This window comes from Amycolatopsis sp. NPDC059657 (assembly GCF_042734395.1).
Taxonomy (GTDB): Bacteria; Actinomycetota; Actinomycetes; order Mycobacteriales; family Pseudonocardiaceae; genus Amycolatopsis.
The window spans coordinates 1-55004 of the sequence record NZ_JBHWEB010000018.1 but is presented as its reverse complement, the minus strand read 5'-3'; the positions used below and the strand labels follow the sequence as shown (position 1 = coordinate 55004).

Below are 55004 nucleotides of genomic sequence, written 5' to 3'. Positions count from 1 at the left end.
TGATCCCTAGGACCGCCCTCACCATCGCCGGATCCGACTCCGGCGGTGGTGCGGGCATCCAGGCGGACCTGCGCACGTTCTTCGCGTGCGGCGTGCACGGGCTGGTGTCGCTGACGGCCGTCACCGTGCAGAACTCGTTGGGCGTACAGGGTTTCACGGAGATCCCGGCCGACATCGTCAGCGCGCAGATCAAAGCGGTGGCGACTGATATGGGTGTCAACGCCGCCAAGACCGGCATGCTGGCGACGGCCGAGATCATCCGCGCGGTCGCCAAAACGCTCGACGAGGTCCACATCGGACAGCGCACGGACGTGCCGTTCGTGGTCGACCCGGTCGCGGCTTCGATGACCGGGCACGCGCTGTTGCGCGAAGAGGCTTTGGAAGCGATCCGGACCGAGCTGTTCCCACGCGCGACTTTGGTGACGCCGAATCTCGACGAGGTCCGGCTGCTCACTGGGGTTTCCGTGACGGACTCGGCTTCGCAGCGGACGGCGGCGGAAGCGTTGCTGGAGTTCGGTTCGGCGTGGGTGCTGGTCAAGGGCGGGCACATGCAGGACGCCGGTGATTGCGTCGACCTGCTTTCGGACGGCCGCGAGTTCGTCGAGTTGAGCGGCCCGCGCTTCGACACCGAGAACACGCACGGCGGCGGCGACACGCTCGCGTCGGCCATCACGGCGTCGCTGGCCAAGGGCGCGGACGTGCCGACGGCCGTGACCGAGGGCAAGCGGTTCATCGAGCGTTGCGTGGCCGAGTCTTACGCGCTGGGCAAAGGCGTGGGGCCGGTCTCGCCGTTTTGGCGGCTCAAGGACTCGTGAGTGGTACGGCCGGTTCTAACCGGCGAAAACGCTCACGAGGCCTTCAGCTGACGGGTTCCATGACGCGGGCGTCGAAGCTCTCGCGGGCGGCGCTGATGCGGTTGAAGTTGGCCTGCGACCAGGTGCTCAGCGCGATGAGATGCTGCGAGACGTCCGTGCCGAGGTCGGTCAGCGCGTACTCGACCGTGGGCGGCGTCGTCGGGTAGACGGTGCGCGTGATCAAGCCGTCGCGCTCGAGCGCGCGCAGGTTCTGGGTGAGCATCTTCTGGCTGATGCCCTCGACCGCACGGCGCAGCTCGCCGAAGCGGTGCGGCTGCCGCCGGAGCGCGCCGAGCATCAGCGCCGTCCACTTGTTCGCCAGCAGGTCGAGCACGTCACGGCACGGGCAGTTCTTCAGGTAGACGTCCCAGTACTGTTCAGAGGTAGTTTCCATTAGGTACCTACTTTACGAATAAGTGCCTTCTAGCGAAAAGTGCCTACCTGCCCGAGCATAGGTCATGCCAGCGAGAACGAACAGGAGCAGACCGATGCGAGTGGTGACCCAGCAGGAGTTCGGCGGACCCGAAGTGCTGCGTGTGATCGAAACGGACCGGCCGACCCCTGGCCCGACCGAGGTGCTCGTGCGGGTGCACGCCGCCGGCATCAACCCGGTCGACTGGAAGACGCGGGCGCACGAGGTCTTCATGGGCCGGCCGCCCTACACGCTGGGCTGGGACGTCTCGGGCGTCGTCGAGGAACTCGGTTTCGGCGCGACCGGGGTCGACGTCGGCGACGAGGTGCTCGGTATGCCGTTGTTCCCCAAGCAGGCCGCGGCGTACGCGGACTACGTGGTCGCCCCATCGCGGCACTTCGTCCGCAAGCCGAAGCGCCTCTCCCATGTCGAAGCCGCGGCGCTTCCGCTCGCCGGGCTGACCGCGTGGCAGGCGCTGGTCGACGTCGCGGACGTCCAGCCGGGACAACGCGTTCTCGTCGACGGTGCGGCGGGCGGCGTCGGCCACCTGGCCGTGCAGATCGCGAAGGCGCGCGGCGCGTACGTCCTCGGCACGGCCAGCGCGCCGAAGCACGAGTTCCTGCGCTCGATCGGCGTCGACGAGCCGGTCGACTACCGGGACCCGGACGCCACCGTCAGCGACCTCGACGTACTGGCCGCGACGGTCGGCGGGGAAAGCACACTTCGCTGGCTGCCCGCCGTGCGCGGCGGCGGGATCGTGGTCACCGTGGCCGCCAGTGAGCTCGACGCGCCCGGCGTGCGCCACCGCCAGGTGCTGGTCGAGCCCGACCAGATCGGCCTGGCCGGCCTGGTCGGGCTCGTCGAAAAGGGACAGCTCAAGGTGCACGTCGAGCAGGCGTTCCCGCTCGAAGAAGCGGGCAAGGCGCACGAACTCGGTGAAGGCGGCCGGGTGACCGGCAAGCTCGTGCTGACCGTCGCCCACCCGTCTCCCACCGCCACCCTCAACGGAGACGCTGCGCGTCGCTGATTTAACCGCGCGGAACCACCAGCGGAAGCACCGTGGTCAGGCCCACCCAGTCCGACGTGATCACCGAGGCATGCGCCTTGGCGAGGTCGTTGAGGCGCTGGGTGGCCTGCTCCGGTGCCGGGTTGCGTGAGTCGATGGCAGGCGCGACGTTGTGCGCGTCGGTCATCACCACGAAGTAGTGATTGGCGTCGTACCACCACGGACCGGTGTTGCCGAGCCACGCGTTCGCGTCGCCGTCGAAGAAGACGAACCAGGGCTTGAGCGCCGCCTCGTACTTGTCGCGTGGGTCGCCGCCGACGGCGCCGTGCACGGTCGGGAACACCTGCGCGTCGCCGAGCCTGCCCGCGTTCTTGAGCCCGACCAGGTAGCGCGCGTATTCGACGTCGGTCTTCAGCGTGTCCGTCGGGTTCCCCTCTTCGACCGTGCCGGGGATTATCTCGATGAACACCTTGCCCTGCAAGGAAGTCCGGGACGGCCAGTTGTCCGCCTTCGCCGCCTCGTCGAGCGTTGAGTAGCCGCCGAGCAGGTCGGCCGGGCGGAAGACGTGCCCACCGAGGTGACCGCGGATGGCCGCGTCGAGCTCGTCGGGACCGCGGCCGCCGTTGTCCGAGAAGCCGGTCTTCATCTCCAGCTTGAGCAGGATCGGTCCCTTGCCGGGGTGGGCGTCGAGCCAGATCCGGATGTCGTCGAGGCAGTACTCGAGGTTCTTGTTCTTGCCGCCGGTGTAGAGCTGCGACGCCGAGGTCGCGGCGACGCAGTTGTTGCCGTTGCCCAGCGGGTTGGAATGACTGACCTTCCACTCCTTGGTGACGATGTTCGGCCAGACATCCAGCTCGATCATCGACGTGCCGTTGTCGAGTGAGCGGGCGAGGTAGTCGTAGGCGGCCGTGTCGTAGGTGTTGTGCACCCCGACCGTGGTGCTTCCCGAGAGTTTCGCGGGGTCGGCGTGTGCCGTACCCGTCAATCCGGCGAGAAGCACTCCCACCGCCAGCGCTGCCGAGGAGAATCGCATCCTGATCCCTTCACCGAGCCTTGAAGAAGATTCGCGTTCTCACACTGTGCCAACATGGTGGCGGCCACGTGAAGGGGAAATGGCCGGATGGACTACAGGGGGTGTTTCTCGGATGGGACGCGCGATAGCCGCGCCCAGGCGGCCCCTGGCGGCACCGTGGGATCACCCGAGTACAACCCGGTACGAGAGTGATCCCACGGCACCGCCAGGAACCACCTGGATCACGACTCTCATCGCACCCCATCCGAGAAACACCCCCTACCAGAAGTCGGGAGACCCATGAAGACCGCGCTCACCATCGCAGGCTCGGACTCGGGCGGAGCGGCGGGCTTGCAGGCGGACCTGCGCACCTTCCTGACCTGCGGGGTTCACGGTCTCGTCGCCGTCACCGCGGTGACCGTGCAGAACACGCTCGGCGTGCACGACCGCGCCGACCTGCCGCCGCACATCGTGGCCGGGCAGATCGAGGCGGTGGCCGCCGACATGGGCGTCAACGCGGCCAAGACCGGCATGCTCGCGTCGGCGGAGATCATCCGCGCCGTCGCCGAAGCCTGCGACAAGGCGAAGATCGGCCGCGACTTCAAGACCCCGTTCGTCGTCGACCCGGTCGCCGCGTCGATGCACGGCACGCCGCTGTTCGACGCCGACGGTCTCGCCGCGCTGCGCGACGAGCTGCTGCCGCGCGCGACCGTGCTCACACCGAACCTCGACGAGGTGCGGCTGCTGACCGGCATGGACGTCACCACCCGCGACCAGATGCATCAGGCCGCGTTCGTGCTGCAACGTTTGGGGCCGCGGTACGTGCTGGTCAAGGGCGGGCACTTGAAGGGGGATCCGGAGTGCATGGACCTCTTCTTCGACGGTTCCACGTTCGTCGAACTCGAAGGCCCGCGGTTCGACACTCCGCACACGCATGGCGCCGGCGACACCATGGCGTCCGCGCTGACCGCCGGGCTGGCTCGCGGGATGCCGATCGTCGAGGCGGCGCGCTTCGCCAAGGCGTTCGTGAGCAAAGCCGTCGAAAACGCCTACCCCATGGGCGAAAAGGTCGGTCCGGTCTCCGCGTTCTGGCGGCTCGCGCCCGAATAGTTACGATGCACGGCGTGTTCAAGCCAGTACAGGTAGCGAAGTTCGTCGAAGACCGCCGATTCCAGAACTTCATCATCTCCGTGATCATCTTCAACGCCATCACGCTGGCGATGGAGACCTCGACCGACCTGCTGGCCGCGTACGGTCCGGCGCTGCACGCGCTGGACCACATCGCGCTCGGCATCTTCGTGGCCGAGCTGCTCGCGAAGTTCTACGCCTATCGCGCGCGGTTCTTCAGCGACTCGTGGAACGTGTTCGACCTGATCATCATCGGGATCGCGGTGATTCCGGCGACCGGGCCGTTCGCGGTGCTGCGTGCGTTGCGCGTGCTGCGGGTGCTGCGGCTGATTTCGGTCGTCCCGTCGATGCGCAAGGTCGTTTCCGGCCTGCTGACGGCGATCCCTGGCATGGCCTCGATCGCGGCATTGCTGGGCTTGATCATCTTCGTCGCCGGCGTGATGGCGACCAAGCTGTTCGGCGTGATCTCGCCGGAGAACTTCGGCGACCTGGGCACTTCGCTGTTCACGCTGTTCCAGGTGATGACCGGCGAGGCGTGGCCGGACATCGCGAAAGAGATCATGGTGCAGGCGCCGATGGCGTGGCTGTTCTTCGTGATCTACATCCTGGTGTCGAGCTTCGCGGTGCTGAACCTGTTCATCGCCGTGGTCGTCAGCGGGATGGAGGACGAGCTGCGGCAGGACATCCGCGAGGAGGAGGCCAAGCAGTCGGAAATGCTGGCCGCCGCCAACGCGGAGATCCTCGCCGAGCTACGCGCCTTGCGCGCCGAGATCGCCGCCATGCGCCAGACCGCCTGACGCGCTCAAAACCGCGGGGGCTCGCCGCTCGTCCAGATGACGCGCATGGCCGTCTTGCTGACGCGCCAGCCTTCCGGCGTGCGGACGAGGTCGTTGTCGAAGACGCCGCCGACGGTGAAGGCCTCCGGCCGGTCCTTGTGAATGTGGGTCATGATCGCGTTGCCGCGCACGCGGGCCTTGTCGTCGCCGTCGAAGTCGATGACGTAGTTGGACCCGACATGCTGCGTCCGCTCGAACCGCCCGATCGCCTCGCGCGTGTTCGCGAGCACCTCGTCGTGGCCGACGGCGGTGTAGACCGGGGCCTCGCTGCGCACGTCTTCGGTGTACTGCGAGCGCACCCAGTCCTCACCGACCGTTCCGTCGTCCAGCGCGAGGAAGAAACGGTCGATCATCTCGGTGATCTCGATGCGGTCTTCGATTCTCATGCCTCCAGCATCGAACCTCGACCTTGCTTGAGGTCAAATATCGTCGGTGAGCAGCGCTTCCAACGCGGGCAAGGCGGTCTGCAGCGCGTCACGGTGCTCAGGGCTGAGCCGCTCGATGCGGCGGTTGAGCTCCTGCACACGCGTCGACTGGACGCCGCTGACGAGGTTCGCGCCCTCTTCGGTCGCCGTCGCGAGCCAGGCGCGCCTGTCGATCGGGTCGGGCTCGCGGCTGACGTAGCCCGCCTCCACCAACGCGGCCACTATGCGCGACATGGTCGCCGCGGCGACACCCTCCTTGGCCGCCAGGTCACCGAGGCGCAGCTGCCCCGAGTTGACCAGCGTGGCGAGCGCCGAGATGGCGCCGTGCCCAGGGCCGGGTGCGCCGGCCTGCCGTAGCGACCGGGACAACCTGCCCACCGCGAGGAACAATCTGCCCGAAACATCCTGGGCCGATGACGTGGTCACCGCTGGCTCCTTCTACCCGAACAGGCCGGTCGCGGTCGCGTACCGGAAATGCCGTCCACGATACGGGCAGAGGCTGCTTACTCCGCGTTAAGGCTGTCCTGGCCTAGCGTGGCGGGCTCGAAGCGTGCGCCCAGAAGCGTTGCGGGATGCGTCCGGCGCCCCTCGCGAGGCGCCCGGCTACGACAGCCGACCGCATCGCGTAGGCCATACGCTCGGGATCTGTCGCCCGGGTGACCGCAGTCGACAACAAAACCGCGTCACAACCAAGTTCCATGGCAAGTGTGGCGTCGGAGGCGGTGCCGATGCCCGCGTCCAGAATCACCGGAACGGACGCACGGGAGACGATCAGCTCGATGTTGTGCGGGTTGCGGATGCCGAGCCCGGTGCCGATCGGCGCGCCCAGCGGCATCACGGCGGCACAGCCCGCCTCTTCGAGCCGCAGCGCGAGCACCGGGTCGTCGTTGGTGTACACGAAAACGGTGAACCCGTCGGCGGCCAATTGTTCGGCGGCCTCAAGGGTTTCCAGCGGATCGGGGAGCAACGTCCGGTCGTCGGCGTGCACTTCCAGCTTGATGAGATCGGTCTCGCACGCCTCACGCGCCAGCCGCGCGGTGAGCACGGCCTCGGCGGCGGTCCGGCAGCCGGCGGTGTTGGGCAGCAGCTGAATTCCCAAGCGCCGCAACAGTTCCAGCACACCGGAGCCGCCCTCGGCGTCCGCGCGCCGCATGGCGACCGTGGTCAGTTCGGTGCCGGACGCGACGAGCGCGCGTTCGAGCACGGCGAGGTTGCCGGCGCCGCCGGTGCCGATGATGAGCCGCGAGTCGAACTTGTGCTCGCCGATGACGAGAAGATCTTCAGCCACCTTGCACCGCCGTGAGGATGTCGAGGGTGGCACCCTTGGGCACCTCGGCCGTTTCCCAGTCGCCGCGCCGGACGACCTCGCCGTCGAGCGCGACGGCGATCCCGCGCTCGGGGGTGCCGAGCGCCGCCAGCAGCTGGGCGACCGTGGAGCCGTCGGGGAAATCCCGCCAGCTGCCGTTGACCTGTACCTGCATCAGACTCGCTCCCTGGGATTCGCGGCGATGACTTCGTCCGGCACCGGCTCGCCCGCGAGCAGCGCGACGATCGCGTCGGCGGTGATCGGGGCGAGCAGCAGGCCGTTGCGGTGATGACCGGTCGCGGCGTAGACGCCGTCGGCCAGCTCGCCGATGTACGGCATCGTGTCCACACTGGCCGCCCGCAGCCCGGCGGCGGTTTCGGCCAGCTCGTACTCGGCGATGCCCGGAAAGACGCGCTCGGCGCCTTCGAGCAGCTCGCGGACACCCTTCGCGGTGACCGCGGTGTCGAAGCCCGCCTCGTACTGTGTCGCGCCGAGCACGAGTTCCCCATCGTCGCGCGGGACAAGGTAGATGGGCTTGCCCTCGACGACGGCGCGGACGGTGCGTTTCGGCGGCGGCAGGCAGCCACGGCGTGGTTTCAGGCGGAGTATCTCGCCTTTGAGCGGGCGTACCCCGTCCAGCAGCGGATGCAGCCGGGAACTCCACGCGCCCGCGGCGATGACGACCTCGCCTTCCGGCAGCTCGGCGAGTTCCTTGCGCACGAACTTGACCCCGCGTTTGCGCGCGGCCATTTCCAGCGCCCGCAACAGCTTTCGGTTGTCCACAGCCAAATCGCCGGGCACGAGCAGTCCAGTTCGGACTGCTCCGGACAATCCAGGCTCGGCCTTGCGCGCTTCGCGTCCGGTAACCGTCTCGACTTCGCGCCCGAGCGACTTCAAGTACTCGGCGAGTATTTCGAGATGCCCGGCGTCCGCGCTGTCGAGCGCGACGACCATGGTCCCCGCGTCGGACAGCCCTGGATCAAAGCCCTCATCGGCGAGTTCCTTGGCGAAGCCTGGCCAACGTCTCAACGACTCCTCGCCGATCCGCAGCACCGCTTCCTCACCAGGCCACGCCTCGGTGACGGGCGCGAGCATGCCGCCCGCGAGCCACGACGCGCCCCGGCCGGGATTCGGATCGAAAACGGTGACCTTGCGCCCCGACGCGGCGGCACGCCACGCGACGGACAAGCCGATGACCCCGCCACCGACCACACTCAACCTGCTCATGCACGCTCCCTGCGCCGGCATTATCCGGATCAGGTTCCACGGTCGGAGCCTCTTCGACTCCCTCTCAGCCTCTCTCAGAGGCTCCCGTGCGGACCACCCCACCGTAGCGCGCGGGTACCGTCGCCGCCATGCCTGGGCTCAACGGTGAACAGATCCGGAAACGACTCGACGACGCGCGCCTGTACCTCTGCACTGCCTCGCGCCCCGACCTCGCCTCCTTCGTCGACGCGGCACTCGCGGGCGGCGTCGACATCGTGCAGCTGCGCGACAAGTCACTGGAGGCCCGCGAAGAGCTGGCCGCGCTGGAGATCATCGCCGAGGCCTGCGCCCGGCACGGGGCGCTGCTCTCGGTGAACGACCGCGCCGACATCGCACTGGCCGCGGGCGCCGACGTGCTGCACCTCGGCCAGGACGACCTCCCGGTCCCCGCCGCCCGCCGCATCCTGGGCGACGACGTGGTCATCGGCCGCTCGACGCATTCGGTCCCGCAGGCCTCGGCCGCGGCTTCGGAGGACGGCTCGGACTACTTCTGCACGGGGCCCTGCTGGCCTACGCCGACCAAACCCGGCCGTCCCGCGCCCGGTCTCGACCTGGTGCGTGCCACGGCCGCTTCAGCACCTGCACGCCCCTGGTTCGCAATCGGCGGCATCGACCTCGACCGGCTGCCCGAGGTGCTCGCCGCCGGTGCCACCCGAGTGGTGGTCGTCCGGGCGATCACGGAGGCCTCGGACCCCGAGTTCGCCGCCCGGGCCCTGAAAACGCACCTGGTGTGACACGCGGGGTCGTGAGCGTTGCGGGCGGTTATCGAGGGGAAGCGCAAAGGTGGCGTGCTCCTGGACTCGGCTTGGACAGGGGGTCGTGAGTGGTACGGCCGGTTCTAACCCAATGCTGGGTAATTAAGGCTTGGCCTGCGTTGTCAATCGGCACGTGAGCACGTGAAACCCGAGTCGGCCGGACCGTCGTCGGCGGCCCGACCGACTCGCGTCTAACGTCCACAAAGGACTCAAGCGGCTGAATTTCGCCCCGCAATGTCGCATTTGCCTGCTTTGTGGGGTGGAGTGGACGGAATGAACGGGGCGTATGTGTCGCTCAGCGTTGCGAACGCCCCGTTCGCAACGTTCAACCACCGTGCGGCACCCACCGAGCAGCGGGCTTGACCAACCTGCCCGCCCCTTAACTACCCGGCATTGGGTTCTAACCGGTGAAAACACTCACGACCTCTCCCTCACCCAGCTGCCGGGGGGGGGGACGCCACATTTGGCTTCCCCGCAATAGAACCGCCCGCAACGCTCACGAGCACTCAAGGCGTCGGCGTCGAGGACGGCGAGCTGGGCGTGGTCGCCGATGAGCTGGACGAGGGCGGGCTCGAGGTCGTCGGCGACGGGCTCGAGGACGTGGTCGGCGGCGGGGTGGTCGTCGAAGGCGGGGCCGTCACCGTGGTCGTGACCGGGGACGATGGCGTCGAACCAGGGGTCTCGGTGTGCTTTTCCTCACCGGGCTTGGCGCCTCCGCCGCCGACGATCTTGCCGATCGTGGTGCCGTCGCCGCCGCCGAAGGTCTTGCCGGTCGCGCCCTCGAACCCGGTGATCGCCACCAGCGCCACCACGAACGCGATCGCGCTCACGCCCAAGATCAGCGGCAGCCGCCGGCGCCACGCGGGTTTCTCCGAAACTGCCGAATCCGCGGGTGCGAATTCGACCGTCTCCCGCTCCGAAACGTCCGTCTGCCTGAACTTCGTGGCGGCCAGGTCGCGGGTGCGGTGCAACGACCGCAGGTAGATCTCGCCGCCCACCGTCGTCACGACGCTCGCGAGCGCGGCGCCCGCCACCGTTCCCGCCACACCCAGCGTGGATCCCAGTAATGCCGCGGTGACCGCCGCCAACGCCGCGGCCAGCACCTGCACGACCTTGGTGCCCGGCTTCTCCGTTTTCTCCTCTGCCATGATCCTGATCCGTCGATTCAAAAAGACTTCGTTTCTCCCAACGACTAAGGCGCGCGAGTCACTCCCGTGGTTGGCCAGTGGTGAGGAGAGCCACTAGTGACTGTCCACAATGGACCACGATCGGACGATTCCTTGACATACTCGCGGCATGAACCTGGTGACGATCGACGAAATCCACGCCGCGGCCAAGCGGGTCGCCGGGGTTGCCCTGCGCACCCCACTGCTCCCGCAGCTGTGGGCCAGCCCTGCCAAGCTGTGGCTCAAGCCCGAGAACCTGCAGCAAATCGGCGCGTTCAAGGTCAGGGGCGCGTACAACGCGATCGCCGCGCTCGACGAGAAAACCCGCGAAAAAGGTGTCGTCGCGTATTCGAGCGGTAACCACGCGCAAGCGGTCGCGTTCGCGGCGAAGCAGTTCGGGGTGCCCGCGGTGATCGTCGTTCCCGACGTGACGCCGCGGATCAAGGTCGAGGCGACCTTGTCGCACGGCGCCGAGGTCGTCGAGGTGCCGACCGGCCAGCGCGAGTCGGCCGCGTACGCCATCGCCGAGGAGCGCGGGCTGACGCTGATCCCGCCGTTCGACCACCGCAACATCATCGCAGGCCAGGGCACCGCGGGCTTGGAGATCGCCGAGGACCTGCCGGACGTCGAGGTCGTGCTCATCCCGGTCAGCGGCGGCGGGCTCGCCTCCGGCATCGGCACCGCGATCAGGGCGCTCGCCCCGAACGCGAAGATCTTCGGCGTCGAGCCCGAGCTCGCGGCGGACACCACCGAGGGACTCAAGGCCGGGCACCGCGTCGACTGGCCGGTCGAGAAGCGCGTGCGCACCATCGCCGACGGCCTGCGCTCGCAGCCGTCGGAACTGACGTTCGCGCACCTTCAGGTGGTACTCGACGGCATGCTGACCGTCACCGAGGACGAGATCCGCGAGGCCGTGCGCGTGCTGGCCAGGCGGGCGGGCCTGATCGCGGAACCCAGCGGCGCCGTGTCGACGGCCGCGTTCCTGTTCCACGCCGACGAGTTCCCCGATGGCAAGACGGTCGCCGTCGTCTCCGGCGGCAACCTCGACCCGGCCGCGCTCGGGGAATTGCTCGGCTAGGCGTGTGAGGCGCGCACGTGGGTCGGCGGACCGTCGACCCCACAGTGCAGGCACTCGCCGGGATGAGGCGTGTCGGCAGGCTCCGGAGGCGCCGACAGCACGCCGTTGTGGATGCCCAGCGCGGTCAGCCCGCCCGCGATGGCCAGCACCGCGCAGACGAGCAACGCCCGCTGCCAGCCCGCGGTGAGCGCGACGGGATCCGAATAGGACTGCCCGCTCAGCCCGGCGACAGCGGGCAGCACGGCGACCGCGAGCAGGCCGCCGGTGCGCGCGATCGCGTTGTTGACGCCGGACGCCACGCCCGCGAAGCGGTCCGGCGCGGCGGCGAGCACGGTCGCGGTCACCGGCGCCACCACGGCGGCCAGTCCGAGCCCGAACACCACCACCGCGGGCAGCACCGCGCCCACGTAGGACGCGCCAGGCGTGATCCGCAGCATCAGGAGCATGCCGGCGCCGACCAGGATCGGGCCGGCGACGAGCTGCGGCCGAGGTCCGATCCGCGCGGCGAGCGCGCCCGACCGGCCCGACAGCGCGAGCATGATCAGCGTGATCGGCAACCCGGCGATCCCCGCTTCTGTCGGCGAGAAGCCGAGCGAGACCTGCAACTGCATGACCATCAGCATGAACACGCCGCCGAGCGCGGCGTAGACGACGAACGTCAGCACGTTGGCGAGGGTGAACGTCCGGTCGCGGAACAGCCGCGGCGGCACCAGCGGATCGGCCGAGCGGTGCTGCAGCCAGACGAACGCGCCCAGCCCCGCCACGCCGGCGACCGCCGAGATGAGCACGACCACGTCGCCGATGCCGCGCGCCGGAGCTTCCACCAGCGCGCCCGTCAGGCCCGCGAGACCGACCGCGCCGAGCGCGGCCGCGGTGAAGTCCGGATGCCCGGCGCTCTGCTCGTCACGGGACTCCGGGACGTACTTGCGCGCGAGCACCACGCAGACGATCGCGAGCGGCAGGTTGATAAGGAACGCCAGCCGCCACGACCACAGCTGCACGAGCGCGCCGCCGAGCAGCGGGCCGACCGCCGCCGCGATGCCGCCGAGCCCCGACCACGCGCCGATCGCGCGCGCCCGGTCCTCCCGTGCGAACGACGATTGCAGGATCGCGAGCGAGCCCGGCGTCAGCAACGCGCCGCCGATGCCTTGCAGCACCCGCGTCGCGACGAGCATCTCGGTGGAAACCGCAGCACCGCACAACACCGACGCGATACCGAACCAGACGACACCAACAACGAACATGCGCCGCCGGCCATATCTGTCGCCGAGTGATCCGGCGACGAGAATCAACGCCGCCAGCGCGAGCAGATAACCGTCGAGAATCCATTGCAGATCGGCGACGGACGCGTGTAATTCTTCACCCATTCGAGGGAGGGCGACGTTGACGATCGTCCCGTCCAGCATCGCCATCCCCGAGCCGAGGATGGTCGTCGCGAGCACGCCGCGCGCGACCGGAGTACCCCACTTGATTCCCGCGGTGACGGGTCCGGTCACGGCTTACGCAGCGTCGTAACGAATTTATACCGATCTCCGCGGTAGATCGACCGGACGTACTCGACCGGCTTGCCGTCGACACCGAAGCTGTGCCGGGAAAGCAGCAGCATCGGCATGCCGACATCGGCGCCGAGCAGCTCCGCTTCCTGCGGTCCGGCAAGCGCTGTCTCGATCGTTTCCTCGGCGCGTTCCATCTCGACGCCGTAGTGCTCGCGCAGCACCGCGTATAGCGATCCACCTGCGGAAACGTGTTTGCGCAAACCACGGAAACGGGCCATCGGAAGGTGCGTCGTCTCCAGCGCCATCGGCTCCGCGTCGGCGAGCCGCAACCGCCGAAGGCGAAGGATTTTCGCACCGACGCGGATGCCGAGCAGCTTCGCCAGATCGGCTTCGACGGGCATTTCGTCGATGTCCAACAGCTTCGACGACGGCTCGCGGCCCTGCGCGCGCATGTCCTCTGTGTACGAAGACAGCTGCAGCCGCTGCGCGAGCTTCGGCTCGGCGGCGAAGGTCCCCTTGCCCTGCACGCGATGCAGCCTGCCCTCGGCCGTCAGATCGGCCAGCGCCTGGCGCACGGTGGTGCGCGAAACCGTGAATTCCCCTGCCAGCGCCCGCTCCGTGGGGATCGGAGCCCCAGGTGGCAGCGCGTCAAGGAGATCAAGAAGGTGCTGCTTGAGTGCCCAGTATTTGGGCTCCCGCTGCCCCCTCATGCCCGACGGCGACGCGGCCGCCTCTCCACTCGATGTCTCCAACATGTCCGACTCCTCAAGCTTTCCCACAGACCGCGCGACTACCCCGCTAGGAAACGTACTCTTCACCAGTGAAGGCCCGCCCGTGCTAGCGCCACCTTGAACGATTCGAATCAGCTAGCATTGGTCTAGACCTTAGCGAAAGGTGACAGGATCAAGATGACCGTTTCCCAACCAGTGGCAGGCGAGCACATGGCCGCCGAGATCGACGAGCAGCCGAGTGTGCTCGCCGGTCTCGTCGAACGCCAGTCCGAGTTCGCCGAGGTGGCGGACGCTATCTCCAAGCGCCCTCCCCGCTTCGCGCTGCTCGCCGCGCGTGGTTCCAGCGACCACGCGGCGATCTACGCGAAGTACCTGATCGAGGTACTGCTCGGCCTGCCGGTCGGCCTGGTCTCGCCGTCGACGGCGACCATCTACGGCGCCCGCCCCGACCTGCGGGACGTGCTGTTCGTGACGGTCAGCCAGAGTGGCGGCTCGCCGGACCTGATCGAGGCGACCGAGGTGGCCAGGCAGCAGGGCGCGCTGACCGTGTCGGTGAGCAACACCCCGTCGTCGCCGCTCGCGGCGGCCGCGGAGCTGTCCGTGGACATCGGCGCGGGCGTCGAGCACGCGGTGGCAGCGACGAAGACCTACTCGGCGACGCTGATGTCGCTGTACCTGCTCATCGACGCGATCCGCGGCGGCAAGGCCGAGGACGCCAAGTCCATCGGCGAGCTCGCCACCCAGACGCTCGACGGCGCCGGTGAGGGCGTCGGGCGCGCGGTGGACCGCTACCGGTTCGTCGACCGCATCCTGACGACCGCGCGTGGTTACTCGTACCCGACCGCGCTCGAAGCGTCGCTGAAGCTGGCCGAGACCAGCTACCTGGCCGCCCGCGCGTACAGCGGCGCCGACCTGCTGCACGGCCCGGTGGCCGCGGTCAACGGCGACACCGCGGTGCTCGCGGTGACCAGCAAGGGGCATGGCAGCGAGGCCATGCGTGAGGTGCTCGAAGCCGTCAGCTCCCGTGGCGCCGACGTGCTCGCGGTCGGTTCGGCGGCCAAGGACGTCAAGTCCACGCTGAGCATCGGCGTGGCGGAGACCGTCGAGGAACTCGCGCCGGTGCTCGAGATCCTGCCGATCCAGCGGATCGCGCTCGGCCTCTCGCTCGCCCGTGGCGGTGACCCCGACCGGCCGACCGGCCTGCTGAAGGTGACCAAGACGCGCTGATGTCCACGGGTCATGTCGTCGGCGTCGACGCCGGCGGTACCTCGACCCGAGCAGTAGCAGCCGACGCCGCCGGCTGTGTGCTCGGGACCGGGCGGAGCGGGGGCGCGAACCCCAACTCCCATCCGCCGGAGGAGGCCGCCGCCCACATCGCCGAAGCGATCACCGCAGCGCTCGCCGGGCTCGACCCGGCGCGTACCCGCGCGTGCGTGGTCGGCATGGCCGGGGTGAGCAAGCTGACCGATCCCGCCATCGCGGCCGTGTTCACGCGGACGTGGGAGCGGCTCGGCATCGGCGTGCGGGTGGTCAGCGACGCGGAGGCCGCGTTCGCTTCGGCCACCTCCGAGCCGGACGGGACCGTGCTGATCGCGGGCACCGGTTCGATCGCGGGCCGCATCCGGGCGCGGAAGATGGTGTCGACAGCGGGCGGCTGGGGCTGGCTGCTCGGCGACGAAGGCTCGGCCTATTGGATCGGCCGCGAGGCCGTTCGCTCCACTTTGGAGGTTCTCGCGCGCGGGCACCGGGTGACCGGGCTGGCCGCCGCGGTGCTCACCGAGGCGCTGGGACTGTCCGAACTGGACGCCACCGCGGACCGCCTCGCCCTTTCGCGCCGTCTCATCACCGGGGTCAACGCCGAGCCGCCGATCCGGCTGGCCAGGTTCGCCCCGTTGGTCAGCGCCGCGCACGACGAAGGGGAACTGGCCGCGCTGGAGATCGTCGCGCGTGCCGCGGAACTGCTCGTCGCGAACGCGCTGGCGGCGCGGGAAGCCGACGAGCGCACGCCGGTCGTGCTGGTGGGCAGTGTGCTCGGCGCCGGGAGCCCGGTCGGGGTGCTGGTGCGCACCTCGCTGCGTGAGCTCGAGGTCGTGACGAGCACCGACGGTGTGCTCGGCGCCACCTGGCTGGCGGCCGTCGACGCGTTCGGCGAGGACGCGCCTCGCCCGGTACATCGTTAGAAAAGACCAGGTCGCGGCCTGGAAAATCCAAATCCGCTGAAGTTGAGAAGCAAAACGTCGCACGAACCCATGAAGAACGGGTACCGTAGGACTCGGCCCCCGGACCCTCCCCCCTCGCCGGGGGCCGCCTTAACTCTCCGGTTCGTTCTGAACCACCCGAAGCCCCGGATGATCCTCCGGCAGCGCTCGATACAGCACCCACCCGCTCGTCGCGACCGTGAGCGCCACCAGCGGCCAGGACAGCACCGTCCGCGCGATCCCCAGCGCGACCACCTGCCCGCTCCACCACAGCGTCCAGTACACCGCCACGCGCAGCGTGTACTGCAGGAAGACCCACACCCAGCTCGCCCGTGAGTAGGCGCGCAGCAACACAGGATCTTTACGCCACTTGGTCTTCTGGCCGAGCACGATCCCGACGATCACGCCCAGCAGCGGCCAGCGGACGACGATGCTCGCCGCCCACAGCAGCCCGGCGGCCACATTGGACAGCAGCTGGATGAGGAAGAAGTCCTCCGCCCGCCCGGTGTGCAACGCGATCAGCGCGGCGGCGACGACCATCGCCAGGCTCACCACCACCGCGCGCGCCTTGCCGCCGCGGGCGACCCGGAACGCGCCGAGCGCCACCGCGACCCCGATCGCGGCGCCCGCGCCCCAGGCAATCGATTGCCCCGCGGCGAGCCAGCCGACGACGAACGCGGCGGGCGGGACGCTGGCGTCGATGGCGCCCTGACGGCCGCCGAGTATCTCCGCGAGCGACTCCCGAGTTTTGTCGGTCACGCTGGCTAGCCTGCCCTAAGAAGCTCGGAAAGTCCGCAAGCGGGGAGACGTTCGACACAAGCGGTCGTACGCGGGTGAACTCCACGTAATGCGGATGCGCTCGGGGTCGACAAGATAAGAGACTGTGACCTGGAGTTGAACCGGCGGTAGCGCATGCTGGGACTAATCGCGCATGGTCTGCTGTTGGCCGAATGGGGTGTGCAGGGTGTTTCACCGGGAAGTAAGGGGATTCCGGCGTGTATGGATATGACAGCTACATGGCGATCGGCGACAGCTTCACCGAAGGCCTGAACGACGAACTGCCCGACGGCAGCATGCGCGGCTGGGCCGATCGGCTGGCGGAGGTGCTCGCGGCGGGGAGGCCGGAGTTCCGCTACGCCAACCTGGCGCTACGCGGGAAGATGCTGGCCGAGATCATGGACGAGCAGGTCCCGGTCGCCTTGGCGATGAAGCCCGACCTGGTCACCTTGTGTGCGGGCGGCAACGACATCATCGTGCCGGGCGCGGACGTTGACGCGGTCGCGGCGCGGTTCGAGGAGGGTGTCGCGGAACTGCGCGCCGCCGGGATCCCGGTCGTGATCTTCAATGGCCCGGACACCAAGCAATTGTCCGTTATGCATGTTCTGCGGGGGAAAGTCGGAATCTACAACGCGCATTTGTGGGCGATCGCGGACCGGCACGGCGCGAAGATGGTCGACATGTGGGCGATGGCGCCGTTGCACGACCGCCGAGCCTGGAGCGACGACCGGCTGCACTTCACGCCGGAGGCGCATCGCCGGATCGCACTGCGCGCGGCCGAGGTGCTCGGTATCCCGGTCGAGTCGGACTGGCGCGAGCCGTGGCCCGCGAGCGACGAGCCGAGCACCTGGATCACCTCCAGGCGCTCCGACCTCGAATGGACGAAGCTGCACCTGCTGCCGTGGATCCGCCGCCAGCTGCGTGGCGAGTCGATGGGCGACGGCCTCTCGCCGAAGCACAGCGAGCTCACCCCGCTGCTCCCGGTGGAACTCCGGCAGGACGCCAACGCGAGCTGAGAGTTCATCACCAGTCGACGGATGGTGAGCTTCCAGACTCGCGTAGCGCGTGGCTGAGTCCTAAGGTCGCTCTATGCCAGGCGCACGGAGGTGGGTGCTAGTACCGCTGGCGCTCGTCATCACGGGCGTGCTCGCGGGCGGCCTCACCCTGGCCAAGGGCAGCGGTATCGAGGCCGACCTGGCCGACCGTTCGCGCGCCGCGCTGCAGGCGGCGGGCATCAACGGTGGTCAGGTCACATTCGACGGCCGGGCGGCGACGCTGAGCGGTTTTCCCGCCGAGCGGGTGGTCGAGGCGAAGAACATCGTGCGCGAGGTGGACGGCGTGAGCGACGTGACGCTCAAGGCCGATCCCGAACCGACGACGGCGCCACCGGCTCCGCCGAGCAGTAGCGAGCCCGCGCCGCCACCACCGCCCGCGCCGACGACGACCACCCCGGTCGACGAGAAGGCGGCGCTGCAGGACGAGATCAACCAGGCGCTGGCAGCCGAGCCGATCACCTTCGTGCCGGACGAGGCCACCGTCACCGCGGCTGGCCAGCGCGCGGCGAAGAAGCTCGCGGAGCTGCTCAAGAAGGCGCCGCCGGACGCCAAGTTCGAGGTCGGCGGGCACGTCGGCCAGGGACCCGGCGGCGAGAAGGCGGCGCTCAAGCTGTCGCAGGACCGGGCGCGCAACGTCGCGCGGCTGCTGATCCGGAACGGGATCCCGACGAACCGGATCACCTCCAAGGGTTACGGCGACACTCAACCCAGTGGCGACGAGCGCCGCGTGGAAATCACGGTGAGGTGACCCATGCTGTGGCTTTTCGGGCAGATCTGGCTGTGGATGCTGCTTTCGTTCGCGCTGGGCGCCGCCGTGACGGCGCTCGTGATGCGCCGCAAGCCCGCCCAGCCCGAGCCGGTTTACGACGAGCCTGCCGTGCCCGAGTACGTGCCAGGCCCGCCGCCGAACCCGTACCTGCTCGACGACGGTGTCGAGGAGTACCCACCGCGCGCGCCCGCCGCCTGGCCGCTGGAGGACGACCGGCCGGAGCCCGCCCATCTCGAAGGCCAGCTGCCGTCAGTGGAGTGGCCACCTGAACGTGAGGCCGATACTCCGGTCGAGGAACCCGCGTGGCCCAGCGCTGAGGACTGGCCGCCGACCGACCACCGACCGGGGCGAGGGCGCTGACACCCGCCTGGTAAATTCGACTACGGATAGTGAACGTCGCTTTTATTCAGAACACCGCTCTCCTTCAGAACAGAGTGCCAGGGGGATCTGCATGCCGCTTCCGCACTGGACAGCGGAGAAAACCCTCCCGCCTGGGCGGCATGCCGCGGATCTCGCCGACATCTACGAGCGCCTGGTCTTCGACGCACCGCACCAGAACGAGCGGGAAATCCTGTTCAGCGCGCTCAACAGCTACCTCGGCGTCGCCCGCCGGATCATCAACTCCGGCCGCGCCTGGGTCGGCGGCGCCTTCGTCACGCGAACGGACCACGTGCCGGACGGGCTGGACGTCGTGCTCATCCCCGACGAGTGGGGCGCGCTGAAACGGCTCGACGGCGCCGGGCGGTCCGCGCTGTACGGGCTGCTGACCCTGCGCGGGGTCATCGTCGGCCAGCCCGCGATGTATCTCGACCAGGTGCAGCCGGTCGGCGGCATCCTCGACGGGTTCCTCTGCCGCCCCGGCGACGAGGACACCTGGGAAGAGGTCTGGGCCGAAGGCGACCGCGGATTTCCGGAGCTGATCTGGTGAGGAACGAATTCCGGCGTATCGCCGAAGAGATCCCCGGCGGCACCTGGCTCGACGATCTGGCGCGCGCGTCCGCGATGGCCGCCAACGCGAAGTTCGAGCGCACCTGCCGCACCCCGATGCTGCGCGTCGCGGTCATCGGCGAGACGCATATGGACGCCTACACGTTCTCCGACATCAGCCGCGCGCTGCAGGACGCGACCGCCAAGATCGGCCACATCATCCGGAATCCGTCCGGCGAGGTCACCATCGTCCAGCCGGCGGACCGCGACAAGGCGCCGCTGATCCAGCGCGGCCAGGCGGGCAACGCGATCTTCTTCGGCTTCCCGGAGCCCGCGCTCGACGACGCGCTCATCCACGACGGCCTCGAGACGCTGTCCGAGCGCGCGGTGAAGGAACTCTGCGACTTCCTGCCAGCCAACGGTTCCGACGACGGCGCGCTCGACGCGGTGCTGCTGCAGCGCGACACCGTGCGCAACGCGGTCAGCGACATCGTCAACGCCGTCACCAAGAACGCGGGCATCGGACTGCAGCTCTCCCCGACCTCCGGCGAGGAGGTCACCCGCAGCATGACCACCGAGCAGGCGCGGCTGCTGCACAACAGCCTGCGCGAATCGCGTGAGGCGGTCGGCTACGAGACGGTCAGCGGGCGGCTCGACGGCGTCCGCACGCGCCGCCGGATCTTCTATCTGGAGCGCGACGCCGGCGGCACCATCCAGGGCGCGGTCTCGCCGGATCTGCTCGATCAGATCAAGGAGAACCTCGACCGCCCGGTCACCGCGCGGCTGCGGGTGGTCCGCACGACGACCATCGACGGCAGGCGCGGCAGGCCCGTTTTCGAACTGCTGGAGATCACTCCCGAAGTCAGTTTGTTCGACTAGATTTCCGGCCACCGGAAAGCCGGTTAATCGTCCACAAAAAGCCCCCATAGCAGTTTGTTAACCAACTCCGGGCTGATTCTTGTTATTTCACCCGGATGGGTTAATCTCGCCCACGAGACACAATCTCGCGAGGGGAACAAGATGACCACCGAATCGCCCAACTACTTCGCGCCCGCTTCGCGCCGTGAGGCCGAGCCGCCGCCCCCGCCGCCCGCCGCCGAACCCGAAGCCCCGAAGAACGCCTACGGCATCGCGGGCCTCGTCGCCGGTGGCGTCGGCCTGCTGGTCTCGTGGATCCCGATGGTCGGCCTGCTCTGCACGCCGCTGGGCCTGACCGGACTCGCACTGTCCGCGCTCGGCCTCGCGCGCTTCAAGCGTGGCGAAGCGACGAACCGAACGGTCTCGCTGGCGGGCGTCGCGGTCTCCGCGCTCGGTGTCGTGGTCGCGCTCGTCATGCTGGCGGTACTGGGCATCAGCTCGGTCGTCGGCGGCAAGCTCTCCTACCCGGCCGACGCGGACGAGAAGCACCGCGTCGAGTTCGTGGTGACGGTGACAACGGCCACCCACGTCAACTACGGCGCCCACGACGAGCTCCAGGAAGACACCATCCCGCCGGGCACCTGGCGCCAGACCGCCTCGTACGACACCGGTGGCTTCCCGCTCAAGCTCGTACTCGACGCCCCCACCAACGCCGGCGACCGGCTCCTCTGCACGATCCTGCTCGACGGCAACGTGGTCGCCAGCCTCACCACGGACGCGAGCAGCGTCAAGAACAACGTTTCCTGCACCGCGCAGGCGAACTGACGTCTAAGGTCCCGGTGACCACTCACTGGGGAGCCCGATGACCGTCAATTCACCGCACTGGACTCCCGCGCCGCCGAAGCCCAAGAACGGCTTCGGCGGCGTGGGCTTCATCCTGGGGCTGCTTGCCGCGGCCGCCGTCACGCTGACCTTGCTGTTCTTCCCGCCTGGTGTCTTCGGAACGGTCCCCTTCGCAGCCGCGGGCATCATCTTCTCGGTCATCGGCTTCATGCGCTGCCGCCGTCACCAGGCGACGAACCCGGCGGTGTCGCTCTCCGGCCTCATCCTGTCGGCGATCGCGCTCGTAGCGACGGCCGTCGTGGTGGTCACGACCACCTTGGCGGCCTTCACGGCCGCCTTCCACCTGCCTGCCGTCCCCTCGGACGCCCACCAAGTCGAGTTCGTGGTCACCACGTCCACGACCGCCCGAGTCGGATACGGCGAGTCGACAGCCCAGCACGAACTCGAGATCGGCCCTGGCGAGTGGCGCCAGCAAGCGTCCTACGAAGCCGGCAGCTACTTCCTGAAGCTGGAAGTCCAAACCCCCGTCGGCAGGCACTTCGGACAAGTACGCCTGCACCATCTACCTGGACGGCAAAGTGGTCACCAGCCAGGTCAGCACGGACTTCCGAGGTCTAGGCCCCCGTGTGACCTGCTTCGCCACCCTGGACCCCAAGGGCGCCCATTAAGCGACCTGCCAGCGGCCGGTCGGCGTCCCCCCATCAACGCCGACCGGACCGCGCGAGCCGCTCCTGGCGGCTCCACGCGTCACAGCGGAACTCCCGCCCCGGGTTCCGTGGACGCGGCGCCGGTCTTTGGATCAGCCCCTCCCCTGAGGCTCGACCGGTGCGCTGAGGACAGTACGCGTGACACGTCAGTCCGCACTAAGAATCCACTAAGCGTGAGCGGACGACAAGGTCGCGTAACTCGGTCCTGACCTCGTCCGCGAGCTGGGGGTTGGCCTGTTCGTAGCGGCCGAGCGCGAGTTCGAGCTGTTCACGGGCCTGGACGTGGTCGCCCTTGGCGCGCAGGGTGCGGCCGAGCGTCAGCCGGGAGACGCCTTCCTGCAAGGTGAATTGCCTGCTCCGAGTGAGTTCGACCGATTCCCAGGCGTAACGCTCCGCATCGGGCAACTCACCCAATGCCAGATGAAGCTCGGCGAGGTTGTTCAGCGAGACGCCGACGTAGCTGTCGTCGCCGAGGCGGCGGTCGATCTCGAGCGAGGCGAGCTGGTGATCGATCGCTTCGGCGTACAGCCCGGCCCGCTTTTCGGCTTCGGCGCAGTTGTTGAGTGCCTGGCCGCGCAGTGCGAGGTCGTTGGTGCGCTCGGCCTCCGCCGCGGCGCTGCGCAGGCGTCCGAGCGCGTCGCGGTAGCGGCCCTGCAGGGTCAAAGCCGAGCCGAGGTGGATGTTCGCCGAGGTCACGAGCCTGCCGTCGCCCAGCGCGGTCGCGATCTCCAACGCGGCTTCGGCGTCGGCGAGACAGCCTTCCGGCAGCTCGAAGGTCAGCGACATCGCGCAACGCGAGATCAGCATCCAGCACAGGCCGAGTTCGTTCCCCGACGCTCGCGCGGCCTGGATGCCGATGCCGACGAGCCGCGTCCACTCGTCCCAGAGCGGGCAAACGACTTGATAAGTGTGAGCGACTCTCGCGAGTTGCCAAACGTCCTCGTGCCGCCCAGCCGCCTCCGCCGCTTCGAGGATCGCGATCAGGTTGGGCCATTCCATCGCGAACCAGTACTGGGCCTCGTCGAAACAGTTGAGGTCGGGGACGCAGTCGGCGGCGATCGACTTCGTGAAGTCCAGCGGGTCGACGATCCGCAGCAACCTGCGGCGGGCACGGTCGGCGACGGCCTTGTAGTAGCGCACCGAGCGGGTGAGCACTTGGTGCCGTTCGGACTCGCACAGCTCCTTTTCAGCCAGTTCCCGCAGGTACAGCCGCACCAGATCGTGGGGCGCGAAGACGTCTCGGGCGGTTTCCGTCAGCAGGCTGTGCGCGGCGAGCGTCCGCAGCGTGCGCCGCGCCTCGCGGGTGGTGATGCCGCACAGCGTCGCCAGCAGATGCGGGCTCGCCGTCTGGCAGGTGAGCGCGCCGATGAGCCGGAACCGTTCCGCGATCTCGGGCGGCAGGCCGCGGTAGGACAGGTCGAGCGCGGCACGCATGCCGAAGTCTTCGACATCGAGCGCGGCCAGCCTGGTCCGCTCGTTCGCGAGTTCACCGACCAGTTCGTCGGCCGTCCATTGTGGACTCGCGGCCAGTCTGGCGCCGACGATCCGCAGCGCCAGCGGGAGATGGCCGCAGAGCTCGGCGAGCTGGTCGTTGACGGGATCGGGACCGGCGAGCTCTTCGATGAGCCGTACGGCGTCGTGGGGCGCGAGTGTGCCGAGCGCACGCAGCCGTGCCGTGTTCGACACGGCGAGCCCGTCGAGCCTGGCCCGGCTCGTCACCAGCGTCATCGACCGGGACCCCGGCGGGATCAGCGGCGTGACCTGGTCGGCGGTGCGGGCGTCGTCGAGCAGCACCAGCATCCGGCGGCCCGCGATGAGCGAGCGGTACAGCGCGATGCGCTCGTGGACCTGATCGGGCACCTCGGGCGCGGGCACCCCCAGTCCGAGCAGGAACTGTGTCAGCAGATCGGCGGGCTCCAGCGGCGGGTGCCGGGGATCGAACCCGCGCAGCGACGCGAACAGGATTCCGTCGGGGAACCGCCGCGAAACGCGATGCGCCCACCAGACGACCAGCGCGCTCTTGCCGACACCCGCGGTCCCGGTGACGACACCGACCACGCTTTCCCCGGCCTCGGCACGCCGCAGCATGTCGTCGAGCCACGCGAGATCCCCGTCGCGACCGGCGAGTTTCGGCACGGCGGCTGGCAGCTGCGCCGCGACCGGGGCGGGCATCACCTCAGCCGGCACCGGCGCGGCCAGGTCGTCGTTGAGCACGCGCTCGTGCAGATCCCGCAGCTCCGAGCCCGGCTCGATGCCGAGTGTGTCGACCACGCGATGCGAAACTCGCTGGTAGAGCTCGAGCGCGTCGCCGCGACGGCCCGAGTGGTAGAGCGCGCGCATCAGCTGGGCGACGGTGCGTTCGGCGAACGGGTTGGCCCGCACGATCGGGCTGAGTTCGACGATCAGCGACGAGTACCGGCCGAGTTCGAGGTCCGCGTCGACACGCGCGCCATGCACGGCGAGGCGGAGTTCCTCCAGTTCGGAGGCTCGCACGGAGTCGGGCACACCGGCGAGCACCGGTCCCTGCCAGAGCGAATGGGCCTCGGCGAGCAGTTCGGCCCGCTGCTCCCCTTCGGCACGCGTGGCGAGGTCGAGCAGGTTGCGCGCGCGGTGCGCGTCGACGGTGTCGGGATCGGCGGCGAGCAGGTACCCGGGCGAGGCGGTGAGGATCTTGGCGCCGACGTCGCTGTCACCCTGTATCGACCGCAGCACCCGTCTGAGATGGGAAACGTTGCCCTGCACGATCGTCTTGGCGGTCGCGGGCGGATCGTGGCCCCACAGCGCGTCGATGATGTCGTCGAGTGACACGACCCGGTTCACTTCGAGTGCGAGCAAAGCCAGCAGCCCGCGGACGCTGGGCCCGCCGATCGGGACGGCGCGATCGCCGTCCAGTAGCTGAACAGGGCCCAGCAGCTGGAAATACGCCGCGTCCGTGCCCATGCCACCTCCCGATCGCGATTCAACCGGAGAGGCCAACCTACCGTGAACACAGTTCAAGAAGCACCCGGCGCTTGATCTCAACCGGGCTACAACGCAACACGACCCCTTACCGTCAGTCCCGATCTGTCGGTAAGGGGTCGTGCGTGGAGATCTGTCAACAACCGTTCGGGTGGGCTCACCCCGAGCTTGGAACCCTCGCGATCATCGACAACTTCTTCGCAGACACGGCGTCTGCTCGATGGCGACAAGGTAACAGGGCGCGTTGATGTGGCTACAGCCGACCCTGCCCTGGATTCTCATCGCCTCAACGGGGTGAAATCGCGCCCCGCGATGAAGTCCGGCCGCGGCTTGCCCGCCGCAAAGGGTTGCAGCAGCGCGTTTTCCACGCTGTTGAACACGAGGAAGATGTTCGAGCGCGGGTACGGGGTGATGTTGTTGCCCGAGCCGTGCAGGATGTTGGAGTCGAAGAACAACGCCGAACCGGCCTGCCCGGTGAACTGGTCGATGCCGTGTTCGGCGGCCATCGCCGTGACATGATCCTCGGCCGGAACGCCCGTTTTCTGTTCTTTGAGGGAATTCTTGTAATTGTCCTCCGGCGTCTCGCCCGCGCACTGGATGAACGTGCGCTGCGAGCCGGGCATGACCATCAACCCGCCGTTGAACGGGTAGTTGTCGGTCAGCGCGATCGAGCAGCTCACCGCACGCGGCGACGGCATGCCGTCCTCGGCGTGCCAGGTCTCGAAGTCGGAGTGCCAGTAGAACCCCGAGCCCTTGAAGCCCGGCATGTAGTTGACCCGCGTCTGGTGGAGGTAGACGTCCGAGCCGAGGATCTGCCTGGCCCTGTCGAGCACCCGCGGATCGCGCACGAGTTCGTCGATGATCTCGCTGAGGCGGTGCACGTCGAAGATCGACCGCACGCCCCGCGACCGCTTTTCCCTGATCACGCGCTCGTCGGCGTTGAGCGCCGGATCGGCCGAGAGTCTGACGAGCTCCTGCCAGTACGCCTGCACCTCGGCCGGGGAGAGCAGGCCGTCCACGATCGAGTAGCCCTTGGCGTCGTGTGAGGCCAGCGTCGCCGCGTCGATCGGGCCGTCAGACGCGGCGCCCCACACCGTGGGATCGGTGCGGTCCAGCAGCTGCGGGTTCCCGGCGATCCGGGTGGGGTACGCGTCAAGCACCCCGGTGTCCATGAGGGTCAAACCGGCTCTCCTCCTGGTTGTTACTCGGTGATAAGTGGGTACACACCGTGTTCGTCGTGCACCTCGCGGCCTGTGACGGGCGGGTTGAACACGCACACGCACTTGATGTCGGTCTTGGCCCTGACCTGGTGCTTGTCGTGATCGTTGAGCAGATAAAGCGTGCCGGGCGCGAGCGGGTAGACCTTGCCGGTGCCCTTGTCCTCGATCTCACCCTCACCCTCGGTGATGAAGACGGCCTCGATGTGGTTGGCGTACCAGAAGTCGCTCGTGGTGCCCGCGTAGAGCGTGGTTTCGTGCACCGAGAAGCCGACGCCCTCCTTGGCGAGGATGATCCGCTTGCTACGCCAGTTCTCGGTCTTGATGTCGGCGTCGGTGTCGGTGATCTCGTCGAGTGTCCGGACGATCAAGCTGCGCTCCTTACTTCAGGACGGTCGCGATGGACTCGTCGATGATCTTGAGTCCTTCGGTGATCTCGTCGTCGGTGACGGTCAGCGGCGGCAGCAGCTTCATGACCTCGCCGTCGGGACCCGCGGTCTCCATCAGCAGCCCGCGCTCGAACGCGGCGGCGCACACCTTGCCCGCCAGCTCGCCGCTCTCGAACTCGATACCGCGCGCGAGGCCTCGGCCCTTCGCGACGAGGTTCGCCGCCGGGTAGGCGTCGACGATGTCGGTGAACGCGGCGGCGATGCGCTCGCCCTTCGCCTTCGTCGACTTCTCAAGCTCGTCGTCGCTCCAGTAGGTGCGCAGCGCCTCGGTGGCAGTGACGAACGCGGGGCTGATCCCGCGGAAGGTGCCGTTGTGCTCGCCGGGCTCCCACACGTCGAGTTCTGGCTTGATAAGCGTCAGCGCCATCGGCAAGCCGTAGCCGCCGATCGACTTCGACAAGCACACGATGTCGGGCTTGATGCCCGCGTCCTCGAAGCTGAAGAACGGCCCGGTACGGCCGCAGCCCATCTGGACGTCGTCGAAGATCAGCAGGATGCTGTGCTTCTCGCACAGGTCGGCCAGCCCCTTGAGCCAGGCGAGGCTCGCGGCGTTGATGCCACCCTCACCCTGCACGCCCTCGACGATCACGGCGGCGGGCTCGTTCAGGCCACTGCCGGAGTCTTCGAGCAGTCGCTCGAAGTAGAGGAAATCGGGGTACTGGCCGTCGAAGTAGGCGTCGTACGGCATCGGCGTCGCGTGCACCAGCGGCACGCCGGCGCCGCCACGCTTCATCGAGTTGCCGGTCACCGACAGCGCGCCCAGCGTCATCCCGTGGAACGCGTTGGTGAAGTTGATGACCGACTCCTTGCCGGTCACCTTCCGCGCGAGCTTCAGCGCGGCTTCGACGGCGTTGGCGCCACCGGGGCCAGGGAAGACGATCTTGTAGTTCAGGTCGCGCGGTTCGAGGATCTTCTCCTTGAAGGTCTCCAGGAAGTTCCGCTTGGCGACGGTGAACATATCCAGCGCGTGGGTGATGCCGTCACGCTGGATGTAGTCGAGCAGAGCCTGCTTGAGCACGGGGTTGTTGTGCCCGTAGTTCAGCGCGCCGGCGCCTGCGAAGAAGTCGAGGTAGGACTTGCCCTCCTCGTCGAAAACGCGGCTGCCCTGCGCGCGGTCGAAAACGACCGGCCAGCCTCGGCTGTAACTGCGGACTTCGGATTCGAGCTCTTCGAAAATGTTCATGACTCGTGGCGTTCCATTCAGTGGTTGAGCGGCCCGATCCGGTAAAGGTCCTCCGGATCGTGCTGGCCGTCACTCGGGAAGTCTTGGGAGGTGAACAGTTCTTCGCGTTCCAACTGTGTGTTCCAGCGCTTCGCGAACGAACCGAACAGCGCTATGGAAGCGTCGTTGTCAGGCGTGATGGTGGTTTCGAGGAACTCGACACCACTGTCGACGAGCTTGCCGAACAAGACGTCGAGCATCTTGCCTGCCAGGCCTTTTCCTCGCTGCGACGCGTCAACCGCCACTTGCCACACCAATGCGGCGCTCGGGTTCGACGGCCTGCGGTAGGCGATGACGAAACCGACCGCTTCCCCATCGACCTTGGCGACCACGGAGGTGTCAGCGAAATCCTTGCACCACAACAAATACGCGTAAGGCGAGTTGAGATCCAGCTTCCGCGAATCACGCGCAATTCGCCATAACGCGGCACCGTCGGCCTTGGTCGGCGATTCGATCAAGTGCTTTCCGGACATATCAACTAACGTAACAGACACATTTCGCGATCGCAGGCGGCCGGTTACGCCATCTGCGCCAGACCTGGGGGAACGCGAACTCCTCGGTGAGGAGTCCCACAGGCATGTTTGGATCCGGCGCGCGCTGTGTACTCAGTAGAATTCGGGGTTGCCGCAGCCTGCGCAAATTGCGCCGCGACCAGCCGCCCAGCGCGAGCTTCCGCCGATGCCTTGTCACTGAGCGTTATCGGAACGTCACACCCGCCTCCGCTGGTCCGTTTGCCTGGATCGCGCGACGTGAACGGCACGTTCACAACGTTCGACGTTGTGAACGTGCCGTTCATGCGGATCCCGCGGCCGAAACACTCACGACCGTCACTTCTTGCGCAGGCGGCGCCACAACGCGCCCGCGGGAGTGACGATCGCGGGCAGGATCAGCAGCGCCACCACGACCAGCCACCAGACCGCGGCCTCACCGCGCCCGAACGCGGCCATCGCCGAGCCCAGCCAGCCGAACAGATGCTCGCGGATGGGCGGGATGAAGCCCGCGAACAGCAGGCAGCCGGCCGCGAGCACCAGCAGCACGGTCAGGAACCGCCGCCAGGTGCTGCGCAGCGCGAACACGCTGACCAGCAGGAACACGCCGGCGCCCGCCACCACCGGCAGGCCGATCCATTGCAGTACCGCGCTGGTCTGGTTGCCGAGGATGAACCCGGCCAGCACGGTGACCGCCGCCGCGAGGAAGTTCCACGGCGCGCGCAGGTTGGCCGCGCCCTGCGCGATCCACCAGGCCGACCGGCCGGTCGCCTGCGCGAACTGCGCGGCGGGCCGGACGGAGGCAGGCATGCTCGGCGTGGCGCCGGTGACGGCGTTCAGGCCCGCCGCACCGGCCTTGATCAAGGTTTTGGTGAGCAGCATCGAGCCACGTTCGCCCTCGAGCCGTTCCGCGGAGACCTGGCATTCGCGGAACGCACGGCGTGTCGAGTCGTCGTCCATGGCGTCGAGATTCAGTTTACGGAACCGCTCCGACATTTTCCCGTTCCCGCGTGCCTTCACCGCGTCCTCGGTCGCCTGCTTGGCGACGACCGGGAGCTCGGCGCGCGCGATCTGCAGCTGACGGGACCTGGCCAGCACCATGGCGGTGATGGGCATGCTCACCGGCGCCTTGCCGAATTCGTCCAGCCGGTGGAGTTCGCCGTCCAGGCCAAGGAAAGCCAGCTCGGCGTCGAGCTGCTTGCTCAGGTTCGCGGCTTCGTCGGCCGTGATGTTGTCGTCCTCGCCCGGTGAGCGCCAGCCGATGCTGTCGAAGAGTTCCTTTACCCTGTCCCGGAAAGCTTCCTTGCCTTCGAGTTCGGCCAGCAGGCGCAAGCGTTTCGGGTCGAGCAGGCATTGCAGCAGCCAGCCGACCGCGTCGACCCGGCCCCACATCCAGTCGTTCGCCCGCCACGACGCCTTGTAGAACGCGCCGAAGTAGTCGGCCTGCATCCCGGTGAGCTTGTCCGTGGCGCGCGACCGTTTCATGTCGAGCAAGGTGCGCGAATCGGCGCTGACCTGTACCAGGTCGACCCGCTGGTCCACCGACGGGATCTGCGCGAGCAGGCCACGGGTGGCGATGTGCAGCGTCAGCAGCCTGGCGTTGACGAGCGCGTCCGACGCGGTGCGCTGGTCGTCGGTGAGGCCGAGCCAGTCGAGCAGCGTCTTCACGGTGTTCGCGGCGTCGGGGTCCTTGTCGGCGGGCAACCCGCGCAGCGCGGGTGTCACCGCACGGAGCGCGTCGACGACCTGCTTCCACGCGCCGGCGAGTTGTTCTTTCCTGCCAAGGAAAGCCCATTCATCGGCCAGCCATTTGACCCAGGTGACGAGCTCTTCGTCCTTCTTCGGCAACCGCTGCCGGCCGATCCAGTCGGTCAGCCGGATCTCGCGGGCCGCGGCCTTGCGTGCCTCGTGCAGCAGCGTCCGGCTGTCGTTGAACAACGCCGCCTGCTCAGGGGACGGCCCGAGCCGGAAACCGTTGTTGATCAGCTGCAACCCGGTCGCGACGGCGTCGTCGAGCGCGGAGGTCCGGAACGCGACGAGCTCCGCGCCTTCACAAGCACCGGACGGCACGGTCTCAGGCAGTTCGGTGCACAGGCCCTTGATCGCGACCGCACGCAACTCCGCGGAAACGCCGGAAGCCCACTCGCCGTTGCCACCGGCCTTATTAAGCCTTCGCGTCGCTTCGCGGACCAGTTGCGTCGCGTCTTCCTGGACGCGACGCTGCCGGTAGTCCTTCATAAGCCGCTCGTCGACCAGCGCCTCGGCGCCGACCCTGCAACCGAGCGCCGCCAGCGAGACCCGCGTGCCCCGAGTCTTGACCACGGCGTCGTTGTGCCGGGTCAGCTCGTCGAACTCGGCGCTGATCGACTGGTTCATCACGGCCGTGACGACCTGGCTCATCGCCCCGCCGAGCAGCGGCGGATTCTTCGGGTCGACCTTCTTCTGCTCGGCCTCGCCCTCGCCGGTCGGGACGACATAAAGCAGCAGCCGCCTGACATCCTGCTCGGCAGGACGCTCGAAAATCTCACGCAGGGCGGGCCCTAGCGGCTTCTTAAGCAGCACACCGCCGTCAGTGAGCCAATGCGAACGGGTGACGTCGGCGTAGGCGCTCATGTCCGGATGCGCCTTGTCCGCGCCGGGCACGCCGACCGGAACGCACGAAAGCTCGAAGGCGCCAGGAAAAGACGCGGACGAGCGGGCCGCCAGCGCGAGCGGCTCGACCACTCCGTTGTTCCACATCGGACGGTCGAAGCGGAACACCAGCCGATGTTCGCTGTCGCGCACCAGGTTGCCGAGCGCGTCGTCGAACCGCGCGGTCTCGGCGTCGATCATGGTGCCGGTGAGCAGCACGGTCACGTCCGGCGATTCGACAGGCCTGCGATCACCGATGATGTCGCGCAACGCGGTCTGCAGCCCGCCGAGCAGCACCTTGTCCCCGTCGAACAGGGACCGCGGCTGCTTCTCACCGGGATCGCGCAGCAGCTTTTCGAACGCGCCCATCTCGATCCACGAGTCGCGCAGCACCGCAGGCGTCGAACCGTACGCCTCGGCCAGCCCCAGGCACGCGACGTTGATGCTGCCCGCACTCGTGCCGGTCAGCACGTCGAGCGAGACGGTCGCGTTGAGCAGGTCGAGCAGCCGCCGGTAGACGCTGTCACCCGTGGCGTGCAACAGTTCCGAGGTCTCGGCGGCGACCCCGCCCATCCAGACGGCCAGGCTCGAACCACCCACCATGGTCATGGCGATACGGATGTCCTGCTGCCACGAGGTCTGCACGGCGTCACCTTAGACCGATCGGCGGAAATGCAGAGCCGCTTTTCGGGTGGCATCCGGTTCCCCAAAGGGCACTCAGCCCGAGAAATGCTCCAGCAGCAGCACTTGTGCCTCGCCCATACAGAATCCGAGTACCGCGCCGGTCGCGATCAGGATCCATTCGTCCTGCTGGAACGCGGGCCGCAGCAGTTCTTCGAACTCCTCCGGCTCCAATTCTTTCATTTTGGTGACCAGCAGGTTGCGAATGTCCATCGCGTCTTCGGCGTAGTCCTCGATATAACGCATCGACTCCGGCAGCCGGTCCATGATCTTGCGCGAAATGCTGAGCTTCATCTCCTGGTAGCGCTTGCTGCCGACGGCGAACACCACCAGCGGACGGCGCGAGAGGCCGAGTTCGGTGTCGATCTGACGCTGGATCAACGCGAGCACCCGATCCGAAAGCGGCCCGCGCAGCACGGCTTCGAGCACGTTGTGCGGGGTGATGATCTCCTTCGCGATGAGCGCGCCGTACGCCTCCGCGACCTCTTCGCGGCGCTTGAGGAACAACCCCTGCCACTCGACGATCCCGAAGTACTTCTTCGGCCGCCGCGGCACGAAGATCATCTTGAGCGCCAGCCAGTCCGTGAACCAGCCGGTGAACAACCCGAACAACGGCATGATCAGCGGGAAGCGGAACAGCAGCCAGACGATCAGCTGGATGACGCCGATGAGCCCGCCGAACACCAGCCCCGACCGTGCGATGAACTGGAACTCCTTGTCCCCCGACTCGCGGAAGATCCGGTTCAGCAGCGCCTTGTCCTTGACCAGCGCGGTGACGACCATGTCCTTGAGATCGAAGACCTGGTCGATGTCCTCCTTGATCGCGTCGAGCACCCCGGCGATCATCTTCGGCGCCTCGGCCTGCACACGGCGGATGACCATTTCCTGCATGCGGACGGGCATCGATTCCCACAGATCCGCCTGATACTGGCCCGCGACGTCACGCACGATCTCTTCGACCGCGGACAGCAGTGGTTTCTCAAGCTCTTTAGCGACCCGTGCCGGATCGAGCCGCTCTAGGACTTCAGCAGGCTTAATAAGCTGCTGGGTCATCGTGTCGCACGCGATGCTCGCCATCCGCGCGGCACGCTTCGGGACGATGCCCTGCCAGCCTAAGAAAGGCTTGATGCCGACGAACTCGAGCGGCTGGAACATCATCCGGATGGCGACCAGCTTGGTCACGTACCCGATGAGCGCCGCGACGAGCGGGATCGAGGCATAAAGGGGCCAGTGCTGAGCGAGATCGCTCACGAAGCCCCCCTACCTCGTCGGGTCACACGCCGTCCAGAACTGCGCGCCGAGCCGCGAGATGTGCACGGTACGCCGGATGAACTTGGCGCGCTTCACCGATTTCTCGGCTTCGCGGACCGTTTCGTCCGTCATCAGGATCTCGTACTGGGTCTCCAGCGACGGCGCTTCCTCGTCGATCTCGGCCAGCCCGAGCCCGACGAGCCTCGTGACGTAGCTCGGCACCTGGTCGAGCAGCGAGACCCCGGCGTTCTTGCCGACGGTCGACGCGTTGCGCAGCACGATCCGGCCGGCACCGCCGAGGTTGGTGCGTTCGGCGACGTCGATCAGCGGGAACGGCGTGCCGTCGGACAGCGCGGAGAGTATGCGCGCCTCATCCGGAGTGAGCTGACGCAGGATGACCGCGTACAGGTACTCCTTGGCGCGGTCGCGGCCGAAACCGATGGACCGGTTGAGCAGCTCGGCCATCGCGGCACGCAGCGGTTCGCTGAGGTCGCCGCGCGCGGGGACGACGGTGACCGTGTCCCGCGCCTGCAGGCCGTTGCCCTGGTAGCTGTTCATGCTGGACGCGGCGGTCAGCGCGGCGTGGTACGGGTCGTCGACCTCGTCGAGCCGCCGCCGGAGCTCGCCGAGCAGCTGGCGTTCGATCTGCAGCAGCCCGCGCTCGGCCGCCTCGACCCCCGGCAGCCGCCTGCCGATGGAAAAGCCGGTCCTCGCGGCCCAGCTCGCCAGCGCACCGGCCCGCTGGACCAGGTTGGGGCCGTCGTTGCCGGGGCCGGCACTGTCCTCGGGACGGTCGCCCCTGCCGGGGCCGAGCATTCGCTCGTGCACGTTCACATTCCGAGCCTACCTGTGGGTACGCCGAACGGCCGAGAGCGAGCTGGGACAATCACACTCATGCCGTTCTCCCGCTGGGGTCCGCCGATCGACGTGCTCGCGCTGCTGGCCAAGGAAGAACAGGCCTTGATCGACCTGCTCGGCGGGCTCGACGCGGACCAGTGGGCGGCGCCGACCGCCTGCGCGGGCTGGTCGGTGCACGACGTCGCGGCGCACATCCTCGGCGACAAGCTCGGCAGGCTTTCCCGTGATCGAGACGACTACCGCGTCGGCGGTCCACGTCCCGGCGAGGCGTTCGGGGTGTTCATCGACCGGATCAACGCCGAGTGGGTGCTCGCGCTGCGCCGGCTTTCGCCCGAAGTCCTGTTCGGCTTGCTGGTGGACAGCACCGCGCAGATCACCGACCTGTGGAGCAGGCTCGATCTCGACGAGCTCGGCGAGCCGGTGAGCTGGGCCGGGCCGGAGCCGGCGCCGGTGTGGCTGGACGCGGCGCGCGAGTACACGGAGTACTGGGTGCATCAGCAGCAGATCCGGGAGGCGGTCGGCGCGCGGCCGCTCGACCAGCGGGAATTCCGCGATCCGGTGATCGACACGTTCATGCGCGCGCTGCCGTTCACCTTGCGTGACTGCGAAGCACGCGTGGGGAAGCAGGTCACTTACACCGTCGGCGGCCAGGTCTGGACGGCTCGGCGCGAGGCTGAAGGCTGGCTGCTGGACCGCTGTTCACCTGGCAAGGCGACGGTGTCGTCCGTGAGCACCGACGCCGACACGTTCTGGCGGCTCTGCACCCGCACTGTCCGGCCTGCCGACGTCGAGGATCGGGTGACGGCGAAGGGCGAACTCGCGGAGACCATGCTCGGCATGGTGTCGATCATTCTGAGCTGAGGAAGATACGGTCCAGGTGATAGTCGATCATGGCGATCACCTGGTCAGCCGTCTTGAGACCGACCAGGATGTCCGGCCCGACGCCGATCGAAACCGCGAGTAGCGTGTCGGCCTCGCGTGCGAGGTCGAGCCCGTCCGCCACCTGTCCCTGAGCTTGCGCCGCGGTCATGATCTCGATGAGCAGGTTCTCCAGCGACTCGTCTTCGGGGTCGAGGAACGCGCCGGCGAGCGCCTCATCGTTGAGCGCGCGGATGAAGTAGGCGAGCTGGACCAGCAGGATCATCCGCTGCCGGTCATCCAAGGGCAGCAGCCCGATGAGGATCTCGCGCACGAGCCGCCGCGGCGACGCGCCGGCCGGGATCCGCTCTTCGACCAGTCGCTTCTGATCGAGCGAGAGCAGTTCGAGTGCGCCGAGCAGCAACGCGTCGCGTGAGCCGAAGTAGTACTGCACCAGGCGCGTCGAGACTCCCGCCTCCGCCGCGACCTGCCGCAATGTCACGTCTTCCAGCCCGCGCCCGCTCGCGATCCGCCACACGGCCTCGGCGATCTGCCTGCGCCGCTGCTCGTGATCCACCTTTTTCGGCATGATTCCCCGCTTATTTGATACGATCGAACCATAAAGATTCCGATCGGGGGAAACACTATGGCAAGCAAGGAAGCGTTGACCGTGCTGGAGGGCGTCGGCGCGCTGGGGGTCATCCAGGGCGCCGGTTCGATGATCGCCTGGTTCGGCTGGGACAAGCACTGGGGACTGCTCGGCTTGCTGGACAAGCACGTCTTCCCGACCCCGTGGTGGGTCGGGCTGATCCTCGCCGTGGCAGGGCTGGCGCTGATCCTGCGCGCCGACCAGCTGAAGAAGACGACTTAGCGGCGCACCTGCCTGCGCAGCTGCAGGATCCGGGCGCCGCCGATCAGCGCGACCAGCGCGCCGCCGGCGATCACCGAGAACAGCATCGCCACGGCCAGCGGCATGCTGCCGTCGATGCCGAAGAAGTGCACGCTGACCGTGTCGAGGTTCTGCAGGATGAAGATCAGCAGCAGGACCAGCACGAGGAGCGCCACGATCACAGCGACCCAGACCCCGCTGATCCGCCCGCTCTTCACCTTTTTGGCGTGCCGGGGCTCGGCTTCGGTGTACTCGGGTGCCGGTTCGGGGATTTCGGCGCTGTCGTGCGCGTGAGTCATGACCCGATTGTGCGGCCAACAGGCCGTTGACGCTGGGTCACGACCCCCATTTGGGTGAGCCGGACCAGGACAAGGTGACCACTTCGCGGCCGGAGGAACCGAGATCCGGCGGATTGCCCGCGTCGATTCCCTGACCGCGCAAGGCTTCCGCGACGTCGTCGGCGGCCTCGGGCGGGAGGCAGAGCCGTCGCCGGGTGACGTCGACCAATTCGCCGAAGCGCCGGTATTCGGCCATCGAAGGCCTGCGCCAGCGGGCGATCTCGGGTTCGACGCCGAGTTCACGCAGCGCGGCGGCGGCGTCCTCGGCGGTCGGGCCGAGTGGGCGGTCGATGTCGTGGAAGTGCTTCCACAACGCGTTGAGCGAGGTCAGCGGGTGGGCGTCGGCGAGCTCGACGATCACCCGCCGACGCGCCCAGCCGGTGAGCGCTTCGACGAACGGGCGCAGATCCGGCACGTTGTAGAGCACGTTCGCGCAGATCACGACGTCGGCCGGGTCGACATCGCCCGCGACGTCGGGCCAGCGGCCCTGGACGAGTTCGTGCTCGATGCCCAGCGCCGTGGCACGCTGCGCGAACTCGGTGAGCAGGTCCGCGTTGGCGTCGACGGCCGTGAGGTGCGTGATGAACTCGGCCGCCGGCAGGCTGGCCGCTCCGGCACCCACGCCGATGTCGAGCACCGTCCCCTTGTCCTGCAAGGCTTTGCGTAGTTCCTCGTAGGACGCGCCGACGGGCGAACCGACATAGCGGTCCGCCCGGCGGGTGAACACCGCCTTCGGCAGCACCCATGGCGACTCGGGTGCCGCCGCGACGATGTGATCGGGGATGGCCCAGGCGGCGAGTTGCTCCGCCCAAGCGTCGAGTGCGGTCATGACCCGTGAGTGTCGCGGACTCTTCTAGCCGTCGGCAATACTCTTGATCCACTCTTTGGCCGATTCGACGCCTTCGATCGTCACCTGGTGCCCGCCGGCATGGCGGTGCTCGGTGACTTCCGCGCCGCGCTCACGCAGTGCGCGCACGAGTTCGCCAGTCGAGGTGAGCGGTGCCATCGGGTCGCGTTCGCCGTTGGACAGGAACACCCGGGTAGTGCCCAGGTCCAGTGCGGGCGGCTCGGGCACCGGTGACATGGCCGCGAACGCGATGGCTTCGGTGAGCGCGTCCGGCCTGAGCAGGGTGACCGCCGCGGCGATGTTGGCGCCGTTGGAGAAACCGATGGCGATCATCCTGCGGTCGCCGAGTCCGTACGTTTCCCTTGCCTTGATGAGGAAATCCGCGAGCTGGTTCGCCCTGACGACGACGTCCTCGTGGTCGAAGACGCCTTCGGCGAGCCGTCGGAACCAGCGGGCCGCGCCGTGCTCCGAGACCGGACCGGCCGGCGCGAGTACCGCGGAGGCCGGGCTCAGCGCCTTGGCGAGGCCGAGCAGGTCGTCCGGGCCGCCGCCGGTGCCGTGCAGCAACACCAGCACCGGGGCGTTCTCGTCGCCCTCGAGGTACTTGTGGTCGAGTGTCATGCCCGCTCCGGGTTGTTCTCGCTGGGGAGGTTGAGCTTCGGCAGCATGGCCTCGATCTCGGCGCGGTTGGGCTCCAGCCACGGCGGGAGCTTCAGCGCGCGGCCGAGCTCCAGCAACGGCTCGTCGATCGCGAAACCGGGTTCGTCGGTGGCCACCTCGAGCAACGTGCCGCCCGGCTCACGGAAGTAGATCGATCGGAAGTACTGACGGTCCAAAATGGACGTCACGTGCACGCCCTTGTCGGCGAGTTCCTCTCGCCACTCGACCTGGGTCTGCTCGTCCGGTGCGCGCCACGCGACGTGGTGGACGGTGCCGGCGGCGACCAGGCCACGCGGGGCTTCTGGCGTCACGAGGACGTCGACCAGCGCGCCAGGTCCGCCGTCACCGGCGGCGAACCGCAGGCGGTTGCTGTCCTGGTTGGCGAAGCTCAGACCGAGCCCGTCGGTGAGCATGCCCGCCGTCGCGTCCTCTTTGGACACCGAAAGGGTGACCGAGTGCAGGCCGCGGATGGCGTGCTCGGCGGGCACCAGCTTGGTGTCCCACGGGTCACGCGGGTCGCCCTGCGGGTGCGCGACGAGCGCGAGTTCGAGGCCGTCCGGGTCGCGGAACGTGAGCACGTCCTCCTCGTCGGCGTTGCGGATCTGGCCCGCCTCGACGCCGCCGGCCGCCAAATGCTGCTTCCACCAGCCGATGGAGCTCTCGGGGACGGAGAACGAGGTCGTGGTCGCCTGGCCGGTGCCGTGCCGGCCGCGCGGCGCGTCCTTCCAGGGGAAGAAGGTCATCAGCGAACCGGGCTTGCCGGACTGGTCGCCGTAGTAGAGGTGGTACGTGCCGGGGTCGTCGAAGTTGACGGTGGTCTTCACCAGCCGCAGGCCGAGCGTGCGCAGGTAGAAGTCCGCGTTGCGCTGCGGGTCGCCACCGATCGCGGTGACGTGGTGGAGGCCGGAAGTTTTGATCGACATCGCTGTCTCCTCGTGGTCGCTTCATCAAGCTAACCCGATAACCTCTTGCGCGCAAGATATATTCCGGTGAGATATGCTGGCGCGGTGCCGAGCAAACCCGAAGACGACGAGATCGTCAGCTGGTGGGGTCTGGTCATCGAGGGCTACCTCGCCACCCAGGACAAACTGATGAGCGAGATCGCCGAGCGTTTCGGCCTCGCGCCCGCGACGTTCGACATCCTGCTCCGGCTGATCCGCTCGGCGGAGCACCGGATGCCGATGACCCAGCTCGCGCGGGAGGCGGCGTTGTCGAGCGGCGGGTTCACGAAGGTCGCCGACCGGATGGTCGCCGCGGATCTCATCTGCCGTGTCCCCAGCCCCGACGACCGGCGCGTCACCTTCGCCGAGCTCACCGAGCACGGCACCGAAGTCGCCGAAAAGGCTCGCGAGGCGTGCGCCGAGATCCTGCGCCGCATCGTGCTGGCCCCGCTCGGCCCCACCGCGTCGACCGCGCTGGCCGACGCGATGCGTGCGCTGCGCGCCGCCAACTCGCAGTGAAAAACCAGGGTCTATCGGCCTCTTGGTTCATGTGCTCCGGCAAGCGGAACATGGCCGCATGCTCACCGAATCGACCATCACGACCATGCTCCCCGTCGCCGACGCCGAGCGCGCCTCCCGCTTCTACGCCGACGCACTTGGCCTGCGCCGGATGGGTGCGGGCGACGACGGCACCGTGTACTTCGAAGCCGGGGCGGGCTCGATCGGTCTCCGCCCGATGCCGGCCGGAGCACAGAGTGAGAACACCGCACTCAGCTTCGAGGTCGGCGACCTCGAAGGCGAGATCTCCACACTGGAAGAACGCGGCGTGCGCTTCCAGGACTTCGAAATGGAAGGCTTGAAGACCGTCAACCACATCGCCGAGCTCGGCAAGGAACGCGCCGCCTGGTTCGCCGATTCAGAGGGCAACGTCCTCTGCCTGCACCAGCTCGTCACCTGAACCTGGGGTTCAGCGGGCTCTTTCGTCGGGGAGGGAGCCCGCTGAATCCCGCCTGCTTTTATAGCCTCTGACCTGGCCTTTTCCAGGTTACCCACAGTCTTGGCCGCCTGTGGACAAGTCGCCTTTTGGCTGGGTGGTGTCGGTGGGGGCCGGTAGACTGGTGCAGGGCGGAGCCCCCAGGGACGGGCGGGGGGTTGGTTAAGTACCGGGGGCGGTTTTCAGACGGCCAGGCCGGGGAAGAGTTTGGCCGCGTTGCCCGCGAGGACCGCGCGGAGCACTCCGTTGGGCAGGCCCAGTTTGGCGAGTGCGCGGACGTTGCGGTTGGCTCCGGGGACGCCTGGCCAGTCGGTGCCGAAGACGAACTTTTCCGCCAGGCGCTGGAAATCGAAGCGGGTGTAGTAGTCCGGGAGCTTCTTCGGGGGCAGGCCCGCGAGGTCGAGCCAGACATTTTCCTTGGACAGAGCCAAGAATCCCGCCGTGTCGTACCACCACCCTCGGCCGCCGTGCGCCAGCACGAACTGGACCTCGGGGAAGTCCTCGATGACGTCGGTCAAGAGCGCGGGGTCGCCGAAGCTGGAGCGTGAGCCGGGAAACGTACTCGTTCCGGAATGCAGGATGACCGGCACACCACGCGCCGCGCAGACCTCGTACGCGCGGTACAGCTCTTTGTCCGCCGGCGAGAAACCACCGTGCACGGGGTGGATCTTCAGCGCGACCGCGCCGAGGTCGAGCTGCCACTCGACGGCACTGGCGACCGGGTGATGCAGATGCGGATTGACGTTCGCCACCAGGCGGAAGCGCGACGGGTTGAACTCCACCAGCGGCAGGTTGTCCTCGAACGGCTGGATCCCGGTCGTGCGCGGGCTGTACTCGCAGAACAGCAGCGCCCGATCGACACCCTCGGCCTCGAAGAGCGCGTCGAGCTTGGCGGGCACGGGCACACCGTCGTCGTCATAGACCGACCGCCACGGGTGCGGGCCCGAGTACCGCTGGGCCCATTCGAGCCACGCGGGCTTCAAGGTCGACAGCCTGGGCACATGGACGTGTGCGTCGACGACGACGTGCCCTTCGATCATGAGCGGGGAGCCACCACCCGCAGCGAGTCGCGGACCATCTCCCTGATGATGTTGCGCCGGATCTTCCCGGTCGCCGTCTTCGGCAGCTCCGCCAGTTCGATCACCCCGCGCGGACGTTTGAACGAAGCCAGCCCGGCCCGGCAGAACTCGATCAGCTCCTCGGCGTCGATCGCGCTGGCCGAGACCCCGACCACGCAGGCCACCGGTTTGTCGATGCCATCGGCGTCCGGCACCGCGACCACCGCGGCCTCCGCCACCGACGGGTGCTCGAGCAACCGCTCCTCGACCTCGGCGGGCGAGACCCAGATGCCACCCGACTTCAGCATGTCGTTGAACCGGCCGAGACAGCTGTAGGTGCCGTCTTCATTGCGCAGGTAGCTGTCGCCGGTGCGCAGCCACTCCCCGGAGAACACCTGCTTGGTCGTCTCGTACCGCGCCCAGTAGCCGGTCGCGATCGACGGCCCGGAGACGTACAGCTCACCGGGCTGACCCGGCGCCTCGACGACGGCGCCTGCCTCGTCACGGATCTGCACGCGATAACCGGGCACCGGTACACCCGTGCTCCCGGCGCGCACTTGGCCCGGCTGATTGCTTAAGAAGATGTGCAGCGCCTCGGTCGACCCGATGCCATCCAGGATCTCGACCCCGAAGCGCTCCTTAAAGCGCTTGAGCAGCACCGGCGGCAACGGTTCGCCGGCCGAAACGGCCAACCGCACGGACGCGAACGTGTCCGGCGGAATGTCACTGTTGAGCAGCAGGGCGTAGAACGTCGGCACCCCGAAGAACAGCGACGGCCGATCCGTGCGCACGCGCGCGGCGATCAGCGCGGGCGTCGGGCGTTGCGGCTCGAGCAACGTCGTCGCACCCACCGAGAGCGGGAAGAACGCCGAGTTCCCCAGCCCGTAAGCGAAGAAGAGCTTCGGAACAGAGAGGAAGCGGTCGTCCTCCGAAGCGCCGAGCACATGCCGCCCGTAGGTCTCGCAGACAGCGCGGATGCTGCCGTGGCGGTGCATCGCGCCCTTCGGCTGCCCTGTGGTGCCCGAGGTGTAAAGCCACAGTGCCGGTGAGTCTTCCCAGGTCTGATACGGGGTGAACCCCGGAGCTTCCACAGTGGACAGACCGGTCCAGCAGTGGGTGGTGACCCGCGCGGGCAGCTCGGTCGCCTTACCCCGGTCCAGCACCACGTCGGTGACTTCCGGCGCCAGCTCGACCGCACGCGCGGCCTGCCCCGCGAACTCACCCGAAACGCACAGCACGCGAGCGCGCGAGTCGGTCAGCACCTTGCCGAGTTCGAGCCCGGTGACCATGGTCGACACCGGGACCGGGACCGCGCCCAGGTACATCGCGCCGAGTATCCCGGTCAGCAGCTCGACATCGTCGACCATGCAGAGCATGACGCGCTGTTCCGGGACGACCCCGATCCGCGCGAAGCCGGCCGCGACCCTGGCCGCTTCGGCGGCGAGCTCGGCGTAGGTGAGCGTCCGCCGCTCGGAGACGACCGCGACCCGATCGCCCCTGCCCTCGCGGACGTGCCGGTCGAGCAGGTACTCGGCCGCGTTGAACGCGCTCGGCGGAACGGTCATCCAACGCCCCTTACGTCAGGTACACGTACTCGTAGTCGAACGGCTTGCCGTTGATGCCCTGCCGGGGCGGCGCCACCCAGCTCGCGATCTTGCCGCGCTCGTATACCGGGTGCATCAACGAGCGTACGAACGTCAGGTCCTCAGTCGTGGGCAGCCACTTCCGTTTGCCGGCCTGCCAGGTCGGCTCGTCGACTATGGTGCCGTCCGGTGTCACATGGTGGCCGGAGTTTATGCCCACATCGCGATTGAAACCAGGGTGCGGCAAGGCGAACCGGAAATCTATCCCGTGATCGGAGAGAATCTTGTTCCAGCGGTTGACACCGGTCTGGCAATCGGCGATGTATTCGCCGCGAAGGTCAAGATTGAGCAACAGAATGGCCTGCAGCTCTTCCGTTTCCCACGTTCCGTCCGCTCGCGGGCGCTCCAGCACCGCCGCCGAGTCGGTGAGCTGGTGGTCGTCCTTACGCCGTGTCTCCATCCAGCGTCCCTTGAGGCCGGACGTGTAGTAGTTCGCGGCGTTCGTCGAGGTCTCGCTGCCGAACAGGTCCAGCGAGACGGTGTAGTGGAAGTTCATGTACTTCTGAATGATGTCCAGCGGGATGCCGCCATGCGGGGCGATGTCGTCGGTGTCGTGCAGGGCGATCAGATCCGCGCTGCGCTGCACCACCCGGTCGACACCGGTGGTGCCGACGAACATGTGGTGCGCCTCTTCCTTGAGCATGAATTCACACGTGCGTGAAAGCGGATCAAACGAACTTTCCTTGAGCGTGCCGAGTTGATATTTCCCATCTCGGTCGGTGAAGTACGTGAACATGTAGAACGCGAGCCAATCGGCGGTCTCCTCATTGAACGCGCCGAGAATGCGTGGCGCGTCGGGGCTGCCGGAATTACGCAGCAGCAGGCTTTCCGCCTCGTCCCTGCCCTCCCTGCCGAAGTAGGCGTGCAGCAGATAGACCATCGCCCACAGATGGCGGCCTTCCTCGACATTGACCTGGAAGAGATTGCGCAGGTCGTAGAGGCTCGGCGCGGTCAGCCCCAGCAGCTTCTGCTGCTCGACGGACGCGGGCTCGGTGTCGCCCTGGATCACGATCAGCCGCTGCAGCTCGGCCCGGTACTCACCGGGCACCTGCTGCCACACGGGCTCGCCCTTGTGCTCGCCGAACGCGATGCGGCGGTCGGGATCGCGCTCGGCGAGGAAGATGCCCCAGCGGTAGTCGGGCACGTTCACGTGATCGAAGTGCGCCCAGCCTTCTCTGCCGACACTGATCGCCGTACGCAGGTAGACGCCCTGAGTCTGCAGCGTCGGGCCCATCTCGCCCCACCAGTTCATGAACTTCGGCTGCCAGCCCTCCAGCGCGCGCTGGAGGCGCCGGTCGGAGGCGAGGTCCACGTTGTTGGGGATCTTGGCGTCGTAGTCGATCTTTTCCGGCATGGGTTCAGACACGCTTCCTGTCGAAGACCGCCTTCTGCCCCGTGCCGTAGCGGCGCAGGGCTCCTTCCGCACCCGAGGCGTTCGGCCTGGTGAAGATCCAGTTCTGCCAGGCGGCGAGCCTGCCGAAGATCTTGGTCTCGATCGTCTCCGGCCCGACGAACCGGTGGTTCGCCTCCATCCCCGACAGCGCGTCGGGGCTGAGCGAGGCCCGCCCTTCGAGCGCGATGCGGATCTCGTCCTCCCAGTCGAGGTCGTCAGGGGCGTCGGTGACCAGCCCGTGTTCGACGGCCTCCGCGGGGCTCAGCCGCGTCCTCGGCAGCGCGGCGAGGTGCTCCGCGTCGCCATAGAAGCGGGATTCGAGGCGGGTCAGCCCGTTGCCCATCGGGAACATCCCGAAGTTCGCCTCGGTGAGGGTGATCGACGCGCGATCCGTGCTGTCCTCGTCGTCGATCGGCGGACCGTCCAATATGTACTGCCGGTCGCAGGCCAGTGCGAGTTCGAAAAGCAGCCCGGCGGAACAGCTCGACGGCTCGATGAGCGCGATGAGGCTGCGGCTGGTGACATCGAGGCGCTTCAAGGTGCGCTTGTAGAAGTGGATGATCTCGTTGGACAGCCAGTCGTCCGACAACGCCTGCTCCTGGGCGAGCACATCGGCAGGGTCGCCCTCCGTGCGCAGCAGCCAAGTGCCGAGTTCCGGCTCGTTGGTGCGCAGCCGGAGGATGAGGTCGTCGAGCTCACGGGTCATCCGCAGCAGCCAGCCGTCCTCCGCCGACGCCCGCACGGTGATCGACACGAGCCCCAGCGCACGGTCCAGCTCCGCTTGGACGAACCGGTACTTCAGCTCACCGTCGGCGCTCTCGCAGTCGAGTGGCGCGAGTTCGTTGCCTGTCACGCCAGTCGGCCGTGAACTGGATTCACCCAGTTCCTGCGCACGCTTTTTGACCGTTTCGCGGAATTCCGGCCGCGGCACGAGTTCGTCGACGAGCCGCCATTCGACCGCGGTCTTGCCTTTGACGCCATCGGGCCGTGTCGCGAAGACGTCCGCGAGATCCTTGCGGACCCGGCGCTTGTCGACGACCCGGGTGAGCCCCCCGGTCCCCGGCAGCACCCCGAGCAGCGGCACCTCCGGCAGCGCGACGGTCGACGAGTTGTCGTCGACCAGCAAGATCTTTTCGCAGGCCAGCGCGATCTCGTAGCCACCGCCCGCACAGGTGCCGTTGACGGCCGCGAGATAGATCTGGCCGGAGTTCGCGGTCGCGTCCTCGATGGCGTTGCGGGTCTCGTTGGTGAACTTGCAGAAGTTCACCTTCCACTGATGTTCGGACGCGGCGAGCATGCGAATGTTCGCGCCGGCGCAGAACACTTTCTCCTTGGCGCTCGTGATCACCACCGCGCGGACCTCGGGGTGCTCGAACCGCAGGCGCTGCGTGGCGTCGTACAGCTCGATGTCGACGCCAAGGTCGTACGAGTTGAGCTTCAGCTCGTAACCAGGGACCAGGCCACCCTGTTCATCGACGTCGAGCTCCAGCCAAGCGACCGCGCCCTCGAGGGTGAGGCGCCAGTGCCGGTACGAGGCAGGATGCCGATCGAAGGTGACCGCGTCCATGGAGGCCATACGCTCGATTGTCTACAAAAGACTTGATGTCGTCAATGTTCTGTAGACACTTGGCCTCGAACGGCGGCAGTCCTGGTGGCCGCCCAGACGACGAAAACCCAGATCCCGACCCCGGCGAGCGAGTCAGTGAAGATCGTCGCGAACCAGAACGCGGGCAGGCTCACTGGCCCGACAAGGAAGTGTCCCATGGTCGACAAGCCCGCGAGGGAGTAAACGGCCAGGAAAGCCAGTGCCGTCCAGTCAGCCTTGCGCGCGTAGCGGCGATAGCCGAGCACCCCGAACGTCGTAAACAGGAGCCACGCGAAAACGACCAGTACCTGGCCTAACACCCCGCGTAGCCCGTCCACCGCCGGATACTGGTCCAGCGCGATGGTGTTGTGCCCGTAGTGCAGCGCGGTCGACAAGAAGCTGAATCCCAGAATCACTCGAAGAGCTGGCAGACCATCCATGACCCCTCCTCTAGATAGATCGCTCTAGCGAGAGAGTAGACCCAGCCCGGCGCCCCTGTCGACAGCAAAAGGCGCCCCCGCTCGAGCATGCGAACGGGGGCGCCGGGTCGGGCCTGCTAGAGCTCGAAGACAGCACTCAGCCGCGGGTCGTCGAGCGAGTGCGAGATCTCGGCGGTGTAGCGACCTGGCACAAGCTGCCAGCCATCAGCCCAGATTTCGGCCGCCCGGCGCGGAATCTCGATTTCGACGTCGACGGCTTCACCAGGCTCCGCTTCAACAGTCGCGAACCCCACCAGCCATCGAGCGGCCCGCTCGCTTCCCGGTTCGTCCGGCACGACGTACACCTGCACGACCTCGCGCCCGAAACGCTGCCCCGTGTTGCGCACCCGCACGCGCGCGGTCGGCAACGCGCCTCCGCGCGGCTCCAGCGACACGGACTCATACGCCCACTCGGTGTACCCAAGCCCATGCCCGAACCAGTACGCGGGCGTCCGGCCGGCACGTTCCCATGCCCGGTAGCCGATGAACACACCCTCTTCGTAAGGCAGCACGCCGTTCTCAGGCTTTACCTGAAGCACTGGGACATCGGCCATCCGCGACGGCCATGTCGTCGGCAGCCGTCCGCCTGGCTCTTCCGCGCCGAACACGACATCCGCGAGCGCGGCACCGGCGGCCTGCCCGGGGAACCAGGTCAGCAGTACGGCGGCGACGTCCTCGGTCCACGGCATCTCGACCGGCGACCCCGCGTTCACCACCACGATCGTCCGCGGATTCACCGCCGCGACCTTGGCCACCAGTTCGTCTTGCCGCCCCGGCAACACGAGACTCTGCCGGTCGAAGCCTTCGCTCTCGACCTCCTCGGTCGTCGCGACCACGACGATCGCGATCTCGGACTCGGCGGCCAGCTCGACCGCGCGTTCGATCAGCTCTTCCTCGGTGACGCTGGGAGCCGCATGACCCAACGTGAACGAGATCCACGCCAGGCCTTCGTAGTCTTCGGGTACTTCGGGAGCGTCGAAGGTCAGCCGGACATCGACCGCCTCCCCCTCGATGAGCTCCACGTCGAAGCGCTGTTCTTTGATGGTCAGGATCGTCGTCACGAGATCGGTGGAGTCCGGCACGTTCATGCCGTCGAACACCACCTGCCCGCCGACGGTCAGCGAGAGCTTCCCGGTGCCGGTGAAGCCGAAGGTGTGCGCTCCACTGACCTCCGGTGTGAAACGGCCCGCGATCTCGACTGTCGCCAGCTCGGTGACCGCGATTCCAACCGGCAGCTGCCCAAGCCACTGGACCGTCCCACGTTCGGCCGGGAACGACCCGAGTTCGCTCCCGTCTTTCCCGCGCGCGACGATCCGCAGGTCGAAGCCATCCGATGCCGGGCGCAGCGTGGTTCGCGGATCCGCGCCGACGGCGTACCGCACGTCGACACCCTCCGGTGCCGCCGCGCGCAGACCATCGAGCGGGGAGATCACCTCAGCTGGGAAGACGGTCGCGCTGCCGCCGCCGAGGATCCGTGCCTCTTCCCCCGCCATGCCGATCACCGCGACACTGCTCGGCGTCGCAAGCGGCAGCATTTGATTTTCGTTGCGCAGAAGCACGAACGATCGCCTCGCCACCTCACGGGCGATCGCGTTCCCGTCCACCTCGGCAGGCGCCGGACTCGGCTCACCGAGCGCGCCGACACGTTCGGCGAGCGTCAGCACCCGCTGGACCATGGCGTCGAGCACCTCTTCGGCGACCTCGCCGGCACGGACCGCATCAGCCAGCTTCCGCCCGAAAACCGTGACAGGTCCCGGCATCGCGACGTCAAGCCCGCCGTTCGCGGCGGCCGTCGTGTTCCGCGCGGCTGTCCAGTCCGACACGATGAATCCGTCGAATCCCCATTCACCGCGCAGTATCCCGTTCTGCAGGCCGTCGTGCTCGGTCATGGTGAACCCGTTGACGCCGTTGTAGGCGGCCATGATCCCCCACGGCTTCGCCTCCGCGACGATCCGTTCGAACGGCGCCAGGTACAGCTCACGCAAGGTCCGCTCGTCCGCGCGGACGTCGAGCGTGAACCGCTCCGTCTCGGAGTCGTTCGCGACGAAGTGCTTCACGGTCGTCCCGACGCCGCCCGCCTGCACCCCGCTGACGTACCCGGCGCCGATAGCGCCGGTCAGCAGCGGATCTTCGGAGTAGCACTCGAAATGCCTCCCGCCCAGCGGACTCCGATGCAGGTTGACCGTCGGCGCGAGCAGCACGTGCACGCCCTTGCGCCGCGCCTCCTGCGCGAGCAGCCCACCGGCCCGGCCCGCGAGTGCCGGATCCCAGGTCGCGGCCAGCGCGGTCGGGCTGGGCAGTGTCACCGACGGATCGTCCGCCGACCACTGCCTGCCCCGGACACCGACCGGGCCGTCCGACATGACGAGCGAGCGAAGCCCGATCTCGGGAACGGCAGGCAGGGTCCAGAGGTCCTGCCCTGCCACGAGCCGTGCCTTGGTGTCCAGGTCGAGCTTGGCGATCAAGTCCTTCATCGCACCGATTTAATCCGGGTCACCAGTATCGCGCCAAGCAACGCGGAGATCGCGGCCGCCGTGTACACCGCCGCGTAGTTCTTCCCACCGCCGATGGCCAGCAGCAACGGGACGAACATGGGCCCGATCGACTGCGGCAGCGCGTTGGCGATGTTGAAGACCCCGAGCTCCTTGCCGCTGGACTCCCCCTGCGGCATCACGAGTGTGGCGAGCGCGAAGTCGACGGCGTAGAACATGCCCGTGCCCAGCCCCGAGATCAGGTGCGCGATCAGCACGTCCGCGTACGAATCCGCGGTGACGAAGAACGCGACGCTGATCGTCATGATCAGTGCGGCGGCGATCACGAACGGCTTGCGCCGGTCGAGCACATCCGAGAGCCAGCCACCGAGCAACGCCGTGCCCGCGCTGATGATGGAGGTGATCATCAGCAGGATGCCGATCTTGGACTCGGCCTCCGCCTTCGGCAGCCCGATCTTCTCCGCGAGGAAGTAGATCTCGTATCCGGCGGGTCCGAAAACCCCGAGCACCACCAGGAACCGGGTCAGCCATGCCCAGGCGAAGTCCGGGTTCGCCCGCGGACTGGTCCAGAAGCTGGAGAGGAACTCCTTGACGGAGAACGGGGATCGATCGGCCGCCGGGCGGTCCGTGAAGTAGTGCGAGAAGGTCACGAGCAGCACCACGCCCAGCAACCCGGGAATCAGGATCTTCAACGCCAGCGACGGGACGAACCCGACGATGAGTCCGCCGGTCACGACCGCGCCCAGCTGCGCGAACCCGATCCAGCCGGAGACCTTGCCGCGTCGTTCCTCCGGCACGACATCCGGGACCGTCGCGGTGAGCGCCGCCAACGCCGCGTTGAACGACACCTGGGTCAGGCACCAGCCGAGCAGGATCAGCGGAATCGTGGGCGCCAGTGTGACGATGAGGAGCCCGGCGCCTCCGCCGATCGCGCCCGCGGTGATCCACGGCCTGCGACGGCCGGAGCGGGACATCGTGCGGTCCGACAACCGCCCGAACAGCGGATTGGCGACCATCGCGATGAACGCGCCCACGCCGGCCACCAAGCCGTAGGAAGCCTCTTTGTTCACCGGGTCGATCACCGAGATGCGTGCCGACAAGGTGACGATCGCGGGTGTGAGCAGCGCGGTCCATAGCCCGAGGTTGGCCATCCCCACGCGGACTCCGAACAAGGACGGCTCCGTAACCGCCACGGGTTTTTCGAGCATGGCGAATCCTTCCCACGTCGATTCAGCCCATAGAGTGGCGCAGAACACCTAACCGCCGGAAGGTCACGTTGCGTGTTTGTCAGGTCGGTGCGGTTAGGCTCGGGGTATGACCCGGCCCAGGGGCACTGACCGCCGCGAGACGATCGTCCAGGCGGCGTTCGAAGTGATCGCCGAACGGGGATACCGCGGTTCGTCGCTCGGCGCGGTCGCCGAGCGTGTCGGCCTCACCCAGCAAGGCGTCATGCATTACTTTCCGTCAAAGGAACAGTTGCTCATGGCCGTGCTGGAGCGGAGGGACCAATGGGACCTCATGGGATTCAGCCGCTCCGAAGACTCGTCATCACTCGGTGCGGCGCATTTGCAGCAACTGGTCGAGTACAACGCGACCCGGCCGGGCAGCGTGCAGGCTTACACGGTGCTGGCCGCCGATAGCGTTACGGAAGGTCACCCAGCGCGACCGTTCTTCCAGGAGCGGTACGCCAGGGTCCGCGCCTGGGTCGCCGACCTGATGGAACGCCAGGAGGGCGAGCTTCCCTCCGGGCTCACCGCGGAACAGCTCGCGCCGATCGTCATCGCGGTGCTCGACGGCCTTCAGCTGCAATGGCTGCTCGACCCTGACGAGGTCGACATGCCGGAAAGCTTCCGCGACTTCCTGGCGGTACTCGGCATCAAGGTCTGAGCGCCTCCCGAAGCTGCCTCAACACTCGCAGCGTCGTGTCGAGGTCCGCTCGCGGGATGCGCGGCGCGAGTTCGGACGCCCACGTGACACGGGCAGGACCCAGTTCCCGCAACGCTTTACGCGCGCGGGGAGTCAGCCGCAGCAGCGGGGCACGGCGGTCCGCCGGATTGTCCAGCTTCACGACCATGCCGTTCTCGAGCAGCCGGTTGACCGTCTCCTGGACGCTTTGCCTGCGCAGCCCGCGCTTGCGCGCGAGTTCCGCCGCCGTCGACGGGCCTTCCTCGAGGAAGCCGACGACTTGCCACTGCGCGGCGGTCAGGCCGACCGGAGCGGTCAGCGCGTCGCCCGCGGCGAGGATGCCGCCGTTCACCGCGAAGATCTCGTTGACGAGTTCAGTGATCACGTCCGCTCGCTGGGGCATGCCTGCTATTCTCCGTTTTTGACAGGCGCCTGTCAAAAACGGAGGACGACATGGACATGCCCCAGCTGAGCGACGGCCATCGGGCGCTCACGGCGCTGATCGGTACCTGGACCGGCGAAGAGGAACTGGCCGCGTCGGCATGGGCGCCGGCGTCGACCGCGGTGGCGACCGTCCGCTATCGCTTGGCGCTCAACGGTTTCGCGGTGATCCAGGAGTACGAACAGCGCCGGGCGGACGGCGGCGGGCTGCTGGGGCACAACGTTTTCACGGTGGACCCCGCTACCGGCGACACGCTCTGGTATGGCTTCGACAGCTACGGCTTCCCGCCGATGTCCCCGGGAAGGGGCGGTTGGGACAACGGAACCCTCGTGCTGGAAAAGCGTACCGAGCGCGGTGTCGCACGACACCGGCTGACGCCCGATGGCGACGTTCTGCACCATGTCATAGACCTCCAAATGGGTGAGGGAACGGAGTTCGGCCAGTTCCTGAGTGCGCGGTACATCCGTGAAACCGCGACATGATCCAGTAAGCGTGAAAATCTCCGCCGGCGCAAGCACGAATTTCGCGAACGGCGGATTCATGCTGGAAAACAAGAGAAAATCGACCATTCGCGGCCGAGCGGTTCGGAAAATGTCGTACCCCCGGAGTAGACCGGAGGAGTGCGAGAAAGCAACGGCCCTCCGCTGATCGGGGTCGAGAACATCAAGATGCCCCAGTGGGCGATGGTGGATCAGCGCGTCATCGCCGCGGGCTTCGGGCAGGCGGTGCGGACGATGCCCGCCGCGGTGGGCACGGTCGTGCGGCTGGCGTGGTCGACCTCGCCACGGCTCACCGTGCTGGCCGCGGTGGTGCACGTGGTCTCCGGCTGTGTCACCGCGTTCGGCCTGCTCGCGACGGCGAACGTGTTCACCGCGCTGCTACGGGAAGCGCCTACGCCGCAACGGGTGCTCGACTCGCTTCCCGCGATCGCGGTGGTCGTGGGCTCGTACGCGGTGCGCGCGCTGCTCGACGCGGCGGTCGCCGCCGTCGAAGGCGCGCTCAAGCCGAAGGTGACCAGGGCTGCCGACGACGCGGTCACCGCCGCGGTCATCCGGGTCGAACTGCTCGCCTTCGAGGACGCGGACTTCCGGGAACTGGCCAGGCAAGGAGCCCGGCACGGTGTCCGCGCGATCGAGACGAGCCTGCGCGGAGTCGCGGATCTGGTGTCGTCGGTCATCGCGCTGCTCGCCGCCTTGATCACCGCGGCGTTGCTCAACCCCTGGCTCGCGCCGGTGCTGCTGCTCGCCGCGGCGGCGGACGGCTGGGCGTCCGCGAAGGTCGCGCGGCTCAGGTACCGGCACTTCCTCGACACCGTCTCGCGGAACATGCGCAAGTACGTGGTCGAAGAGGTGGCCACGTATCGCACGCTCGCGCTGGAGCGGCACGCGCTGACCTTGCAGGAGCCGTTGCTCGCCGAGTACAGCCGCATCTCGGAAAGCCTTATGCGCGAGGAAAGCAAGCTCGAGCACCAGAGCAACATCGTCCGGCTGATCGGCAGGACGGCCAGGGGAGGCGGCACCGCGGTGGCGTACCTCGTGCTCGGTTTGCTGCTGTACAACGGATCGATGGCACTCGCGCTGGCAGGAACGGCCGTGCTGGCCATGGGCCGGGCGTCGACCGCCCTGTCCAACACCGTCAAGGCGGTGAACTCACTGTACGAGGATTCCTTCTATATCGGGTATTACCGCGAGCTGCTCGCCGAATCGGCCCAGCGGCGCGCCCCCGCCGCCGGCCTGACCGCACCTTCCCATCCGGGTGAAATCCGGCTCGACTCGATCTCGTTCACGTATCCTGGACAAGACGAGCCGGCACTGCGAGAGGTCTCACTGACCTTGCGGCGAGGCGAGATCGTGGCACTGGTCGGGGAGAACGGCTCCGGCAAGACCACACTCGGGAAGCTGCTCACCGGCCTGTACCCGCCATCCGAGGGTGCCGTCTACTGGGACGACGTGAACCTGGCCGAGGCCGATCATCGGACGGTGCACGAGAACATCGCGGTCATCGCGCAGAATCCGGCGGAATGGCCGATGACCGCCGGCAACAACATCACCGTCGGCAGGCTGGACCGCGAAGATCCCGAGCGGGCCGCCTGGACGGAGGCGATCACCTCATCCGGCGCCGACGAGGTGCTGGAGTCCTTGCCGCTCAAGGAGAACACGGTCCTGTCGAAGAAGTTCAGCGACGGCCAGGACCTCTCCGGCGGGCAATGGCAGCGGATGGGCATCGCGCGCGGGATCTACCGGGACGCGGCCGTGCTGGTCGCGGACGAGCCGACGGCCGCGCTCGACGCCAGAGCCGAGGCGCGGGTGTTCGCGGGCCTGCAGCACGCGAGCACCACAGGGCACGGGAGCCGGATCACCGTGCTCGTCACACATCGGCTCGCCAACATCAGGAACGCCGATCGAATTCTCGTACTCGAGAAAGGAGTGCTGCTCGAAGAAGGCACACATGACGAACTCGTCGAAGCGGGCGGGCTCTATGCGGAGTTGTTCGAAATCCAGGCCAGCGCCTATCGGAAGGAGCCGTGATGACCAGTCGTGCGGGCGGTTCGTGACCCCCTAACGCGCGGGCGCACCCCCCTACAAGTTATGGACTAGGCCGATCACCTCGACCAGACTACGAAGAGCGCCACAACGAGGAGGCCCGCCTTGCGTCAACTGACCGCATTGGACGTGCAGTTCCTGAACGCCGAGTCGAGGACGACCACCGGGCACGTCGGGGGGCTGTCGATACTCGACCCCTCCACCGCCCCGGGTGGCACGTTGACGGTCGACGACATACGGGAGCTCATCGGCCAGCGGCTGCATCTGGCGAAGCCGCTGCGGTGGCGCCTGCTGCAGGTCCCGCTTGGGCTCGACCATCCGTACTGGATCGACGACAACGAGTTCGACCTCGAGTTCCACGTCCGCGAGATCGCGCTGCCCGCGCCAGGTGACGAGAAGCAACTCGCCGAGCAGATCGCGAGGCTCACCGCCAGGCCGCTCGACCGAGGGCGGCCGCTGTGGGAGGCCTACGTCATCCACGGGCTGCAGGGCGGGAACGTGGCGGTCTACACGAAGGTGCACCATGCGGCGATCGACGGCGTTTCCGGTGCGGAGCTGCTCGGCGCCCTGATGGACCTCAGCGCCGAACCGCGAACCATCGAGCCGCCTGAGCGGTGGCTGGCCACCAAGCCGCCCAGCCAGCTGGAGCTGCTGGCGGGCGGGCTCAAACGGATCGCGCTGCATCCGATCAAGACGGCGATGCAGCTGCCGAAGCTGCTGCCGCATGTCGACGAGGTACCCGGCGCCGCCCGGCTGCCCGGTGTCGACCTGCTGGCGCGCGCGGGCAGTGCGCTGAGCAAGGTCACGAAGCAGGGACCTGGCAGGCACGAGGTGGACCGGCCGAAGCTGCCGGTGCCGGAGACACCGATCAACGGCCCGATCAGCCCGCATCGCCGGTTCGCGTACGGCTCCATGCCGCTCGCGGACGTGAAAGCGCTTAAAAAGGCCTTCGGGGTGACGGTCAACGACGTCGTGATGACGCTGTGCGCGACGGCGATGCGCCGCTGGCTGCTCGACCACGACGCGTTGCCGCTCGACCCGCTGGTCACGCTGGTCCCGCTGTCGGTGCGGACCCCGGAGCAGGCCAAATCGGCGGGCAACCAGATCTCGATGATGCTGGCCCCGCTGCCGACCAACATCGAGGACCCGGCCGAGCGGCTGGCCGAGGTCACCAAGGCCATGGCGGCGGCCAAGCAGCGATACCAGCCACTGCCCGCGTCGTGGCTGGTGGACTTCAGCGCGGTGCTGCCGTCGGCACTCGGCGGGCTGTCCGCGCGGGCGGCGATGCGGTATCTCGCCGCGACTTCGCCGGTGGTCAACCTGGTCGTGTCGAACGTGCCGGGTGCGCAGTTCCCGCTGTACCAGGCGGGTGCGCGACTACTCGGGCACTACCCGGTCTCGGCGATCACCGACGCCAGTGGCGGCCTGAACATCACCGTGATGTCCTACAACGGGAACCTCGACTTCGGGCTGGTCTCCTGCCGCGAGCTGATGCCAGACTTGTGGAACCTGATCGACTACCTGCACGAGGCCATGGAGGAGCTGACCAAGCTCGCCTCCGCCCAGAACCAGGAGGCGTGACCGTGACCGAGACCATCGCGCGGGTCAATGGGATCGAAATCTGCTACGAGACGTTCGGGGAGCCGTCGGCGCGGCCGCTGCTGCTCATCATGGGGCTCGGCGGGCCGATGATCTGGTGGGACGACGAGTTCTGCCGCTCGCTCGTCGACCGCGGGTTCTACGTGATCCGGTTCGACAACCGTGATGTCGGGCGCTCCACCAAGATGCACGGGCGCATCTCGCCGCTGGCCACGTATTGGCTGCGGACGGCTCCGTACACGCTGGACGACATGGCCGACGACGCGGCCGGGCTGCTCGACGAGCTCGGTATCCGGGCCGCGCATGTGGCGGGCGCGTCGATGGGCGGGATGATTTCGCAGACGCTGGCCATCCGGCATCCCGAGCGGGTCATCTCGCTGACCTCGATCATGTCGACCACCGGGAACCGGCTGGTCGGCAGGCCGACGGCCAAAGCGGGCACCATGCTGCTCGGGCGGCCGCCGAAGAACCGTGAGCAGTACCTGGACTACCTGGTCCGGACGTTCCGGATCATCGGCTCCCCCGGCTACCCGTTCGATGTGCAGCGCATGCGTGACCGGGCGGCGCGGACGTTCGACCGGGGCCTGAACCGGGGCGGGACCATCCGTCAGCTGGCGGCGATCGTGTCGTCGAAGGACCGGGCGCCGGCGTTGAGGAAACTGCGGATCCCGGCAATGGTCATCCACGGTGCACGGGACCCGCTCGTCCACGTCTCGGGCGGGCGTGCGACGGCCAAGGCCATCCCGGACGCCGAGCTCGACATCGTGCCCGGCATGGGGCACGACATGCCGCGGGCGTTGTGGCCGCGGCTGATCGACGCCATCACGCGCACCGCCAACCGGGCGGGGATCCCCGCCTACTAGTCGCTTGAAAAAAATCCCAATGAGGTTTTCTCAGTAGCGGTTTTGGTGTTCGTAGTGGGTGAGGACGAGGGCTGCTTGGGTGATGTCGCCGATGCGGTAGGGGCAGAGGGTGATG

58 protein-coding genes and 1 riboswitch (2 of these 59 only partly in view) are annotated in these 55004 nt (G+C 67.8%); of the genes, 24 read left to right on the top strand and 34 right to left on the bottom strand.

Translation table 11 applies throughout. The annotated features are described in order from the left end of the window. Positions 1-3: the end of a phosphomethylpyrimidine synthase ThiC gene (thiC, locus tag ACFV15_RS12610; protein WP_378350335.1), read on the top strand. 1638 nt of this gene lie to the left of the window's left edge; only the last 3 of its 1641 coding nucleotides appear in the window; its start codon lies off the left edge, out of view; it ends in the stop codon at positions 1-3. Then, positions 1-815, top strand: the 3' portion of a protein-coding gene (gene thiD / locus ACFV15_RS12605; protein ID WP_378350334.1) for a bifunctional hydroxymethylpyrimidine kinase/phosphomethylpyrimidine kinase. Its footprint begins 1 nt before the window's first position; only the last 815 of its 816 coding nucleotides appear in the window; its start codon straddles the left edge of the window (only 2 of its three bases are visible, at positions 1-2); its stop codon occupies positions 813-815. The genes thiC and thiD (ACFV15_RS12605) overlap by 4 nt, the downstream gene beginning before the upstream one ends. A 43-nt stretch (positions 816-858) precedes the next feature. On the opposite strand, the gene ACFV15_RS12600 is transcribed toward thiD (ACFV15_RS12605), so the two are convergent. Beyond that, complete coding sequence (locus ACFV15_RS12600; RefSeq protein WP_378350333.1) at positions 859-1248, bottom strand: winged helix-turn-helix transcriptional regulator; 390 nt, start codon at positions 1246-1248, stop codon at positions 859-861. A gap of 94 nt (positions 1249-1342) precedes the next feature. Between ACFV15_RS12600 and ACFV15_RS12595 the strand changes: the two genes are divergently transcribed. Further along, complete coding sequence (locus tag ACFV15_RS12595) at positions 1343-2293, top strand: NADP-dependent oxidoreductase (RefSeq protein WP_378350332.1); 951 nt, start codon at positions 1343-1345, stop codon at positions 2291-2293. Between the two features lies 1 nt (position 2294). On the opposite strand, the gene ACFV15_RS12590 is transcribed toward ACFV15_RS12595, so the two are convergent. Further along, a complete protein-coding gene (locus ACFV15_RS12590) occupies positions 2295-3305 on the bottom strand; it encodes a phosphatidylinositol-specific phospholipase C domain-containing protein (RefSeq protein WP_378350331.1) in 1011 nt (336 codons plus the stop codon). Positions 3306-3584: 279 nt separating this feature from the next. Here ACFV15_RS12590 and thiD (ACFV15_RS12585) point away from each other — a divergent pair, with 279 nt between their 5' ends. Together thiD (ACFV15_RS12585) and ACFV15_RS12580 are read left to right on the top strand one after the other, a co-directional pair. Next, on the top strand, positions 3585-4394 hold the full coding sequence (thiD, locus tag ACFV15_RS12585; RefSeq protein WP_378350330.1) for a bifunctional hydroxymethylpyrimidine kinase/phosphomethylpyrimidine kinase: 810 nt from the start codon (positions 3585-3587) through the stop codon (positions 4392-4394). 14 nt (positions 4395-4408) lie between these two features. Further along, positions 4409-5209: an ion transporter gene (locus ACFV15_RS12580; protein WP_378350329.1), complete on the top strand. Its 801-nt coding sequence runs from the start codon at positions 4409-4411 to the stop codon at positions 5207-5209. 5 nt (positions 5210-5214) lie between these two features. Here the strand turns inward: ACFV15_RS12580 and ACFV15_RS12575 are convergent, their stop codons facing one another. The 5 genes from ACFV15_RS12575 to thiO all read right to left on the bottom strand — a co-directional run bounded on the left by ACFV15_RS12575 (position 5215) and on the right by thiO (position 8206). Further along, positions 5215-5634, bottom strand: a complete 420-nt coding sequence (locus ACFV15_RS12575) for a nuclear transport factor 2 family protein (protein WP_378350328.1) — start codon at positions 5632-5634, stop codon at positions 5215-5217. A 33-nt stretch (positions 5635-5667) separates the two neighbouring features. Then, a complete protein-coding gene (locus tag ACFV15_RS12570) occupies positions 5668-6099 on the bottom strand; it encodes a MarR family winged helix-turn-helix transcriptional regulator (RefSeq protein WP_378350327.1) in 432 nt (143 codons plus the stop codon). A 103-nt stretch (positions 6100-6202) separates the two neighbouring features. Next, positions 6203-6961, bottom strand: a complete 759-nt coding sequence (locus ACFV15_RS12565; RefSeq protein ID WP_378350326.1) for a thiazole synthase — start codon at positions 6959-6961, stop codon at positions 6203-6205. Next, positions 6954-7154, bottom strand: coding sequence for a sulfur carrier protein ThiS (thiS, locus tag ACFV15_RS12560; RefSeq protein WP_378350325.1), 201 nt, complete (start codon positions 7152-7154; stop codon positions 6954-6956). The genes ACFV15_RS12565 and thiS overlap by 8 nt, the downstream gene beginning before the upstream one ends. Next, on the bottom strand, positions 7154-8206 hold the full coding sequence (thiO, locus tag ACFV15_RS12555; protein WP_378350324.1) for a glycine oxidase ThiO: 1053 nt from the start codon (positions 8204-8206) through the stop codon (positions 7154-7156). The genes thiS and thiO overlap by 1 nt, the downstream gene beginning before the upstream one ends. Next, positions 8196-8304, bottom strand: a riboswitch (TPP riboswitch). (Overlaps the previous gene by 11 nt.) A gap of 30 nt (positions 8305-8334) precedes the next feature. Between thiO and thiE the strand changes: the two genes are divergently transcribed. Continuing rightward, a complete protein-coding gene (thiE, locus tag ACFV15_RS12550) occupies positions 8335-8979 on the top strand; it encodes a thiamine phosphate synthase (protein ID WP_378350323.1) in 645 nt (214 codons plus the stop codon). A 527-nt stretch (positions 8980-9506) separates the two neighbouring features. Here thiE and ACFV15_RS12545 read toward each other — a convergent pair. After that, positions 9507-10148, bottom strand: coding sequence for a hypothetical protein (locus ACFV15_RS12545; RefSeq protein ID WP_378350322.1), 642 nt, complete (start codon positions 10146-10148; stop codon positions 9507-9509). Between the two features lie 148 nt (positions 10149-10296). Here ACFV15_RS12545 and ACFV15_RS12540 point away from each other — a divergent pair, with 148 nt between their 5' ends. After that, positions 10297-11244, top strand: coding sequence for a threonine/serine dehydratase (locus ACFV15_RS12540; protein ID WP_378350321.1), 948 nt, complete (start codon positions 10297-10299; stop codon positions 11242-11244). On the opposite strand, the gene ACFV15_RS12535 is transcribed toward ACFV15_RS12540, so the two are convergent. Further along, complete coding sequence (locus tag ACFV15_RS12535; protein ID WP_378350396.1) at positions 11241-12656, bottom strand: MFS transporter; 1416 nt, start codon at positions 12654-12656, stop codon at positions 11241-11243. The genes ACFV15_RS12540 and ACFV15_RS12535 overlap by 4 nt on opposite strands. A gap of 80 nt (positions 12657-12736) precedes the next feature. Then, a complete protein-coding gene (locus ACFV15_RS12530) occupies positions 12737-13495 on the bottom strand; it encodes a GntR family transcriptional regulator (RefSeq protein WP_091288147.1) in 759 nt (252 codons plus the stop codon). A 153-nt stretch (positions 13496-13648) separates the two neighbouring features. Between ACFV15_RS12530 and ACFV15_RS12525 the strand changes: the two genes are divergently transcribed. Next, positions 13649-14698 carry an SIS domain-containing protein gene (locus ACFV15_RS12525; protein WP_378350320.1) on the top strand — a complete coding sequence of 350 codons (1050 nt, stop codon included), beginning with the start codon at positions 13649-13651 and terminating at the stop codon, positions 14696-14698. Further along, positions 14698-15651 (top strand): N-acetylglucosamine kinase, encoded by a 954-nt coding sequence (locus ACFV15_RS12520; protein WP_378350319.1) that lies wholly within the window; start codon positions 14698-14700, stop codon positions 15649-15651. The genes ACFV15_RS12525 and ACFV15_RS12520 overlap by 1 nt, the downstream gene beginning before the upstream one ends. A 129-nt stretch (positions 15652-15780) precedes the next feature. Here ACFV15_RS12520 and ACFV15_RS12515 read toward each other — a convergent pair whose 3' ends face one another. After that, on the bottom strand, positions 15781-16428 hold the full coding sequence (locus tag ACFV15_RS12515; RefSeq protein WP_378350318.1) for a DUF3159 domain-containing protein: 648 nt from the start codon (positions 16426-16428) through the stop codon (positions 15781-15783). A gap of 236 nt (positions 16429-16664) precedes the next feature. Here ACFV15_RS12515 and ACFV15_RS12510 point away from each other — a divergent pair, with 236 nt between their 5' ends. From ACFV15_RS12510 to ACFV15_RS12485, 6 genes are all read left to right on the top strand, one after another. After that, on the top strand, positions 16665-17462 hold the full coding sequence (locus ACFV15_RS12510; protein ID WP_378350317.1) for an SGNH/GDSL hydrolase family protein: 798 nt from the start codon (positions 16665-16667) through the stop codon (positions 17460-17462). Positions 17463-17556: 94 nt separating this feature from the next. Beyond that, complete coding sequence (locus ACFV15_RS12505) at positions 17557-18249, top strand: OmpA family protein (protein WP_378350316.1); 693 nt, start codon at positions 17557-17559, stop codon at positions 18247-18249. Between the two features lie 3 nt (positions 18250-18252). Continuing rightward, a complete protein-coding gene (locus ACFV15_RS12500; RefSeq protein ID WP_378350315.1) occupies positions 18253-18630 on the top strand; it encodes a hypothetical protein in 378 nt (125 codons plus the stop codon). A gap of 91 nt (positions 18631-18721) precedes the next feature. Next, positions 18722-19198 carry a DUF6932 family protein gene (locus ACFV15_RS12495; protein WP_378350314.1) on the top strand — a complete coding sequence of 159 codons (477 nt, stop codon included), beginning with the start codon at positions 18722-18724 and terminating at the stop codon, positions 19196-19198. Next, positions 19195-20076, top strand: coding sequence for a hypothetical protein (locus ACFV15_RS12490; RefSeq protein ID WP_378350313.1), 882 nt, complete (start codon positions 19195-19197; stop codon positions 20074-20076). The genes ACFV15_RS12495 and ACFV15_RS12490 overlap by 4 nt, the downstream gene beginning before the upstream one ends. A gap of 141 nt (positions 20077-20217) precedes the next feature. Next, positions 20218-20880: a hypothetical protein gene (locus ACFV15_RS12485; protein ID WP_378350312.1), complete on the top strand. Its 663-nt coding sequence runs from the start codon at positions 20218-20220 to the stop codon at positions 20878-20880. A gap of 3 nt (positions 20881-20883) precedes the next feature. On the opposite strand, the gene ACFV15_RS12480 is transcribed toward ACFV15_RS12485, so the two are convergent. The 10 genes from ACFV15_RS12480 to ACFV15_RS12435 all read right to left on the bottom strand — a co-directional run bounded on the left by ACFV15_RS12480 (position 20884) and on the right by ACFV15_RS12435 (position 33318). Then, the gene (locus ACFV15_RS12480; protein ID WP_378350311.1) at positions 20884-21099 is read right to left on the bottom strand and encodes a hypothetical protein; all 216 of its coding nucleotides are present in this window, start codon (positions 21097-21099) and stop codon (positions 20884-20886) included. Between the two features lie 21 nt (positions 21100-21120). Then, positions 21121-21297, bottom strand: coding sequence for a hypothetical protein (locus ACFV15_RS12475; protein ID WP_378350310.1), 177 nt, complete (start codon positions 21295-21297; stop codon positions 21121-21123). Positions 21298-21761: 464 nt separating this feature from the next. Further along, positions 21762-24545 (bottom strand): BTAD domain-containing putative transcriptional regulator, encoded by a 2784-nt coding sequence (locus ACFV15_RS12470; RefSeq protein WP_378350309.1) that lies wholly within the window; start codon positions 24543-24545, stop codon positions 21762-21764. 296 nt (positions 24546-24841) lie between these two features. Further along, positions 24842-25735 carry an ectoine hydroxylase gene (gene thpD, locus ACFV15_RS12465; protein WP_378350395.1) on the bottom strand — a complete coding sequence of 298 codons (894 nt, stop codon included), beginning with the start codon at positions 25733-25735 and terminating at the stop codon, positions 24842-24844. A 29-nt stretch (positions 25736-25764) separates the two neighbouring features. Continuing rightward, positions 25765-26151, bottom strand: a complete 387-nt coding sequence (locus ACFV15_RS12460) for an ectoine synthase (protein WP_091288159.1) — start codon at positions 26149-26151, stop codon at positions 25765-25767. A gap of 10 nt (positions 26152-26161) precedes the next feature. Further along, complete coding sequence (gene ectB, locus ACFV15_RS12455; protein ID WP_378350308.1) at positions 26162-27412, bottom strand: diaminobutyrate--2-oxoglutarate transaminase; 1251 nt, start codon at positions 27410-27412, stop codon at positions 26162-26164. Positions 27413-27429: 17 nt separating this feature from the next. Continuing rightward, positions 27430-27924: a diaminobutyrate acetyltransferase gene (gene ectA / locus ACFV15_RS12450; RefSeq protein WP_378350307.1), complete on the bottom strand. Its 495-nt coding sequence runs from the start codon at positions 27922-27924 to the stop codon at positions 27430-27432. Between the two features lie 354 nt (positions 27925-28278). Next, on the bottom strand, positions 28279-31215 hold the full coding sequence (locus tag ACFV15_RS12445) for a patatin-like protein (RefSeq protein WP_378350306.1): 2937 nt from the start codon (positions 31213-31215) through the stop codon (positions 28279-28281). Positions 31216-31287: 72 nt separating this feature from the next. Continuing rightward, positions 31288-32502: a DUF445 domain-containing protein gene (locus tag ACFV15_RS12440; protein WP_378350305.1), complete on the bottom strand. Its 1215-nt coding sequence runs from the start codon at positions 32500-32502 to the stop codon at positions 31288-31290. 9 nt (positions 32503-32511) lie between these two features. Continuing rightward, entirely contained in the window at positions 32512-33318 is an 807-nt protein-coding gene (locus ACFV15_RS12435) for an Abi-alpha family protein (protein WP_378350394.1), read from the bottom strand. 78 nt (positions 33319-33396) lie between these two features. Between ACFV15_RS12435 and ACFV15_RS12430 the strand changes: the two genes are divergently transcribed. Next, positions 33397-34221: a maleylpyruvate isomerase family mycothiol-dependent enzyme gene (locus ACFV15_RS12430; protein ID WP_378350304.1), complete on the top strand. Its 825-nt coding sequence runs from the start codon at positions 33397-33399 to the stop codon at positions 34219-34221. On the opposite strand, the gene ACFV15_RS12425 is transcribed toward ACFV15_RS12430, so the two are convergent. Then, positions 34208-34807 carry a TetR/AcrR family transcriptional regulator gene (locus ACFV15_RS12425; RefSeq protein WP_378350303.1) on the bottom strand — a complete coding sequence of 200 codons (600 nt, stop codon included), beginning with the start codon at positions 34805-34807 and terminating at the stop codon, positions 34208-34210. The two genes, ACFV15_RS12430 and ACFV15_RS12425, sit on opposite strands and share 14 nt — an antisense overlap. Before the next feature lie 57 nt (positions 34808-34864). Here ACFV15_RS12425 and ACFV15_RS12420 point away from each other — a divergent pair, with 57 nt between their 5' ends. Next, positions 34865-35089 (top strand): hypothetical protein, encoded by a 225-nt coding sequence (locus ACFV15_RS12420; RefSeq protein WP_378350302.1) that lies wholly within the window; start codon positions 34865-34867, stop codon positions 35087-35089. Here ACFV15_RS12420 and ACFV15_RS12415 read toward each other — a convergent pair. Genes ACFV15_RS12415 through ACFV15_RS12400 form a run of 4 tightly spaced genes read right to left on the bottom strand, consistent with a single transcriptional unit; the run spans position 35086 to position 37875 of the window. Beyond that, on the bottom strand, positions 35086-35406 hold the full coding sequence (locus ACFV15_RS12415) for a lipopolysaccharide assembly LapA domain-containing protein (protein WP_378350301.1): 321 nt from the start codon (positions 35404-35406) through the stop codon (positions 35086-35088). The two genes, ACFV15_RS12420 and ACFV15_RS12415, sit on opposite strands and share 4 nt — an antisense overlap. A 37-nt stretch (positions 35407-35443) precedes the next feature. After that, a complete protein-coding gene (locus ACFV15_RS12410) occupies positions 35444-36274 on the bottom strand; it encodes a class I SAM-dependent methyltransferase (protein WP_378350300.1) in 831 nt (276 codons plus the stop codon). A gap of 24 nt (positions 36275-36298) precedes the next feature. After that, positions 36299-36913: an alpha/beta hydrolase gene (locus ACFV15_RS12405; protein ID WP_378350299.1), complete on the bottom strand. Its 615-nt coding sequence runs from the start codon at positions 36911-36913 to the stop codon at positions 36299-36301. Next, complete coding sequence (locus tag ACFV15_RS12400) at positions 36910-37875, bottom strand: ring-cleaving dioxygenase (RefSeq protein WP_378350298.1); 966 nt, start codon at positions 37873-37875, stop codon at positions 36910-36912. Before ACFV15_RS12400 ends, ACFV15_RS12405 begins: the two co-directional genes overlap by 4 nt. Positions 37876-37959: 84 nt before the next feature. Between ACFV15_RS12400 and ACFV15_RS12395 the strand changes: the two genes are divergently transcribed. Both ACFV15_RS12395 and ACFV15_RS12390 read left to right on the top strand, forming a co-directional pair. Further along, the gene (locus ACFV15_RS12395; RefSeq protein WP_378350297.1) at positions 37960-38412 is read left to right on the top strand and encodes a MarR family winged helix-turn-helix transcriptional regulator; all 453 of its coding nucleotides are present in this window, start codon (positions 37960-37962) and stop codon (positions 38410-38412) included. A 58-nt stretch (positions 38413-38470) separates the two neighbouring features. Further along, positions 38471-38851: a VOC family protein gene (locus ACFV15_RS12390; RefSeq protein ID WP_378350296.1), complete on the top strand. Its 381-nt coding sequence runs from the start codon at positions 38471-38473 to the stop codon at positions 38849-38851. A gap of 218 nt (positions 38852-39069) precedes the next feature. Here ACFV15_RS12390 and ACFV15_RS12385 read toward each other — a convergent pair whose 3' ends face one another. From ACFV15_RS12385 to ACFV15_RS12355, 7 genes are all read right to left on the bottom strand, one after another. Next, on the bottom strand, positions 39070-39927 hold the full coding sequence (locus ACFV15_RS12385) for an amidohydrolase family protein (RefSeq protein ID WP_378350295.1): 858 nt from the start codon (positions 39925-39927) through the stop codon (positions 39070-39072). Then, a complete protein-coding gene (locus tag ACFV15_RS12380; RefSeq protein WP_378350294.1) occupies positions 39924-41510 on the bottom strand; it encodes a benzoate-CoA ligase family protein in 1587 nt (528 codons plus the stop codon). Before ACFV15_RS12380 ends, ACFV15_RS12385 begins: the two co-directional genes overlap by 4 nt. Before the next feature lie 10 nt (positions 41511-41520). Beyond that, the gene (gene boxB / locus ACFV15_RS12375; protein ID WP_378350293.1) at positions 41521-42942 is read right to left on the bottom strand and encodes a benzoyl-CoA 2,3-epoxidase subunit BoxB; all 1422 of its coding nucleotides are present in this window, start codon (positions 42940-42942) and stop codon (positions 41521-41523) included. Between the two features lie 4 nt (positions 42943-42946). Continuing rightward, positions 42947-44557 carry a 2,3-epoxybenzoyl-CoA dihydrolase gene (boxC, locus tag ACFV15_RS12370; protein ID WP_378350292.1) on the bottom strand — a complete coding sequence of 537 codons (1611 nt, stop codon included), beginning with the start codon at positions 44555-44557 and terminating at the stop codon, positions 42947-42949. A gap of 32 nt (positions 44558-44589) precedes the next feature. Then, on the bottom strand, positions 44590-45006 hold the full coding sequence (locus tag ACFV15_RS12365; protein WP_378350291.1) for a hypothetical protein: 417 nt from the start codon (positions 45004-45006) through the stop codon (positions 44590-44592). A 116-nt stretch (positions 45007-45122) separates the two neighbouring features. Then, entirely contained in the window at positions 45123-47519 is a 2397-nt protein-coding gene (locus tag ACFV15_RS12360) for a glycoside hydrolase family 3 protein (RefSeq protein ID WP_378350290.1), read from the bottom strand. Further along, entirely contained in the window at positions 47516-48745 is a 1230-nt protein-coding gene (locus ACFV15_RS12355; RefSeq protein ID WP_378350289.1) for an MFS transporter, read from the bottom strand. Before ACFV15_RS12355 ends, ACFV15_RS12360 begins: the two co-directional genes overlap by 4 nt. A gap of 106 nt (positions 48746-48851) precedes the next feature. On the opposite strand from ACFV15_RS12355, the gene ACFV15_RS12350 reads away from it, so the two are divergent. Beyond that, positions 48852-49424, top strand: coding sequence for a TetR/AcrR family transcriptional regulator (locus ACFV15_RS12350; protein ID WP_378350288.1), 573 nt, complete (start codon positions 48852-48854; stop codon positions 49422-49424). Here ACFV15_RS12350 and ACFV15_RS12345 read toward each other — a convergent pair. Further along, a complete protein-coding gene (locus tag ACFV15_RS12345) occupies positions 49414-49845 on the bottom strand; it encodes a MarR family winged helix-turn-helix transcriptional regulator (protein WP_378350287.1) in 432 nt (143 codons plus the stop codon). The two genes, ACFV15_RS12350 and ACFV15_RS12345, sit on opposite strands and share 11 nt — an antisense overlap. 50 nt (positions 49846-49895) lie before the next feature. Between ACFV15_RS12345 and ACFV15_RS12340 the strand changes: the two genes are divergently transcribed. From ACFV15_RS12340 to ACFV15_RS12325, 4 genes are all read left to right on the top strand, one after another. Further along, positions 49896-50366, top strand: a complete 471-nt coding sequence (locus ACFV15_RS12340; RefSeq protein ID WP_378350286.1) for a DUF1579 family protein — start codon at positions 49896-49898, stop codon at positions 50364-50366. Between the two features lie 186 nt (positions 50367-50552). Continuing rightward, a complete protein-coding gene (locus ACFV15_RS12335; RefSeq protein WP_378350393.1) occupies positions 50553-52412 on the top strand; it encodes an ABC transporter ATP-binding protein in 1860 nt (619 codons plus the stop codon). 120 nt (positions 52413-52532) lie between these two features. Further along, positions 52533-54008: a wax ester/triacylglycerol synthase family O-acyltransferase gene (locus tag ACFV15_RS12330; RefSeq protein ID WP_378350285.1), complete on the top strand. Its 1476-nt coding sequence runs from the start codon at positions 52533-52535 to the stop codon at positions 54006-54008. Positions 54009-54010: 2 nt separating this feature from the next. Then, positions 54011-54889: an alpha/beta fold hydrolase gene (locus ACFV15_RS12325; protein WP_378350284.1), complete on the top strand. Its 879-nt coding sequence runs from the start codon at positions 54011-54013 to the stop codon at positions 54887-54889. Positions 54890-55004 lie beyond the last annotated feature (115 nt).

Bases quoted from the DNA above. Each gene is read 5' to 3' on its own strand.
- ACFV15_RS12600 (WP_378350333.1), bottom strand. From the start codon at position 1,248: ATGGAAACTACCTCTGAACAGTACTGGGACGTCTACCTGAAGAACTGC.
- ACFV15_RS12595 (WP_378350332.1), top strand. From the start codon at position 1,343: ATGCGAGTGGTGACCCAGCAGGAGTTCGGCGGACCCGAAGTGCTGCGT.
- ACFV15_RS12590 (WP_378350331.1), bottom strand. From the start codon at position 3,305: ATGCGATTCTCCTCGGCAGCGCTGGCGGTGGGAGTGCTTCTCGCCGGA.
- thiD (WP_378350330.1), top strand. From the start codon at position 3,585: ATGAAGACCGCGCTCACCATCGCAGGCTCGGACTCGGGCGGAGCGGCG.
- ACFV15_RS12575 (WP_378350328.1), bottom strand. From the start codon at position 5,634: ATGAGAATCGAAGACCGCATCGAGATCACCGAGATGATCGACCGTTTC.
- thiS (WP_378350325.1), bottom strand. From the start codon at position 7,154: ATGCAGGTACAGGTCAACGGCAGCTGGCGGGATTTCCCCGACGGCTCC.
- thiO (WP_378350324.1), bottom strand. From the start codon at position 8,206: ATGAGCAGGTTGAGTGTGGTCGGTGGCGGGGTCATCGGCTTGTCCGTC.
- thiE (WP_378350323.1), top strand. From the start codon at position 8,335: ATGCCTGGGCTCAACGGTGAACAGATCCGGAAACGACTCGACGACGCG.
- ACFV15_RS12545 (WP_378350322.1), bottom strand. From the start codon at position 10,148: ATGGCAGAGGAGAAAACGGAGAAGCCGGGCACCAAGGTCGTGCAGGTG.
- ACFV15_RS12540 (WP_378350321.1), top strand. From the start codon at position 10,297: ATGAACCTGGTGACGATCGACGAAATCCACGCCGCGGCCAAGCGGGTC.
- ACFV15_RS12535 (WP_378350396.1), bottom strand. From the start codon at position 12,656: ATGGCGATGCTGGACGGGACGATCGTCAACGTCGCCCTCCCTCGAATG.
- ACFV15_RS12530 (WP_091288147.1), bottom strand. From the start codon at position 13,495: ATGTTGGAGACATCGAGTGGAGAGGCGGCCGCGTCGCCGTCGGGCATG.
- ACFV15_RS12525 (WP_378350320.1), top strand. From the start codon at position 13,649: ATGACCGTTTCCCAACCAGTGGCAGGCGAGCACATGGCCGCCGAGATC.
- ACFV15_RS12520 (WP_378350319.1), top strand. From the start codon at position 14,698: ATGTCCACGGGTCATGTCGTCGGCGTCGACGCCGGCGGTACCTCGACC.
- ACFV15_RS12500 (WP_378350315.1), top strand. From the start codon at position 18,253: ATGCTGTGGCTTTTCGGGCAGATCTGGCTGTGGATGCTGCTTTCGTTC.
- ACFV15_RS12495 (WP_378350314.1), top strand. From the start codon at position 18,722: ATGCCGCTTCCGCACTGGACAGCGGAGAAAACCCTCCCGCCTGGGCGG.
- ACFV15_RS12485 (WP_378350312.1), top strand. From the start codon at position 20,218: ATGACCACCGAATCGCCCAACTACTTCGCGCCCGCTTCGCGCCGTGAG.
- ACFV15_RS12480 (WP_378350311.1), bottom strand. From the start codon at position 21,099: ATGACCGAGAAGATGATGCCCGCGGCTGCGAAGGGGACCGTTCCGAAG.
- ACFV15_RS12470 (WP_378350309.1), bottom strand. From the start codon at position 24,545: ATGGGCACGGACGCGGCGTATTTCCAGCTGCTGGGCCCTGTTCAGCTA.
- thpD (WP_378350395.1), bottom strand. From the start codon at position 25,735: ATGGACACCGGGGTGCTTGACGCGTACCCCACCCGGATCGCCGGGAAC.
- ectB (WP_378350308.1), bottom strand. From the start codon at position 27,412: ATGAACATTTTCGAAGAGCTCGAATCCGAAGTCCGCAGTTACAGCCGA.
- ectA (WP_378350307.1), bottom strand. From the start codon at position 27,924: ATGTCCGGAAAGCACTTGATCGAATCGCCGACCAAGGCCGACGGTGCC.
- ACFV15_RS12435 (WP_378350394.1), bottom strand. From the start codon at position 33,318: ATGCTCGGCCCCGGCAGGGGCGACCGTCCCGAGGACAGTGCCGGCCCC.
- ACFV15_RS12430 (WP_378350304.1), top strand. From the start codon at position 33,397: ATGCCGTTCTCCCGCTGGGGTCCGCCGATCGACGTGCTCGCGCTGCTG.
- ACFV15_RS12425 (WP_378350303.1), bottom strand. From the start codon at position 34,807: ATGCCGAAAAAGGTGGATCACGAGCAGCGGCGCAGGCAGATCGCCGAG.
- ACFV15_RS12420 (WP_378350302.1), top strand. From the start codon at position 34,865: ATGGCAAGCAAGGAAGCGTTGACCGTGCTGGAGGGCGTCGGCGCGCTG.
- ACFV15_RS12415 (WP_378350301.1), bottom strand. From the start codon at position 35,406: ATGACTCACGCGCACGACAGCGCCGAAATCCCCGAACCGGCACCCGAG.
- ACFV15_RS12410 (WP_378350300.1), bottom strand. From the start codon at position 36,274: ATGACCGCACTCGACGCTTGGGCGGAGCAACTCGCCGCCTGGGCCATC.
- ACFV15_RS12405 (WP_378350299.1), bottom strand. From the start codon at position 36,913: ATGACACTCGACCACAAGTACCTCGAGGGCGACGAGAACGCCCCGGTG.
- ACFV15_RS12400 (WP_378350298.1), bottom strand. From the start codon at position 37,875: ATGTCGATCAAAACTTCCGGCCTCCACCACGTCACCGCGATCGGTGGC.
- ACFV15_RS12390 (WP_378350296.1), top strand. From the start codon at position 38,471: ATGCTCACCGAATCGACCATCACGACCATGCTCCCCGTCGCCGACGCC.
- ACFV15_RS12385 (WP_378350295.1), bottom strand. From the start codon at position 39,927: ATGATCGAAGGGCACGTCGTCGTCGACGCACACGTCCATGTGCCCAGG.
- ACFV15_RS12380 (WP_378350294.1), bottom strand. From the start codon at position 41,510: ATGACCGTTCCGCCGAGCGCGTTCAACGCGGCCGAGTACCTGCTCGAC.
- boxB (WP_378350293.1), bottom strand. From the start codon at position 42,942: ATGCCGGAAAAGATCGACTACGACGCCAAGATCCCCAACAACGTGGAC.
- boxC (WP_378350292.1), bottom strand. From the start codon at position 44,557: ATGGCCTCCATGGACGCGGTCACCTTCGATCGGCATCCTGCCTCGTAC.
- ACFV15_RS12365 (WP_378350291.1), bottom strand. From the start codon at position 45,006: ATGGATGGTCTGCCAGCTCTTCGAGTGATTCTGGGATTCAGCTTCTTG.
- ACFV15_RS12360 (WP_378350290.1), bottom strand. From the start codon at position 47,519: ATGAAGGACTTGATCGCCAAGCTCGACCTGGACACCAAGGCACGGCTC.
- ACFV15_RS12355 (WP_378350289.1), bottom strand. From the start codon at position 48,745: ATGCTCGAAAAACCCGTGGCGGTTACGGAGCCGTCCTTGTTCGGAGTC.
- ACFV15_RS12350 (WP_378350288.1), top strand. From the start codon at position 48,852: ATGACCCGGCCCAGGGGCACTGACCGCCGCGAGACGATCGTCCAGGCG.
- ACFV15_RS12345 (WP_378350287.1), bottom strand. From the start codon at position 49,845: ATGCCCCAGCGAGCGGACGTGATCACTGAACTCGTCAACGAGATCTTC.
- ACFV15_RS12340 (WP_378350286.1), top strand. From the start codon at position 49,896: ATGGACATGCCCCAGCTGAGCGACGGCCATCGGGCGCTCACGGCGCTG.
- ACFV15_RS12335 (WP_378350393.1), top strand. From the start codon at position 50,553: ATGCCCCAGTGGGCGATGGTGGATCAGCGCGTCATCGCCGCGGGCTTC.